This is a genomic window from Simplicispira piscis (assembly GCF_054783455.1).
The window spans coordinates 86,315-141,936 of sequence record NZ_BAAGQN010000001.1 but is presented as its reverse complement, the minus strand read 5'-3'; the positions used below and the strand labels follow the sequence as shown (position 1 = coordinate 141,936).

The 55,622-nt window shown below is 64.4% G+C and carries 54 protein-coding genes and 1 pseudogene (1 of these 55 cut by a window edge); 24 read left to right on the top strand and 31 right to left on the bottom strand.

From position 1 onward, the window contains the following. The 4 genes in view from ACYVOC_RS00645 to ACYVOC_RS00630 are tightly spaced (at most 52 nt apart) and all read left to right on the top strand, a layout consistent with a single transcriptional unit that may run on beyond the window. Positions 1-384, top strand: partial view of an amino acid ABC transporter permease gene (locus tag ACYVOC_RS00645; RefSeq protein WP_116005391.1) — the 3' portion only. 399 nt of this gene lie to the left of the window's left edge; only the last 384 of its 783 coding nucleotides appear in the window; its start codon lies off the left edge, out of view; it ends in the stop codon at positions 382-384. After that, on the top strand, positions 381-1,124 hold the full coding sequence (locus ACYVOC_RS00640) for an amino acid ABC transporter ATP-binding protein (protein ID WP_461160535.1): 744 nt from the start codon (positions 381-383) through the stop codon (positions 1,122-1,124). Before ACYVOC_RS00645 ends, ACYVOC_RS00640 begins: the two co-directional genes overlap by 4 nt. A gap of 52 nt (positions 1,125-1,176) precedes the next feature. After that, positions 1,177-2,463: a DcaP family trimeric outer membrane transporter gene (locus ACYVOC_RS00635; protein WP_116006200.1), complete on the top strand. Its 1,287-nt coding sequence runs from the start codon at positions 1,177-1,179 to the stop codon at positions 2,461-2,463. A gap of 52 nt (positions 2,464-2,515) precedes the next feature. Beyond that, complete coding sequence (locus ACYVOC_RS00630) at positions 2,516-3,406, top strand: DMT family transporter (protein ID WP_461160534.1); 891 nt, start codon at positions 2,516-2,518, stop codon at positions 3,404-3,406. Between the two features lie 6 nt (positions 3,407-3,412). Here the strand turns inward: ACYVOC_RS00630 and mrdA are convergent, their stop codons facing one another. The 4 genes from mrdA to ACYVOC_RS00610 form a co-directional block, all read right to left on the bottom strand. After that, complete coding sequence (gene mrdA, locus ACYVOC_RS00625; protein ID WP_461160533.1) at positions 3,413-5,359, bottom strand: penicillin-binding protein 2; 1,947 nt, start codon at positions 5,357-5,359, stop codon at positions 3,413-3,415. 94 nt (positions 5,360-5,453) lie between these two features. Beyond that, positions 5,454-5,969 carry a rod shape-determining protein MreD gene (mreD, locus tag ACYVOC_RS00620; RefSeq protein WP_461160532.1) on the bottom strand — a complete coding sequence of 172 codons (516 nt, stop codon included), beginning with the start codon at positions 5,967-5,969 and terminating at the stop codon, positions 5,454-5,456. Between the two features lie 34 nt (positions 5,970-6,003). Continuing rightward, entirely contained in the window at positions 6,004-6,927 is a 924-nt protein-coding gene (gene mreC / locus ACYVOC_RS00615) for a rod shape-determining protein MreC (RefSeq protein WP_461160531.1), read from the bottom strand. 122 nt (positions 6,928-7,049) lie between these two features. Beyond that, positions 7,050-8,093, bottom strand: coding sequence for a rod shape-determining protein (locus ACYVOC_RS00610; RefSeq protein ID WP_116005397.1), 1,044 nt, complete (start codon positions 8,091-8,093; stop codon positions 7,050-7,052). Positions 8,094-8,297: 204 nt separating this feature from the next. Here ACYVOC_RS00610 and gatC point away from each other — a divergent pair, with 204 nt between their 5' ends. From gatC to gatB, 3 genes are all read left to right on the top strand, one after another. Continuing rightward, on the top strand, positions 8,298-8,597 hold the full coding sequence (gatC, locus tag ACYVOC_RS00605) for an Asp-tRNA(Asn)/Glu-tRNA(Gln) amidotransferase subunit GatC (protein ID WP_116005398.1): 300 nt from the start codon (positions 8,298-8,300) through the stop codon (positions 8,595-8,597). A gap of 7 nt (positions 8,598-8,604) precedes the next feature. Continuing rightward, the gene (gene gatA / locus ACYVOC_RS00600) at positions 8,605-10,095 is read left to right on the top strand and encodes an Asp-tRNA(Asn)/Glu-tRNA(Gln) amidotransferase subunit GatA (RefSeq protein WP_461160530.1); all 1,491 of its coding nucleotides are present in this window, start codon (positions 8,605-8,607) and stop codon (positions 10,093-10,095) included. Positions 10,096-10,208: 113 nt separating this feature from the next. After that, positions 10,209-11,654 (top strand): Asp-tRNA(Asn)/Glu-tRNA(Gln) amidotransferase subunit GatB, encoded by a 1,446-nt coding sequence (gene gatB, locus ACYVOC_RS00595; protein ID WP_461160529.1) that lies wholly within the window; start codon positions 10,209-10,211, stop codon positions 11,652-11,654. A 4-nt stretch (positions 11,655-11,658) separates the two neighbouring features. Here gatB and ACYVOC_RS00590 read toward each other — a convergent pair whose 3' ends face one another. Further along, positions 11,659-12,366, bottom strand: coding sequence for a DUF4124 domain-containing protein (locus tag ACYVOC_RS00590; RefSeq protein WP_461160528.1), 708 nt, complete (start codon positions 12,364-12,366; stop codon positions 11,659-11,661). Then, a complete protein-coding gene (pyrE, locus tag ACYVOC_RS00585) occupies positions 12,356-13,057 on the bottom strand; it encodes an orotate phosphoribosyltransferase (RefSeq protein WP_116005402.1) in 702 nt (233 codons plus the stop codon). The genes ACYVOC_RS00590 and pyrE overlap by 11 nt, the downstream gene beginning before the upstream one ends. Before the next feature lie 10 nt (positions 13,058-13,067). On the opposite strand from pyrE, the gene ACYVOC_RS00580 reads away from it, so the two are divergent. Next, on the top strand, positions 13,068-13,871 hold the full coding sequence (locus ACYVOC_RS00580) for an exodeoxyribonuclease III (protein ID WP_461160527.1): 804 nt from the start codon (positions 13,068-13,070) through the stop codon (positions 13,869-13,871). Between the two features lie 13 nt (positions 13,872-13,884). Next, positions 13,885-15,834 carry a GspE/PulE family protein gene (locus tag ACYVOC_RS00575; protein WP_116005403.1) on the top strand — a complete coding sequence of 650 codons (1,950 nt, stop codon included), beginning with the start codon at positions 13,885-13,887 and terminating at the stop codon, positions 15,832-15,834. A 111-nt stretch (positions 15,835-15,945) separates the two neighbouring features. On the opposite strand, the gene ACYVOC_RS00570 is transcribed toward ACYVOC_RS00575, so the two are convergent. From ACYVOC_RS00570 to ACYVOC_RS00555, 4 genes are read right to left on the bottom strand one after another with little or no spacing between them, the layout of a single operon-like run. Further along, positions 15,946-16,359 carry a DNA-binding transcriptional response regulator gene (locus ACYVOC_RS00570; protein ID WP_116005404.1) on the bottom strand — a complete coding sequence of 138 codons (414 nt, stop codon included), beginning with the start codon at positions 16,357-16,359 and terminating at the stop codon, positions 15,946-15,948. Continuing rightward, on the bottom strand, positions 16,356-16,853 hold the full coding sequence (locus tag ACYVOC_RS00565) for a GAF domain-containing protein (RefSeq protein ID WP_116005405.1): 498 nt from the start codon (positions 16,851-16,853) through the stop codon (positions 16,356-16,358). Before ACYVOC_RS00565 ends, ACYVOC_RS00570 begins: the two co-directional genes overlap by 4 nt. A 41-nt stretch (positions 16,854-16,894) precedes the next feature. Beyond that, a complete protein-coding gene (locus ACYVOC_RS00560) occupies positions 16,895-18,328 on the bottom strand; it encodes a chemotaxis protein CheW (protein ID WP_233521182.1) in 1,434 nt (477 codons plus the stop codon). Between the two features lie 20 nt (positions 18,329-18,348). After that, on the bottom strand, positions 18,349-20,079 hold the full coding sequence (locus tag ACYVOC_RS00555) for a methyl-accepting chemotaxis protein (protein ID WP_461160526.1): 1,731 nt from the start codon (positions 20,077-20,079) through the stop codon (positions 18,349-18,351). A gap of 262 nt (positions 20,080-20,341) precedes the next feature. Between ACYVOC_RS00555 and ACYVOC_RS00550 the strand changes: the two genes are divergently transcribed. Beyond that, positions 20,342-20,980, top strand: a complete 639-nt coding sequence (locus tag ACYVOC_RS00550; protein ID WP_116005408.1) for an MBL fold metallo-hydrolase — start codon at positions 20,342-20,344, stop codon at positions 20,978-20,980. Between the two features lie 115 nt (positions 20,981-21,095). On the opposite strand, the gene ACYVOC_RS00545 is transcribed toward ACYVOC_RS00550, so the two are convergent. After that, positions 21,096-21,947, bottom strand: a complete 852-nt coding sequence (locus ACYVOC_RS00545; RefSeq protein WP_116005409.1) for a M48 family metallopeptidase — start codon at positions 21,945-21,947, stop codon at positions 21,096-21,098. A 32-nt stretch (positions 21,948-21,979) separates the two neighbouring features. Here ACYVOC_RS00545 and ACYVOC_RS00540 point away from each other — a divergent pair, with 32 nt between their 5' ends. From ACYVOC_RS00540 to ACYVOC_RS00525, 4 genes are all read left to right on the top strand, one after another. Then, the gene (locus ACYVOC_RS00540; RefSeq protein ID WP_461160525.1) at positions 21,980-23,374 is read left to right on the top strand and encodes an AmpG family muropeptide MFS transporter; all 1,395 of its coding nucleotides are present in this window, start codon (positions 21,980-21,982) and stop codon (positions 23,372-23,374) included. A gap of 123 nt (positions 23,375-23,497) precedes the next feature. Beyond that, positions 23,498-24,214: a response regulator transcription factor gene (locus ACYVOC_RS00535; RefSeq protein WP_116005411.1), complete on the top strand. Its 717-nt coding sequence runs from the start codon at positions 23,498-23,500 to the stop codon at positions 24,212-24,214. Between the two features lie 7 nt (positions 24,215-24,221). Continuing rightward, positions 24,222-25,454: a HAMP domain-containing sensor histidine kinase gene (locus ACYVOC_RS00530; RefSeq protein ID WP_461160524.1), complete on the top strand. Its 1,233-nt coding sequence runs from the start codon at positions 24,222-24,224 to the stop codon at positions 25,452-25,454. A 204-nt stretch (positions 25,455-25,658) separates the two neighbouring features. Beyond that, positions 25,659-26,663 (top strand): NAD(P)H-dependent flavin oxidoreductase, encoded by a 1,005-nt coding sequence (locus ACYVOC_RS00525; protein WP_116005412.1) that lies wholly within the window; start codon positions 25,659-25,661, stop codon positions 26,661-26,663. A gap of 5 nt (positions 26,664-26,668) precedes the next feature. Here ACYVOC_RS00525 and ACYVOC_RS00520 read toward each other — a convergent pair whose 3' ends face one another. The 11 genes from ACYVOC_RS00520 to aptA all read right to left on the bottom strand — a co-directional run bounded on the left by ACYVOC_RS00520 (position 26,669) and on the right by aptA (position 38,668). Next, positions 26,669-27,904: an O-antigen ligase family protein gene (locus ACYVOC_RS00520; RefSeq protein ID WP_461160523.1), complete on the bottom strand. Its 1,236-nt coding sequence runs from the start codon at positions 27,902-27,904 to the stop codon at positions 26,669-26,671. Between the two features lie 80 nt (positions 27,905-27,984). Continuing rightward, positions 27,985-28,191 (bottom strand): zinc-finger domain-containing protein, encoded by a 207-nt coding sequence (locus ACYVOC_RS00515; protein ID WP_116005414.1) that lies wholly within the window; start codon positions 28,189-28,191, stop codon positions 27,985-27,987. A gap of 100 nt (positions 28,192-28,291) precedes the next feature. Then, entirely contained in the window at positions 28,292-29,341 is a 1,050-nt protein-coding gene (locus ACYVOC_RS00510) for a glycosyltransferase (protein WP_461160522.1), read from the bottom strand. A gap of 15 nt (positions 29,342-29,356) precedes the next feature. Next, positions 29,357-30,295 carry a branched-chain amino acid transaminase gene (locus ACYVOC_RS00505; RefSeq protein WP_461160521.1) on the bottom strand — a complete coding sequence of 313 codons (939 nt, stop codon included), beginning with the start codon at positions 30,293-30,295 and terminating at the stop codon, positions 29,357-29,359. Between the two features lie 88 nt (positions 30,296-30,383). Then, on the bottom strand, positions 30,384-31,763 hold the full coding sequence (gene radA, locus ACYVOC_RS00500) for a DNA repair protein RadA (protein ID WP_116005417.1): 1,380 nt from the start codon (positions 31,761-31,763) through the stop codon (positions 30,384-30,386). Positions 31,764-31,888: 125 nt separating this feature from the next. Continuing rightward, complete coding sequence (locus ACYVOC_RS00495) at positions 31,889-32,017, bottom strand: hypothetical protein (protein WP_461160520.1); 129 nt, start codon at positions 32,015-32,017, stop codon at positions 31,889-31,891. A gap of 62 nt (positions 32,018-32,079) precedes the next feature. Beyond that, complete coding sequence (locus ACYVOC_RS00490) at positions 32,080-32,505, bottom strand: barstar family protein (protein WP_116005418.1); 426 nt, start codon at positions 32,503-32,505, stop codon at positions 32,080-32,082. Positions 32,506-32,627: 122 nt separating this feature from the next. Next, positions 32,628-33,032 carry a guanyl-specific ribonuclease gene (locus ACYVOC_RS00485; protein ID WP_116005419.1) on the bottom strand — a complete coding sequence of 135 codons (405 nt, stop codon included), beginning with the start codon at positions 33,030-33,032 and terminating at the stop codon, positions 32,628-32,630. Between the two features lie 157 nt (positions 33,033-33,189). After that, a complete protein-coding gene (locus ACYVOC_RS00480; protein ID WP_461160519.1) occupies positions 33,190-35,505 on the bottom strand; it encodes an NADP-dependent malic enzyme in 2,316 nt (771 codons plus the stop codon). A gap of 196 nt (positions 35,506-35,701) precedes the next feature. Beyond that, positions 35,702-37,222, bottom strand: coding sequence for a CoA-acylating methylmalonate-semialdehyde dehydrogenase (locus ACYVOC_RS00475; protein ID WP_461160518.1), 1,521 nt, complete (start codon positions 37,220-37,222; stop codon positions 35,702-35,704). A gap of 90 nt (positions 37,223-37,312) precedes the next feature. After that, the gene (gene aptA, locus ACYVOC_RS00470; protein WP_461160517.1) at positions 37,313-38,668 is read right to left on the bottom strand and encodes an omega-aminotransferase AptA; all 1,356 of its coding nucleotides are present in this window, start codon (positions 38,666-38,668) and stop codon (positions 37,313-37,315) included. 99 nt (positions 38,669-38,767) lie between these two features. On the opposite strand from aptA, the gene ACYVOC_RS00465 reads away from it, so the two are divergent. Further along, positions 38,768-39,706 carry a LysR family transcriptional regulator gene (locus ACYVOC_RS00465; protein WP_461160516.1) on the top strand — a complete coding sequence of 313 codons (939 nt, stop codon included), beginning with the start codon at positions 38,768-38,770 and terminating at the stop codon, positions 39,704-39,706. 80 nt (positions 39,707-39,786) lie between these two features. Then, positions 39,787-40,089 (top strand): flagellar basal body protein, encoded by a 303-nt coding sequence (locus tag ACYVOC_RS00460; RefSeq protein ID WP_461160515.1) that lies wholly within the window; start codon positions 39,787-39,789, stop codon positions 40,087-40,089. On the opposite strand, the gene ACYVOC_RS00455 is transcribed toward ACYVOC_RS00460, so the two are convergent. After that, positions 40,073-40,348 carry a DUF2061 domain-containing protein gene (locus ACYVOC_RS00455; protein ID WP_461160514.1) on the bottom strand — a complete coding sequence of 92 codons (276 nt, stop codon included), beginning with the start codon at positions 40,346-40,348 and terminating at the stop codon, positions 40,073-40,075. The two genes, ACYVOC_RS00460 and ACYVOC_RS00455, sit on opposite strands and share 17 nt — an antisense overlap. A 226-nt stretch (positions 40,349-40,574) precedes the next feature. On the opposite strand from ACYVOC_RS00455, the gene ACYVOC_RS00450 reads away from it, so the two are divergent. The 3 genes from ACYVOC_RS00450 to ACYVOC_RS00440 all read left to right on the top strand — a co-directional run bounded on the left by ACYVOC_RS00450 (position 40,575) and on the right by ACYVOC_RS00440 (position 43,470). Beyond that, complete coding sequence (locus tag ACYVOC_RS00450; RefSeq protein WP_461160513.1) at positions 40,575-41,633, top strand: SPFH domain-containing protein; 1,059 nt, start codon at positions 40,575-40,577, stop codon at positions 41,631-41,633. Between the two features lie 104 nt (positions 41,634-41,737). Next, positions 41,738-43,228 (top strand): DUF4178 domain-containing protein, encoded by a 1,491-nt coding sequence (locus ACYVOC_RS00445; protein ID WP_461160512.1) that lies wholly within the window; start codon positions 41,738-41,740, stop codon positions 43,226-43,228. 20 nt (positions 43,229-43,248) lie between these two features. After that, positions 43,249-43,470, top strand: coding sequence for a DUF350 domain-containing protein (locus ACYVOC_RS00440; protein WP_116005428.1), 222 nt, complete (start codon positions 43,249-43,251; stop codon positions 43,468-43,470). Positions 43,471-43,724: 254 nt separating this feature from the next. On the opposite strand, the gene ACYVOC_RS00435 is transcribed toward ACYVOC_RS00440, so the two are convergent. Beyond that, on the bottom strand, positions 43,725-44,711 hold the full coding sequence (locus ACYVOC_RS00435) for a diaminopimelate dehydrogenase (RefSeq protein WP_461160511.1): 987 nt from the start codon (positions 44,709-44,711) through the stop codon (positions 43,725-43,727). A 108-nt stretch (positions 44,712-44,819) separates the two neighbouring features. Here ACYVOC_RS00435 and ACYVOC_RS00430 point away from each other — a divergent pair, with 108 nt between their 5' ends. From ACYVOC_RS00430 to ACYVOC_RS00420, 3 genes are read left to right on the top strand one after another with little or no spacing between them, the layout of a single operon-like run. Continuing rightward, positions 44,820-45,083, top strand: coding sequence for a hypothetical protein (locus tag ACYVOC_RS00430; protein ID WP_461160510.1), 264 nt, complete (start codon positions 44,820-44,822; stop codon positions 45,081-45,083). Further along, entirely contained in the window at positions 45,080-46,720 is a 1,641-nt protein-coding gene (locus ACYVOC_RS00425; RefSeq protein ID WP_461160509.1) for a polyamine aminopropyltransferase, read from the top strand. The genes ACYVOC_RS00430 and ACYVOC_RS00425 overlap by 4 nt, the downstream gene beginning before the upstream one ends. Before the next feature lie 23 nt (positions 46,721-46,743). After that, positions 46,744-48,423 carry an FAD-dependent oxidoreductase gene (locus ACYVOC_RS00420; RefSeq protein ID WP_461160508.1) on the top strand — a complete coding sequence of 560 codons (1,680 nt, stop codon included), beginning with the start codon at positions 46,744-46,746 and terminating at the stop codon, positions 48,421-48,423. A 30-nt stretch (positions 48,424-48,453) separates the two neighbouring features. On the opposite strand, the gene ACYVOC_RS00415 is transcribed toward ACYVOC_RS00420, so the two are convergent. Next, on the bottom strand, positions 48,454-48,705 hold the full coding sequence (locus tag ACYVOC_RS00415) for a hypothetical protein (protein ID WP_461160507.1): 252 nt from the start codon (positions 48,703-48,705) through the stop codon (positions 48,454-48,456). A gap of 148 nt (positions 48,706-48,853) precedes the next feature. Here ACYVOC_RS00415 and ACYVOC_RS00410 point away from each other — a divergent pair, with 148 nt between their 5' ends. Further along, positions 48,854-49,351, top strand: a complete 498-nt coding sequence (locus tag ACYVOC_RS00410) for a hypothetical protein (protein WP_461160506.1) — start codon at positions 48,854-48,856, stop codon at positions 49,349-49,351. Positions 49,352-49,430: 79 nt separating this feature from the next. Further along, entirely contained in the window at positions 49,431-50,429 is a 999-nt protein-coding gene (locus ACYVOC_RS00405; protein ID WP_116006203.1) for an MDR family oxidoreductase, read from the top strand. 128 nt (positions 50,430-50,557) lie between these two features. On the opposite strand, the gene ACYVOC_RS00400 is transcribed toward ACYVOC_RS00405, so the two are convergent. The 6 genes and pseudogenes from ACYVOC_RS00400 to ACYVOC_RS00375 all read right to left on the bottom strand — a co-directional run. Beyond that, entirely contained in the window at positions 50,558-50,875 is a 318-nt protein-coding gene (locus ACYVOC_RS00400; RefSeq protein ID WP_116005434.1) for a hypothetical protein, read from the bottom strand. Positions 50,876-51,077: 202 nt separating this feature from the next. Further along, positions 51,078-52,055, bottom strand: coding sequence for an FAD:protein FMN transferase (locus ACYVOC_RS00395; RefSeq protein WP_461160505.1), 978 nt, complete (start codon positions 52,053-52,055; stop codon positions 51,078-51,080). Continuing rightward, positions 52,036-54,228 carry a PepSY domain-containing protein gene (locus ACYVOC_RS00390; RefSeq protein WP_461160504.1) on the bottom strand — a complete coding sequence of 731 codons (2,193 nt, stop codon included), beginning with the start codon at positions 54,226-54,228 and terminating at the stop codon, positions 52,036-52,038. Before ACYVOC_RS00390 ends, ACYVOC_RS00395 begins: the two co-directional genes overlap by 20 nt. A gap of 11 nt (positions 54,229-54,239) precedes the next feature. Continuing rightward, positions 54,240-54,716, bottom strand: a complete 477-nt coding sequence (locus ACYVOC_RS00385) for a DUF2271 domain-containing protein (RefSeq protein ID WP_116005437.1) — start codon at positions 54,714-54,716, stop codon at positions 54,240-54,242. A 20-nt stretch (positions 54,717-54,736) separates the two neighbouring features. Next, a complete protein-coding gene (locus ACYVOC_RS00380; RefSeq protein ID WP_116005438.1) occupies positions 54,737-55,144 on the bottom strand; it encodes a PepSY domain-containing protein in 408 nt (135 codons plus the stop codon). 22 nt (positions 55,145-55,166) lie between these two features. Beyond that, positions 55,167-55,622, bottom strand: a pseudogene (locus ACYVOC_RS00375) (ferredoxin reductase family protein); the annotation flags it as partial.

The following is a 55,622-nucleotide window of genomic DNA, read 5'->3' as shown; positions in this document are numbered from 1 at the left end:
TTGGCCCTGAACGTAGGCGCCTACAACGCCGAGGCCATACGGGCCGGGTTGCTGGCCGTGCCCCGGGGCCAGACCGAGGCCGCACGCGCTCTGGGCCTGGGCCGTACGCATGTGTTCTTTGACGTTGTTTTCCCCCAGGCCTTCAAGATTGCGTTGCCACCCCTGGTGAGCAATTTCGTGGCCTTGCTCAAGGATTCCTCGCTGGCGTATGCCATTGGCGTGGTGGAGTTGACCAATGTGGGCAACCGCATCCAGTCGGCCACCTTCCAGCCCATTGCCACGCTCACCACGGTGGCAGTGACCTACCTGCTGCTGACCACATTGGTGACGCAAATCTCCAACGCCATTGAATACCGCTTCGACGTGGAAGGGCGCAACCAATGAGCGCGGTCAGCCCTTACATCGTGGCCGACCGGGTCTGCAAATCATTCGGCGCGCACCAGGTGCTGCGTGATGTGTCCACGCACTTCAACACCGGCGAGGTCACGGTCATCATCGGCGCCTCGGGCTCGGGCAAGAGCACGCTGCTGCGCGCCATCAACCGGCTCGAACCGCACGACAGCGGCACCATCACCATCGATGGTGTGGCCGTCACGGACGACCCAAACACCTTGCAGCGCCAGCGCAGCGAAGTCGGCATGGTGTTCCAGCAGTTCAACCTGTTTGGCCACCTGAGCGTGCTCGACAACATCACGCTGGCGCCTCGTCGCATTCGCCACACCAAACGCACCCAGGCCAACGAAGAAGCCATGGTGCTGCTGCGCCGGGTGGGCCTGCAAGAGCATGCGTACAAGTACCCCTGGCAATTGTCGGGGGGTCAGCAGCAGCGCGTGGCCATTGCCCGCGCGCTCGCCATGGCACCCAAAGTGATGCTGTTCGACGAACCCACGTCGGCCCTCGACCCCGAAATGGTGCAGGAAGTGCTGGACGTGATGCGTGAATTGGCCCGTGGCGGAATGACCATGATCGTGGTCACGCACGAGATGGGCTTTGCCCGCGAAGTGGCTGACCGCGTGCTCTTTTTCGACCAGGGCTGTATCGCACATGACGCCCCACCCACCGATTTTTTCAACGACCCGGGCAACGACCGCATCCGGGCCTTCATTGGCCGCATGGGCGCCTGAGATCCAGAGCCCACCGCCTTCGCAACACCCCCAAAAACCCAACGGAGTGACCATGAAACTGACCCCCGCATTCGTGACCCTGCTGGCCGCTGGCCTGTGCAGCCTGCCCCCGGGCGCCCTGGCCCAGTCCGCCAAGGATTTTGAAGAGCTGCGCAACGAGCTCAAAGCCTTGCGCGCCGAACTCAACCAGATGAAGACCCAGCAGTCCCAGGCACCCGCCGCTTCGGCATCGGGCTGGAACGACCGCATCGACGCGGTCGAACTCAAGCAGAAAGATGCCGTGGTACTGGGCGACATTCCCGGCAGCTTCCGTCTGCCGGGCAGCGAAACCTCTATCCGCGTCTACGGCTTTGCCGAAGCCAATCTGATCAAGGACTTCAAGGGCACAGCGCCTGGCGACAACTTCTCCAACCTGATGGAGCAGCCCCTGGGCAAAAGCGAAAACGGCAAGACCGTGCTGACCGGTCAAACCTCGCGCTTTGGTTTTGAGACATCGACCCCCATGGCCAACGGCGCCTTCAACACCAAGATCGAGGCCGACTTCTACGGCTACTGTGGAGCAGAGTGCAACCGCAACCGCCTGCGCCTGCGCCACGCCTATGGCGAGTACGCGGGCTGGCTGATCGGCCAGACCTGGTCCACCTTCATGGATCTGGACAATCTGCCCGAGACCGTGGACTTCAATGGCCCGCCCGGCGCCACCTCACGCCGCCCGGTACAGGTGCGCTACACCTACAACAATCCCAGCGTAGCGAAGTTCCAGTTTGCTGTGGAAGACCCCTCCGACGGCGCGCACTCGCCCAATCTCATTGCACGCATTGACAAGGCCTACGACTGGGGCAGCATGAGTGTCCGCGCACTCTCGCACGAACAACGCATGGACGGCGTGAGCAAGCGCGGCCTGGGTTTTGGCCTGTCGGGCTCCTACAAGCTCACCGGAACCACCACGCTGATGGCGCAGTACACCCTGATGGACGGCGACAACGATGGTGCCTACCTGGTCGGCGCCAACTATCCCGTGGTGGATGGCAACACGCTGCGCCTGGACCGGGCCCAGGGCGTGGTCCTGGGTCTGGGCAATGTATTCAGCGAGCAGTTGCGCGGCACCCTGTCCATGGGCTGGGTGAAGTCCCGCCGCAAACTGGGTGACGATTACGTAAATGCGTACGGCTCGGAAGGCAACCTCAAGTTGTTCCAGTGGCATGCCGGGCTGTATTACACGCCCATCAAGAACGTGGAACTGGGCGGTGAATTGCTGGGTGGCCGGCGCACCACCTTTGCCAATGAAACGGGCCGCATGACACGCCTGAACCTGCAGGCGCGTTACCTCTTCAACTGATCTTCCTGGCACCCCTCACGAAGCTGGCCGGGCAACCGGTCAGCTTTTTTTAATGCGTCGTGAACGTTATGGCCTGTTGGCCCTGCTGCTTGTCACCATGGTGTGGGGAACCACCTTCCCGGCCATGAAACTGCTGTCTGCCCAGCTGGATGCTCTGCAGATCATCTGGCTGCGTTTTGCCATTGCGCTGGTCGTTCTCGGGCCGCTATGGTGGGGCATGCGCCGTGGCGAACGTCTGTGGGGCTGCGCCCTGGGGTTGCTGCTGTTTCTGGCGTTCTGGCTGCAGATCGAGGGACTCGCACGCACCAGCAGCAACCGCAATGCTTTCGTCACCGGCCTGAATGTGCTGGTCGTGCCGCTGCTGGCCATGCTGGCCCTCAAGCGCCGCTATGGCTGGCAGCTGTGGGTCGCCTGCGCGATGGCCTGTGCCGGGATGTTGCTGATGTTCCATGAGGACGAACCATGGAACCTGGGGGATTCACTGACCCTGGTCAGCACCCTGTTCTACGCTATCTACATCCTGGCCCTGGAAGAGTGCGCCCGCCGCCACACTGCTCTACCGCTGCGCGCCACCCGCATGGCCGCCGCGCAGGCCACGACGATGTGCCTGGCATCCATGGTGCTGCTTCTGGCCCGGGGCGATGGCATGGACTGGCTGGGAACGCTCGCGCACATCGGCTCTTCTGCCTGGATCGCATTGCTCTACCTGGGCCTGCTGGCCAGCGTGGTGGTGGTCACACTGCAAGCCTGGGGGCAGCAGCGCGTGGACGCCATGCGCAGCGCCATCATTTTTGGCCTGGAGCCCGTCTTTGCGGCTCTCACTGCCTGGGCCTTGCTGGGCGAACGCCTGGGCTGGGCGGGTTTGAGTGGCGCCAGTCTGGTCGTGGCCGCCTTGGTGTTCAGCCAGTTGGGCCCAGCCTCGGCCGCCAGCGCTCCCACCTGACGCCCTTCATTCTGCTGCGGGCAGAGCGATGTCGGCCACCTGCCGGGGCTTGCCGATGGGCGCCGTCGCCATACCTTTGCGCGTGGCGACCATGTCTTCTTCACTGGGATATTCACCCTGGAGCCAGTAGTCAAAGACACGCCGGGCAATCGGCGCAGCATGGGCGGCGCCAAAACCGGCATTCTCAACAATGACCGCCAACGCGATCTGGGGCGCCTCGACCGGAGCGAAGGCGATATAAAGCGCATGGTCTCTCTGGCGTTCTTCCAGTTTGGCGGCGTTGTAACGGTCCTTCTGCCCGATGGTCACGGCCTGCGCTGTGCCCGTCTTGCCGGCAGACAAATAACGTGCCCCCGCAAACACGCGGGTCGATGTACCTCCCTGCGTCACACCCGCCATGGCCCGGCGCACCACATCGACATTGGCAGGTTTGAATCCCAAGTCCACGGCTGCCGGTTGCTCGATAGGGTGGCTGTTGCGTGTCACGGCGTCCAGTGTGGCAATACCCAGGTGGGGTCGGTGCTGCACCCCGCCATTGGCCAATGTGGCAGTGGCCTGCGCCAGTTGCAGCATGGTGAAGGTGTTGTAGCCCTGCCCAATACCCAGCGAAATGGTCTCTCCTGCATACCATTTCTTTTGCTCAGGCCGACGATAGGCGTTGCGCTTCCATTCCTGGCTGGGCAATACTCCGCGCACCTCGCCGTTGAGGTCAATGCCCGTGATCTGCCCCAGCCCCAGAGGCTTCATGAAGTCGTGCATGGCATCCACACCCATGTCGTTGGCCAACTGGTAGTAGTACACGTTGCTGGACTGCACTATGCTGCGGTACATATCCACCGCACCCAGGCCGTGATCGCCGTGGCTGCGAAAGGTGTGCCCACCAAACGTCCACGAGCCGTTGTCCATGGTGATGGCGTTGGGCGTGCGCTTGCCAGTCTCCAGCGCCGCGAGCGCCATGAAAGGCTTGTAGGTGGAGCCTGGAGGGTAGGTACCGCGCAGCGCACGGTTGAGCAAAGGTTTGTCGAGCGACTGGTTGAGCGCCGTCCAGTTTTCTACATCGATGCCTTCAACAAAGAGGTTCGGATCAAAGGTCGGCTTGCTCACCAGGGCCAGTATTTCCCCCGTGCGTGGATCGATGGCGACCAAGGCTCCACGGCGGTCTCCATACAAATCCTCGATCATCTTTTGCAGTTTGATGTCCAGCGACAGCTTTACCGTCTGGCCAGGCGTCGCTGGGAAGCTGTCGAGCCTGCGCACAGCCCGGCCACCCGCCGAGGTTTCCATCTGCTCGACACCGGTGATGCCGTGCAGCGCAGACTCGAAACTGTGCTCGATCCCCAATTTGCCGATGTATTCGGTGCCCCGGTAGTTGGCTTCATCCTCCGAATCCTGGATGTGCGCCTTTTCAGCCTGGTTGATGCGCCCGATATAGCCAATGGCATGGCTGGCGACTTCGCCCAGCGGATAGTTGCGAAACAAACGCGCTTTCACATCCACGCCTGGAAAGCGGTACCGCTGCGCCGTGAAACGCGCCACTTCCTGGTCGGACAGCCGGGTGCGTATGGGCAGCGACTCGAAACCGCGCGACTCCTCCATCAGACGCCGGAAACGCCGCCGGTCGCGCTGCTGTATGTCTACCACCTGCGCCAGCGCATCGATGGTTTCTTCCAGTTCACTGACCCGGGACGGCGTGATTTCCAGGGTATAGGCCGCGTAATTGGTGGCCAGCACCACGCCGTTGCGATCCAGTATCAATCCCCGGTTGGGAACCACGGGCACGACGGCCGTGCGGTTGCTCTCGGCTTGCTCCGCCAGATCTTCATGCCGCACCACCTGCAAAAAGACCAGACGTGCCACGACCAGGCAGAAGGCGATGAAAACCACAGCGCCCACCACCAAAACCCGCCAACGAAACCGCTGGGCGTCCAGCTCGGCATTGCGCAGCTCAGTCATAACGGCAGTGCGCTGCCCACGCAGCAGCGGTGCCGACAGGACGTGTTGCGCTCAAACGCCCCCACAAATAGGTTCTCTTGCAGCATGGACACCATTACGCCCGCTTCTCATTGCGATCGGGCGACCGGCGCTGCGGCGCGAGCAGCACCCAACTGGCCAGCGGCCAAAGCGCGGCTTCCAAAATCGGCGCAACCAGCATGGACCAGCCAGGGAAAACGCCTCCAGAGAGCAGTCCCACAAGCAGCAGCACTGCGTGGGTTGCCGCAAACAGGCCCACCATCTGCAGAGTCTGCGCCCCGGGCCTGAACCACAGCACGCGCCGGTGTGTGCGGCCAGTGCCGTACAACAAAATGGCGTAAGCCAGCGCATGCTGGCCCAATAAAGCAGACTGCTGCACATCCATACACAGCCCGAGCAGGAACGCCGTGCCTATGCCAATGCGCGACGGCTGGTGCACACCCCAAAAGGCCAGCAGCAGCAGCAGGACATCGGGCATCCAGGGCACGTGGCCCAAGGGCAGCATGTTGAACGCCAGCGCCGCCACAAGACTTGCGCCAATAAATACAGGATTGGCCGGCAGCAGAAGCTGCTGACCGCGGGGCATGATCATGGCGATCCTCCCGTCATGATCGGCGCCAGCCCACTCATTTACGCCCCCTTTTCTTGCCTGCGTTGTCTTCGGGCGCAGGCCCAGGGCGCTGTGGCAATTGTCCTGCGACCGGTTCGAGCAAGAGCACATGGTGCGCACCCTGGATGGCCGCGACAGGGGCGCAATAGATGCGTGCAAACGCAGAATCAGCACGCCGTTCGACGCGCACCACCCGGGCCACCGGCAGCCCGGACGGATACACGCCGTCCAGCCCGCTGGTGGTCAGCAGATCGTTTTCCTGGACATCGGCGTTCGCTGACACGAACCGCAACTCCATGCCACCACCATGGCTGGCCACAGGGTCGCCATAGGCCACGCCCCGCGCGTTGGTGCGCATGTTGACCACCGGAATGGCCTGGTCTCGGTCGATGAGCAACGTCACTTCGCTGATAAAAGGATAGACCCGGGTGACCTGCCCCAGCACACCTGCGCCGTCGAGCACCGGAGACCCCGGCTGCACGCCGGCATCCTGGCCACGGTCCACCATGACCCGGCGTGAATAAGCATCAGTGGTCTCATACAGGATTTGCGCGGCCTGAGATGCTCCTTGCAGGCGCGCGCGCAAATCCAGCAACCGGCGCAGGCGGTCATTTTCCTGGGCCAGCTGATCGGCTTGGTGGGCTCTTTGAGATTGCATCACCAATTGCTTGCGCGCCAGGTCGGATTCAGACTGTGCGGCCTGCAGGGCCTGGAAATACCCGGCCGCCTCTCCCGCCATCTCCACCGGCTTGACCATGGCCCATTGGGCAGGATAAAGAAGGGCTGCGATCGTCTTGCGCAAAGGATCGGTCACATGGAACCGGGCATCCGCCACCATCAAAAACAGCGCCAAGGCGCTGTACAGGACAAGCTGAGAAATGGCCGAAGGCCCCTGTCGCATGAAGGATGGGGCACGGCGATCCAGCGTTCCAAGCGGCATGCGGGCCCTCTTTCAGGCAGGCAGCACGGTGGCATGTACCACCATGGCTGACGGGCTAAGTTGAACAGCCTGGTTCATGCAGCGAAAGCGCCGGGCCACGGTGGGAGTGACGCCTGAGTGGTTCAATCGCTGGTGAAAATGCTGCCGGCGCGGTCCATGCGCTCGAGCGCAATGCCGCAGCCGCGCACCACACAGGTCAAGGGGTCTTCCGCCACCAGCACGGGCAACCCTGTTTCCTCAGCGAGCAGGCGATCGAGGTCGCGCAGCAGAGCACCGCCACCGGTCAGCATCATGCCGCGCTCGGCGATGTCGGCACCCAGTTCTGGCGGGGTTTGCTCCAGCGCATTCTTGACGGCCGAAACGATCTGGTTGAGCGGCTCTGTCAGGGCTTCGAGCACTTCGTTGCTGGAAATGGTGAAACTGCGTGGCACGCCTTCGCTGAGGTTGCGACCACGCACTTCCATCTCGCGCACTTCCGAACCCGGAAAAGCACTGCCGATATGTTTCTTGATGGACTCGGCTGTGGGTTCACCAATCAGCATGCCGTAGTTGCGGCGGATGTAACTGATGATGGCCTCGTCGAACTTGTCGCCCCCCACGCGCACGCTGCCCTTGTAGACCATGCCGCCCAGCGAAATCACGCCCACTTCTGTCGTGCCGCCACCGATGTCGACCACCATCGAGCCACTGGCCTCGCTGACGGGCAGCCCCGCGCCAATGCCAGCAGCCATAGGTTCCTCAATGAGATAGACCGCTGTAGCACCCGCGGCCTCGGCAGCATCCTTGATCGCGCGGCGTTCCACCTGGGTCGAGCCGCAGGGTACGCAGATGATGATGCGCGGGCTGGGCGTGAGCAGGGTGCGGGGATGCACCATCTTGATGAACTGCTTGATCATCTGCTCGGTGATGACGAAATCCGCAATCACGCCATCCTTCATCGGGCGGATGGCCTCGATATTGCCAGGCACCTTGCCGAGCATGGCCTTGGCTTCGCGGCCCACAGCCTGGATGACCTTCTTGCCGTGCGGTCCACTTTCATGGCGTATGGCCACCACCGAGGGCTCATCCAGAACGAGGCCCTTTCCGCGGGCAAATATCAGGGTATTAGCGGTGCCAAGGTCAATGGCAAGATCGGTGGAAAAGTACCGACGGAAAATTCCGAACATTCAAAAATCCTCTCGGGCACAGCAAGCGCCTCGGCCTGCCATCGCCGGTTTTGTGGTGTCTAATCTGGGACTATTGCGCGCATTGACCCGCCAATTGCGGTGTATAGCGGCAAAGGCGGGATAATAACGCATCCCCTGTGAATAACTTCTGCCGGACCACCCGCTTGCTAAGCTTTACATCCGGTTTCCGACCCTTTTCCCCCTATGGCACTGACTCCCCAGGACATCGTCCGCATTGCCCATCTGGCACGCCTTGAAATCAGCCCCAGCGAAAGTGAGCAAGCGCTCACGCAGTTGAACGGCTTCTTCAATATTGTGGAAAAGATGCGCGCCGTGGACACCCAGGGCATCGAACCCCTGTCCCACCCCGTAGCCACCATTCAGGACATTGCGCTGCGCCTGCGCGAAGACATCGCCAGCGAGCCCAACGCACGCGATGCCAACCAGAAAAACGCCCCGGCCGTCGAGCGGGGCTTGTTCCTTGTGCCCAAAGTGATCGAGTAAGGCCTGTATGACCACCCGCACCGCACTGCATGACCTGGGCGTGGCCCAGCTTGCCGCCGAACTGCGCCAACGCCGCGTCTCCGCCGTCGAAGTGGCGCAGCATTTCCTGGCCCGCGCCCGCCAGCACCAGAATCTGGGCGCTTTCGTGGCCCTGAACGACGATGCCACGCTGGCGCAAGCGCGCAATGCCGACGTACGGCTGGGCAGCGGTACCGCCGGCCCACTCGAAGGCGTGCCCCTGGCGCACAAAGACATTTTCGTCACCCGCGATTTCCCGACCACTGCCGGATCCCGGATGCTGGCCGGATACCAGTCACCCTTCGACGCCACCGTGGTCACGCGACTGGCCGGGGCGGGCGCAGTCACCCTGGGCAAACTCAATTGCGACGAGTTCGCCATGGGTTCTGCCAATGAAAACTCGGCCGTGGCCCCCATTGGTTTCGACGCCCCTGCACCGGTGCGCAACCCCTGGGCGACGGACCGCATTCCCGGCGGTTCATCGGGCGGCAGCGCGGTCGCTGTGGCAGCACGCCTGGCACCGGCCGTCACAGGCACGGACACCGGCGGATCGATCCGCCAACCCGCCAGCTTCTGCGGTATTACGGGGATCAAGCCCACCTATGGCCGCGCATCACGCTACGGTATGGTGGCCTTTGCCTCCAGCCTGGACCAGGCCGGCCCCATGGCCCGTTCGGCCGAAGATTGCGCCCTGCTGCTCTCGGCCATGTGCGGCCCCGACCCGGACCGCGATTCCACCTCTCTCGACTTGCCTGCCGAGGACTTCAGCCGCTCGCTGAATGACTCCATTGAAGGCCTGCGCATCGGCATCCCGGCCGAGTTCTTTGGCGAGGGCCTGTCTCCCGATGTGCGCGCCGCAGTAGACGGCGCACTCAAGGAATACGAGAAGCTCGGCGCAAAATTAGTGCCCATCAGCCTGCCGCGCACCGAGTTGTCTATTCCCGTCTACTACATCATTGCCCCGGCCGAGGCCAGCTCGAACCTGAGCCGCTTTGACGGCGTGAAATTCGGCCACCGCGCCAAGGACTTTTCCGACCTCGAAGACATGTACAAAAAGACCCGCGCCGAAGGCTTTGGCGCCGAGGTCAAACGCCGCATCATGATTGGCGCCTACGTCCTCTCACACGGCTATTACGACGCCTACTATCTGCAGGCGCAAAAGATCCGGCGCATGATCGCCGACGATTTCCAGAACGCCTTCCAGCAATGCGACCTGATCGCCGGCCCCGTGGCGCCCACGGTGGCCTGGAAGCTGGGCGAGCACAGCAGCGACCCGCTGGCCGACTACCTGGCCGACATCTTCACGCTGCCCGCATCGCTGGCCGGCCTGCCCGGCATGAGCCTGCCCGCAGGCTTTGGCGAGGGTGGCATGCCCGTGGGCCTGCAGCTCATCGGCAACTATTTTCAGGAAGCCCGACTGCTCAATGCCGCGCACCGGCTGCAGCAGGCGACGGACTTCCACCTGCGCAGCCCGCTCTGAATACCATAGCTGCTTGCGCTTGATCAATAGGCAATTCAGCATCAAAACATGCTGAAACCCATATAAATCAAGCGCTGGCAGCTCCACTTTTTGATAGCCAAGGACAGCTCCCCATGTCTGCGAAACTGATCCACGGGTACGAAGTCGTCATCGGCTTCGAGACCCACACCCAGCTGGCCACCCACAGCAAGATCTTCAGCCGCGCCAGCACCGCCTTTGGCGCCGAGCCCAACACCCAGGCCTGCGCCGTGGACCTGGCCCTGCCCGGCACCCTGCCCGTGATGAACCGCGAGGCCGTGGCCTGCGCCATCAAGCTGGGCCTGGCCCTGGGCTCGCACATCGCGCCCAAGAGCATCTTCGCGCGCAAGAACTATTTCTACCCCGACCTGCCCAAGGGCTACCAGATCAGCCAGTTCGAGATCCCGGTGGTGCAGGGCGGCGAAGTGAGCTTCTACCTGGGCGATGAGCAAAAGACCGTACGCCTGGTGCGCGCCCACCTCGAAGAGGATGCAGGCAAGTCGCTGCACGAGGAATTCCACGGCATGAGCGGCATCGACCTGAACCGCGCCGGCACGCCGCTGTTGGAGATCGTGACCGAGCCCGACATGCGCTCCAGCGAAGAGGCGGTGGCCTACGCCAAGGAGCTGCACAAGATCGTCACCTGGATCGGCATCTGCGACGGCAACATGCAGGAAGGTTCGTTCCGCTGCGACGCCAACGTGTCGGTGCGCAAGCCCGGCCAACCGCTGGGCACGCGCCGCGAAATCAAGAACCTCAACAGCTTCAAGAACATGCAGCAGGCGATCGACTACGAGATCCGCTGGCAGATTGAAGAGATCGAAGACGGCCGCACCATCGAGCAAGCCACGGTGCTGTTCAATCCCGACACGGGTGAAACACGCGCCATGCGCACCAAGGAAGACGCGGCCGACTACCGCTATTTCCCCGACCCCGACCTGCCGCCGCTGGTGATTGCCCCCGAGTGGGTGGAGAACACCCGCGCGCAAATGACAGAATTGCCCCGTGCCATGGCGGCGCGCTTCGTGCAGGACTACGGCCTGCCCGAATACGACGCCACCACGCTGACGCAGAGCAAGGCCATGGCGGCCTATTTTGAGGCAGCAGCCCAGGCCAGCGGCCAGGCCAAGCTGGCGAGCAACTGGATCATGGGAGAAATGTCGCGGCGCCTGAACGCAGGCGAGATGTCGGCCGCACAAGCGCCCATCGCCACCGCGCAAATGGCCGCCATGCTGTCGCGCATTGCCGACGGGACCATATCGAACAACGCCGCCCGGCAAGTTTTCGACGAGCTCTGGACCGGTCAAGGCAGTGACGTGGACGCGATCATTGAAGCCAAGGGCCTCAAGCAGATGAATGACAGCGGCGCACTGGAAAAAATCGTCGACGAGGTGATCGCCGCCAATCCCGACAACGTCGCGCAGTTCAAGGCTGGCAAAGACAAGGCGTTCAACGCGCTGGTGGGCCAGGTCATGAAGGCCAGCAAGGGCAAGGCCAACCCGCAACAGGCCACCGACCTGCTGCGCGCCCGCCTGGGCTAACGGATTAGCGCGCTGTTGTAGTGGGTGCGACGAGCATGGGCAGCGTCGGCACGGGACGCTGGGTGGCCCACAGCTTGCGCAGCTGGGCCAGTTCTTCATCAAAGCGTTGGTGGATACGGCGCTTTTCCTGGTCTTGTCCGGCAATGAAGCGGCGCTGCTCCTGCACTTCTTCATCGTTCTCGGCCAACTGGCGGCGCAGCATCATGGGGGCTTTGGCCGGGTCCTTGCGGTAAAACTCCATTTCCAGGTCGAGCGTCTTGCGCCTGCCGTGCAGGTCTGCGATACGCTGGGTGGCTGTGGCAGTCACTGCATCCACCTGGGCAAGGGCCAGGGCGCGCTCCGCATCATGGGAGGCCTTGTCGGGGTAGCGGGCAAGCAGGACGCGTTCACGCTTGCGCTCATCGGCAATGCGATTGCGTTCTTCCTGCTCCTTGCGGCGCTCGACCTCCAGCGCGGCACGTTCATGGTCGGTCAGGGTCGGGCCGATGACGCGGCGCACGGTGCCCGTGGGACCCAGCTCGCGCTGCTCACGGTCGATGCATTCCGGAATGGGGCGGTCAGACGTGAGTTTGCGGCCCTGCTTGTCCACGCAGGTGTAAACGCTTTGGGTATTGGCCGGCGCATTCTGGGCCGCCACCACCGCACACAGGCCTGCCAGCACGCTACCCACCAACAGCTTCAACACCGATCGTTTCAATGGATCACCCTTCATCGACTCCGTACTGCTGGCGGTAGGCCAGCACCTTTTCGCGGTGGGCCGCCATGTCGGCACGGCCCTGCGCATCGGACAAGTAGAGCAATAAGTCTGCCAGTGTGGCGATGGCGCACACCTGCAGCCCAAGCTGGTGGCGCACATACTGCACCGCACTGTGGGGCACATCGTGCCCATTCTCGGTGGCTTTTTCTTGCCGGTCCAGCGCAATGGCCACGGCATGCGGCGTGGCCCCCGCCGCCTGGATCAGGGCGATCGACTCGCGCGCTGCCGTACCGGCAGACATCACGTCGTCGATGATGAGCACCCTTCCGCGCAGCGGCGCGCCTACCAGGGTACCCCCTTCGCCGTGGTCCTTGGCCTCTTTGCGGTTGTAGGCAAAGGGCACATTGCGGCCCCGCCGTGCCAGTTCCACTGCGACAGTGGCGGCCAGCGGAATGCCCTTGTAGGCCGGGCCAAACACCATGTCGAACTCGATCCCGCTGGCCAGCAGGGCTTTTGCATAGAATTCTGCGAGGCGGCCGAGTTTGAGGCCATCGTCGAAAAGTCCTGCATTAAAAAAATAAGGACTGAGGCGGCCTGCCTTGGTCTTGAACTCGCCAAACCGCAGGACACCGGATTCCACGGCAAACTGCACAAAACCCTGCGCCAGATCGTCTCCTGACTCTGTATGCGCGCCAACATCCACCATGGGGAATTCCTTGTTCAGATTAACCAGCCTCAATCTCAACGGCATCCGTTCCGCCACCAGCAAGGGCGTGGAGCAATGGATCGCCGACACCGGGCCGGATTGTATTTGTGTGCAGGAGGTCAAGGCACAGGCCGCCGATGTTCAAGACCGATTTGAACAACTGGCGGGCTTGCAGGGCCATTTCCATTTTGCCCAGAAAAAAGGCTACTCAGGCGTCGGGATTTACACCCGGCATGAACCCAGCGAGGTGATCGCCGGATTCGACGGCGGCGAGTTCGACGCCGAGGGCCGCTATGTTGAACTGCGCTTTGACACCCCGGCGCGCAAGCTCTCGATCATCAGCGCCTATTTTCCCAGCGGCTCCTCGAGCGAGGACCGCCAGCTGGCCAAATACCGCTTCCTGGCGGTTTTTCACCCGCACTTGATGCGGGCCAAAAGGGAGCGTGAGTTCATTCTGTGCGGCGACATCAACATCGCCCACCAGCAAATCGACCTGAGAAACTGGCGCAGCAACCAGAAAAACAGCGGCTTCCTGCCGGAAGAACGCGCCTGGATGACAAAGTTGTTGCACACAACTGATCCAGAAGGCGGCCTGATAGACGTTTACCGTCAGTTACAACCCACCGCCACCGACACCGCCTACACCTGGTGGAGCAACCGCGGACAAGCCTACGCCAACAACGTCGGATGGCGGCTGGACTACCACCTGGCCACCCCTGCGCTCGCAGCCCTGGCACGCGCTGAATCCATCTACAAGGGCGAAAAATTCTCCGACCACGCGCCCTTGACCGTGGACTACTCCTTCGATCTCTGACGCCGCCCAGACCATGCCCACACCGACTGCCAACGGCACGCCTTCGACCTTCTTCGAGCCCCGCGATAACGAGTCGCTGTGGAAACTGGTCACCACACCCCACCCGCTGGTCGGCAAGGCCAGGCACCTGGGCGAAGCCTTGGTCAACGCCGAGATGGTGGCTCCAGCCACGCTGATGGCGGGACTGCGGGCGCAGCAGGGGGAGCGCGAACAGGGCATTAAGCGCCTGATTGGCCAGATTCTGGTCGAGCAAGGCCACCTTTCGCAGGACCAGTTGCGCGAGGCTATTGCCTCGTGGCTGGGTGAATACGTGGTGCACCCCGAACACCTGCAGCCCGACGCCACCGCGCTGGCGCTGGTGCCGCGCGGCGTGGCCGAGCGCGAGTCGGTGCTGCCGCTGCTGGCACGCGAGGATGCGCTGGTGGTGCTGATGGCCGATCCCTACGACCGCACGCTGCTCGATGAGCTGCGCTTTCTCACCCAGCGCCGCCTGATCCCGCTGCAGGCGGCCCCCGGCACCCTGCTGCCAGCCATTGCCAAGGCTTACAGCGTGCACCCGGCCAGCCCAACGGCCTCCGCTCCGCCTGCAGCCGCAGGTCGTGCAGGCAATGGCCCCCATGCCCCTTCTGCGGCGCGCGCCTCGTCGCAGGAACTGGTTGTCAACCTGAGCAGCAGCACGCCCGAAAGCGAAGCCGCCCAGGCCGATGTGGTGACCGAGTCCGACAACACCCTGGTGCGCCTGATCAACTCGATCATCGACGAGGCCATTGCCCACCGGGCGTCTGACATCCACATCGAGACCGAGCCTGCGCCGCAAAACGTGCGCGTGCGGCTGCGCATTGATGGCGACCTGGTGCCCTACCTGGAGCTGCCCGCGCGCTTTCGCTATGCCATGGTGGCGCGCATCAAGATCATGGCGACCATGGACATCTCCGAGCACCGCAAACCGCAGGACGGCAAGATCGACTTCTCGCGTTTTGGCGGTCCACCCGTGGAGTTGCGCGTCGTCACCGTGCCCACCTCGCGCGGCCTCGAAGACGTGGTGCTGCGCCTGCTGGCCGGTGCCAAGCCGCTGCCGCTGGACAGCATTGGCCTCAATCCCGCCAACCTGATCTCCATGCGCGAAGTGGTGCAAAAGAGCTATGGCCTGGTGCTGGTGGTCGGCCCCACGGGCTGCGGCAAGACCACCACGCTGCATTCGGTGATCAGCGACATCAACACCGCCGGGCGCAAGATCTGGACGGCCGAGGACCCGATCGAAATCACCCAGAGCGGCCTGCGCCAGGTACAGGTCAACCCGCGCATAGGCTGGACTTTTGCCGCCGCCATGCGCACCTTTTTGCGCGCCGACCCCGATGTCATCATGATCGGCGAAATGCGCGATGAGGAAACCGCACGCATCGCCATCGAAGCCTCGCTCACGGGCCACCTGGTGCTCTCCACCCTGCACACCAATTCGGCGCCGGAAAGCGTCGCGCGGCTGCTGGAGATCGGACTGGATCCGTTCAACTTCTCCGACTCGCTGCTGGCCATCCTCGCCCAGCGCCTGGTGCGCCGCCTGTGCACCGGCTGCCGCGAGCCCTGGATGGCCGACGAAGACACCCTGCAGGCCATGGCTGCCCAGTACCTTGAAAGCAGCTCCTCCAACACCCACGAAGCCCGCACGGTGCAGGTGGAGCGCTGGCGCAGCAGCTTTGGCAACGAGACCGGCGATATCACGCTGTGGCGCCACAAAGGCTGCAGCCAGTGCGAACAGCACGGCTACCGTGGGCGCATGGGCATCCACGAGCTGATGATGAGCAGCGAAGCCATCCGCCAGCACATCCGCCACCGCGCCTCGGCCACCGAGATTCGCCTCACGGCCCTGGCGGCCGGCATGCTCACGCTGCGCCAGGACGGCATTGAAAAGGTGCTGCAAGGACTGACCGACATGTCCGAAGTGATCGCCGCCACCAATTTGTGAAGACTACATAAAAAATATGCTTGTAACTCTTACCCAGCAAGCGTTACAAGCTATTAAATCAATAGTGAATTCAGCCATCCATCGATGGCGAGCGCCCCCGACGCCAGGGCCTCACTCCACCAGCGCACCAGGAGACGGGGCTTGCTGTGCGTGCGTATCCGCAATGGCGCTGAGCAAATCGCTGATGCGCACCGGCTTTTCCAGCACACAGGTCACTCCAAGGGCCTGCAGGCGCGCGGCATCGACGGGCTTGCCATCGGTCGCCAGCACAACGACACGGGCATCCCGGGCGGTGGCGAACCGGCCTTGCCTGAGCTCGTCCAGTAACGCCATCGCCTGTGCCCCCTCCGCAAGATCGAGCACCAGGCCCGCAAAGGGCCCACCCGCCAGCAGCGTCCGGGCACGGCCCACATTGCTGGCCTCATGGAAGTCCACCATGCCGAGATCACGGGCGACCATGGCAATGGTGCGGCGCAAGACAAACTGCGGCTCGATCAGCAAGATTCGCGGTAGCGGTGCAGTCATTCGTCACCCTCTTTTCCGGCCAGGGTCTCGTTGGCCAGGCAGCGTAGCGCATCCAGAATCGACAGCTCCACCGCACCCAAGGTGCGCGGCACGGTATCGAGCACGCACAAGGTGCCAATGCGGTGCCCGCTGGGGGAACTGAGCGGGGCACCCGCATAAAACCGGATATGGGGCGCACCCACCACCTGCGGATTGTCGGAAAAACGGGCGTCACTGCGGGCGTCCTCGACGACAAACAGCCCATTCTTCATGATGGCGTGCCCGCAAAACGAGATGTCCCGCGCCGCCTCCGTGATCTCTACGCCCACACGCGACTTGAACCACTGGCGCTGTCCATCCACCAGGGAGAGCAAGGCGATGGGCATGTCCAGCTGCTCGGCAGCAAAACGGGCCAGCCTGTCGTAGCGCTCCTCGGGCGGTGTATCCAGCAGCAGCAGGTCGCGCAAAGCTTGCAGTCGATCGGCCTCATCGACGGGTATGGGTGCGGGTGTCATGGCAAATCCTGCGGTGATAGAGGAAAGTGAAGTCGCTGGGCTCATCCCAGCAGATAGGCCATCTGGGCCAGATCGACCACGACCAGGTTGGCGTGGTCGACCGCGCCTCGGGCATTGATCAGCGCCAACTCACCCATGGCGCCCATGCGCATGCCGCTGCGCCGCGCGCTATGGGCCGGCAACCAGTCGCTCAGGCTGCGGATGGCGATGCCGACAGGCGCTGCCGCACTCCCCCGCGCCTGGAGGAGTACGGCCAGACGGGGGTCGGTTTGCCCTGCTGCTTTGCCAATGGCGGGCAGGTTGGCAACATGCACCGTGCGACCACGCCACGCGAGCACGGCCCGCCGCCCTTGCCGGAGATCCTCCCTGGCTTCGGGGGGTAGCTCCACCACACCCACAATGCCCTCCACCGGAGAGGCGTAACGCTGGTCCGCATCAAACACCAGGTAGGGCAAGGGCTCGGTGGCCTCCAGCGGCGCGGCGCCGCTTTTGGCATTCGCTGGGGCCACGGCCATTCGACTGATGGAAGCTTCGGGGGTCACGCCAAAGAGCTTGGCGACATCCAGAATTTGCAGCCTGCCCCGGTCCGCCAGCAGGGCCACGCCGGCCAGCAAGGCCTCGTCGGGCGTGCGTGCCACTGCGCCATGCTCCAGTTCTACAAACTGTGTGCACGCCGAGACCGTCAGCCCCAGCACCAATGGTCCGTGGCTCACCACCACCATCCAAGGCGCGGCCTGGCGATCGCTGGCCTGGCGGCCTTCGCTGATATCGACCAGCGGCAACTTGCGCCCCTGCCACTGGCCAATGGCCCAACTGCGCTCGGCGGGCCCCAACGCCAGTTCTGCCACGGGCACGGGCACCACCCGCTCCACGGCGTCCACAGGCACAGCCCACTTCTCGGTACCGATCAGGAACACCGCGTAACGCCTGGTGCCGGCTCCCGGTTTTAGGGCATGGGCCGATGCCTGCGTGTCCAACGGCACGGCAGGGGCCCTGTCTGCGGCCTCACACCAGGCCTGGCCCAATCGCATCAGGCGCGCAACTTCCAGAATGCACAGCGTCGGCGCGTTCGCTGATGCGGGAACCACCGACTCGAACAGTTCGTTGTCATCCGGCACATGGTGCACCCGGCGGATGTCGGCCAAAGCCACCGCCTTCACGCCCAGCACAGCGTCCACCCGTATGCCCAGCCACCCACCCGCGTGCTGCAGCACCAGCAACCTTTGCCGCGCCACATCGTCGCTGGCTGCCTCTAGAGGCAGCCAGCGCTCCAGCGCCACGATGGGCACCGCTGCACCAGCCACGTCGGCAACCCCCAGCAATGCACCACTGCGGCGGGGCAGCGCTGTCAGGCCGTGCGGCGGCAGGGGCAACGCCTGAAGGACTTGATCAATAGGAATGGCGATGTCACAGGCCCCGACGCGCACATGCACATGTGGCACCACCGCAGCGCGGGTGACCGAGGGGGCTTGCATCACCTCTTCCATCACGCCGTTCAATCGGCTTTGCGCGGGCTGCCGCTGCCTTGCAGGTCTTCCAGCAGCTTGGCCACATCCTGGGTCGAATGCTCTTGCTCGTCGGTGGCCGTACGAATCTCGCTGATGGAACGCGTAGTGTTTTCCACGGCGCCCAGAATGCGCGAGAACGCAGCGTCCACCTCCTCGGACAGGCGGCTCCCCTCGGTGACGCGGCTGACCGTCTGGTGGATCAGCTTGGCAATTTCGCGAGCTGCCAGCGACGACTTCTCCGCCAGCTTGCGCACTTCGTCGGCCACCACCGAAAAGCCTACGCCTTGCTCCCCCGCACGCGCCGCCTCGATGGCCGCGTTGAAGGCCAGCAGATGGGTCTGGCTGGAGATTTCGCTGATCGTGTCCACGATTTCGTGGATGTCAGACGACGAGCGTTCAATGGCAATGATGGCGTCACGCGAGCGGCGCACCAGCTCGCTGCCCTCGCCCGCCTCGCGCTGCGTCTGCTCGGCCAGCTCGGTGGAGCGGCCTGCGCTGCGCGCCAGCCGCTTGATCGATTCCGTCATCGCGCGCAGCACCTCGGTGATGTCATGCACCTTTTGCGCCACCGCACGCTCGCGCTGCACCTGGGCGGTGATGTCCGTCGAATATTTGACCACCTTGTAGGGCCTGCCATCGACATCGAGGATGGGGTTGTAGGTGGCCTGGATCCAGACCTCTGCCCCGTGCTTGCCGATGCGGCGATAGCGCGCGCTCTGGAACTTGCCCTCGCCCAGATCAGCCCAGAAGTCGCGGTACGTCTGGCTTTGCACCAGGCCAGGCTCGCAGAACATGCTGTGATGCTGCCCCCGAATTTCCGCCAGGGTGTAGCCCATGGTGCGCAGAAAGTTCGGGTTGGCGGTTTGCACGTTGCCCTCCATATCGAACTCGATGACCGCTTGCGACAAGCCAATGGCATCGATCTTGCCCTTGGTCTCCGCAGCGGTGTTCATGTCGTTCGTGATGTCCACGGCGAACTTGACCACCTTGTACGGTTTGCCGGTGACATCCAGGATGGGGTTGTACGAGGCCTGGAGCCATATTTCCTGGCCGTCTTTCGACAGGCGGCGAAAGCGCCCGGCAATGAATTCGCCCCGGCCCAGTCGCTCCCACAAATTCGCATACTCGCTGGAATTCGCAAACCCGGGCTGGCAGAACATGCGATGGTGCTGACCAAGAACCTCGTCGCGCCCATAGCCAAAGGTGTTCAGAAAATTGGCGTTGGCGTCCAGAATATGGCCCGCAAGGTCGAACTCGATCACGGCCTGCACCCGATGGATCGCCGCGATCTTGCCCTCAAAATCTGCCTGCTGAACCCGCTGCGCGGTAATGTCGGTGGCCAGTTTGACCACGCCCACCGTCCGGCCTTCGGCATCACGCACCGGGTTGTAAGAGGCCTGCAACCAGACCTGCTTGCCCGCCTTGGTGATCCGCAAAAACACCTCCTCGCGCACCTGTCCGGCGCGCAGCCCTTCCCACAGCGCCCGGTACGAATCGCTGCTCGTCACCTCGGGGGGACAGAACATGCGGTGGTGCTGGCCCAGAACCTCATCGGCGGTGTAGCCCATCAAATCCAGAAAAAGGCCATTGGCCCGCTGCACCCGGCCATCCAGGTCAAACTCGATGACGGCTTGCACATGTTCCAGGGCCGCCAGCAAGGCCGCCGTGCGCGCAGCTTCCAGGGGGGCGGTGGAGAGTGTTTCTGTAGGAGTATTCATGGGGGTGGTGTTTTGGCAAAACGCCGCTCGGCAATCCATTTTTTCGGGTCGTTCAGGGTCGGCAACACCGGGGGAGCACGACCGCCGATCGCATGCACCGGAGCCGAAACTGCAACCAGATGCAACGGCGCAATAAGTATGTCTTAAATTGGCTTTTCTGGCACTTGACGTCCCCGATCACCCGCAAAACTACACTTGCACCATTGGTTTACCACCGTGCTTCTGACCTTGAAGCTTTGCTATCCATTACCTGCCCACCGCCATGCTCCAGTACCTCACCGTCCCTGTGACCGCCTTTCAACAAAACGCCTCCCTTGTCTGGTGCGACGCCACCCACAAAGCCGCCGTGATCGACCCAGGCGGCGATCTGGACACACTGCTGGCCCATGCCAAGCGGCTGGGGGTGGCGTTAGAGCAAATCTGGCTCACACACGCCCACATCGACCACGCAGGAGGCACGGGCGAGCTGGCCCAGCGCCTGCAACTGCCCATCGTTGGGCCGCACCCCGGCGACCAGTTCTGGATTGACGGGTTGCCACAGCAAAGCGCGATGTTCGGTTTTCCGCCCGCACAGCACTTCACGCCCACCCGCTGGCTCGCCGATGGCGACCAGGTGCAGATCGGCAACGAGACGCTCCATGTGCGCCATTGCCCGGGCCACACGCCCGGCCATGTGGTGTTCCACGCCCCGCAGATCGACCGGGCCTTTGTGGGCGACGTGCTGTTTGCCGGCAGCATTGGCCGCACGGATTTCCCGCAGGGCAACCACGAGCAGCTCATCGACAGCATCGTGCAGCGCCTGTGGCCCATGGGCGACCAGACGGTGTTTATTCCCGGGCATGGCCCGGAAAGCACTTTCGGGCGCGAACGCAAAAGCAACCCTTACGTCAGCGGAACCTGAGGGGTTTGCGGGCGGCTTGTGCAGCCGCCCGCAAACTCCACCTCGCTTTTTCAGGTCATTTCGGCTTCTAACGCCCGACAGACAAGCGCAAAAAGCTATTAACTAAATAGCAGAATCACCCATTGCGCCGCGCCGCCTGGTACAGCCCCTGCACCTTGGGCACGTTCTGCTCCAGCTCACGGATGCGCGCAGGGCCCGAAGGGTGGGTGGACAGAAACGCCAGCCCGCCCTGTTTGCTGCCCGTGGCGTTGCCCATCTTCTGCCACAGGGTAACGGCCGCCGAGGGGTCGTAGCCAGCGCGTGCCGCCAGCTCCAGCCCGACCAGGTCCGCCTCGCTTTCGTCCGACCGGCTGAACTGCAGCGACAGCAGTTGCCCGCCCAAACTGGCCGCCACATTGCCCAGGTCGCCCAGCCCCAAAAGCTGCGAGCCCAGCCGCAGCGCCAGGTTGGTGCCTTGCGTCTTGGCAATACGTTCACGCGCATGTTCGCGCAGCGCGTGGGCCATTTCGTGGCCCATGACCATGGCGGTCTCGTCCTCGGTCAGCTTGAGCTGGTCCAGGATGCCGGTATAGAAAGCGATCTTGCCGCCCGGCATGCAGAAGGCGTTGACCTGTTTGCTGCCAATCAGGTTGACCTCCCAGCGCCAGTTGCGGGCACGGTCGTTCCAGGGCGCGGTAAAGGGAATCAGGCGGCGTGCGATGGCGTGCAGGCTTTCGAGCTGGGGATGCCCAGGCGGCGCCAGCGCACGCTGGGCGCGGGCCTGCGCCAGCAACTGGCCGTACTGCTGCACGGCGGATTGCTCCAGGGTTTCAGCCGGTACCAGGCGGCGCACGCCGGAGGCTGAACCCACATCAACCTGGGCGAGCACCGGCGCGGCCGCACTGGCGCCAGCCGCCAGCAAAAAGGCCCGGCGGGCAGACCAAGGGGACGAAGGCGCAGCTGTGGGAGTGGGGCAGAACAGGCACATGCAGGAATAATAGACAAAAACCACGCTGCCTCATGCCAGACAACCACGCAACCACGCCCCCCGACAGCCCGCCCCGCACCCCTTGGCTGCAGACCCTGCGCGTGTACCTGGAACCCGCCAGCCTGCGCATGCTGACGCTGGGATTCTCTGCTGGGCTGCCCCTCTTGCTGGTACTGGGCACGCTGAGTTTTCGCCTGCGCGAGGCGGGCATTGACCGCAGCACCATCGGGTACCTGAGCTGGGTGGGGCTGGCCTATGGCTTCAAGTGGGTGTGGGCGCCGCTGGTAGACCGCCTGCCCATCCCGCTGCTGACCCGGCTGATGGGGCGGCGGCGCAGCTGGCTTTTGCTGTCGCAGGGCATGGTGGTGGCCGGGCTGGTGGGCATGGCGCTGGCCGACCCGCGCCTCACCCTGGGCCCCATCGTGTGGTGCGCGCTGGCGGTGGCCTTTGGCTCGGCCACGCAAGATATTGCGCTCGATGCCTTTCGCATCGAATCGGCGGACACCAACCACCAGGCGGCGCTGGCCGCCTCGTACCAGACGGGTTACCGCCTGGCCATGATCTGGGCCGGTGCGGGGGTGCTGTGGATTGCGGCGCGCTCCGAGGTGGCTCCCGCCCTCGGGCAGGCCGTGGCCCAGGGGGTGGCGGTGTACCAGAACGGCGCATGGCGGGCCGCTTACCTGGCCATGGCCGCCTCGATGGCGGTGGGTGTGGTCACGGTGTTGTTCTCGCGCGAGCCCGCACCGATGCAACTGCCGCCGCCCAAAGACGCAGCCGAATGGATCAGGGGCGCCGTGGTCGAGCCGTTTACCGATTTTTTGGGCCGCTACGGTTGGCACGCTGCGCTCATCCTGGCGCTGATCGCCGTGTACCGCATCAGCGATGTGGTGATGGGCATCATGGCCAACCCGTTTTATGTGGACATGGGTTTCACCAAGGACGAGGTCGCCGCCGTGACCAAGGTGTATGGCGTCATCATGACGCTGGTGGGCGCCTTTGTGGGCGGCGTGCTGTCGATGCGCCTGGGGGTGATGCGCATCCTGATGCTGGGTGCCGTGCTGAGCGCCTGCACCAACCTGCTGTTCGCCTGGCTGGCGGGGTACGGCCACGACGTGACGGCGCTGATTGCGGTGGTGTCGGCCGACAACCTGGCCAGCGGCATTGCGTCGGCGGCCTTCATTGCCTACCTGTCGAGCCTGACCAATGTGCGCTACTCGGCCACGCAGTACGCGCTGTTCAGCTCCATGATGCTGCTGGTGCCCAAGTTCATTGCCGGGTTCTCCGGGGACTATGTCAACGCCTTTGGCTACGCACAGTTCTTTACGGCCACCGCGCTACTGGGGGCACCGGTGCTGGTACTGGTAGGGCTGGCTTCTCGTATCAAAACAAACTCCAACGCCCAGCCATCAAGCGCTGACAGCTCCTGATTTCATAGCTTCCAATTCCTTCATGCACTCCCGCGTTTACCGGGGCTTTACTCCCACGACACCCCCCCCTGACAGCACGGCGGCACGCTGTACCCACGTTGACAACCCGACTGCACTGAACCCATGGCCACGCAACTGCTGATGATCGAAGACGACGCCCGCCTGGCACAGATGGTGGGCGAATACCTGGGCCAGTCGGGCATGCAGGTCACGCACCACGGTGACGCCGCGGGCGGCCTGGCCCAACTCCAGGGGCCGGGCAGCAGCGGTCTGCCCGACCTGGTCATTCTTGACCTGATGCTGCCCGACATGGACGGGCTGGAGGTGTGCCGCCGCATCCGCGCACTGCAGGGGCCTGCAGCGCAGGTGCCGGTGCTCATGCTGACCGCCAAGGGCGACCCCATGGACCGCATCATCGGCCTGGAGATCGGCGCCGACGATTACCTGCCTAAACCTTTTGAGCCGCGCGAACTGCTCGCCCGTATCCGCGCCATCCTGCGCCGCCGCACCGATGGCGCACCGCCCGCCGTGCAAACCCTGCGCTTTGGCTCGCTGGAAATCGACCGCGATGCGCGCATCGTCACCGTCGGTGGCCAGCCCTGCGAGCTGACTTCGTACCAGTTTGACCTGCTCGTCGCGATGGCCGAGCGCGCGGGCCGCGTGCTCACGCGCGACCAGATCATGGAGGCCGTACGCGGGCGCGAACTGGAAGCCTTCGACCGCTCCATCGACGTGCACATGGGCCGCATCCGCGCGGCCATCGAACTGGACGCGAAGAACCCGCGCCGCATCCTCACCGTGCGCGGTGTGGGTTATGTGTTTGCCAAGCAGCAGGACTGACCGCGCCATGTTCTCGTTGTTCTCCCGCCGTCTGTACCTGCGCATCTGGCTGGCCGTGGTCGGGGGCGTGGCGGTGCTCACGCTGCTGGTCGGCTGGGCCTGGCGCGTGGCTGCCGAGCAAAATATTCAGCCCGAGGTGCCGCAGGGCCGCGAATTGGTGCTGCGCGATCACATGGGCAAAACCCTGGTCACGGGCGTGGCCACGCGCATCCCCAGGCGGTCGCGGGAAGAAGGGGTGGAACTGCAGATCGAAGGCGAGGACGGCCGCAGTTACAGCCTGCAGTTTGGCCCCCGCCCGCCCCGGGGGGAACGCCCACCGGGAGGGGGATACCGCCAGGATGCCGCCTTCTGGACGCGCCCGCCGTTTGGTTTTTTGTGGATGCTGGGCCTGGTCGGCCTGGCCGTGGCCGTGGGGGTGTTTCCCATCATCCGGCGCCTGCTGGGGCGCCTGGACGTGCTGCAGCGCAGCGTGCAACGTTTTGGCGAGGGCGACCTGTCCGCCCGTGTGCCGGTCCATGGCAACGACGAAGTGGCCGAGCTGTCGCGCCAGTTCAATGCCGCCGCCACGCGCATCGAAGCCCTGATGCGCTCGCACAAGTCTTTGCTGGCCAATGCCTCGCACGAGCTGCGCTCGCCCCTCACGCGCATCCGCATGGGGCTCGAACTCATGGGCACGGGTCAGCCCGCGCCCGCCTTTCGCGCTGAAATCCTGCGCAACATTGCCGAACTGGACCAGCTGGTGGACGAAATTTTGCTCGCCAGCCGCCTCGACGCCCACGAGGCCGATGTGGGCACCATCGAGGCGGTGGACCTGGTGGGCCTGGCGGCGGAGGAGTGTGCCCGGGTGGATGCCGACCTGGACGCCGGCACCGACGCACTGGAAGTGGCCGGCGTGTCCAAGCTGCTGCGCCGCGCCGTGCGCAACCTGCTGGAGAACGCGCGGCGCTACAGCCAGGGCGAGATCACCGTCGTGGTGCGCCGCCTGGGCACCATGGCCGAAGTGCGTGTCTGCGACCGGGGCCCCGGCGTGCCGCCGGACCAGCGCGAACGCATTTTCGAGCCGTTTTACCGCCTGCCCGGCGCCAGCGAAAGCGCCGGCAGCGTCGGCCTGGGCCTGGCCCTGGTGCGCTCGATTGCCGGGCGCCACCACGGCAGCGTGCACTGCGAAGACCACGCCGGCGGCGGTGCCTGTTTTGTGCTGCGCCTGCCGCTGCACCAAGGCAGCGGCGTGAGCGCGTGAGGCGGGTCAATGCAGCGCACACCTTGCGCTACAAAATAGTGAGCTGTTACCGCTTTATTCCAGAGGGTCTTAGATACTTTCCACATTGAACGTGCATATCAACAAGCGCTGGCAGCTCTTTTTTTAAGAGCATTCTTTCAACTTGCTGCACCGCAACCATGGCTTCGAGCAGCACCACTGCGCTGATGGCGCGAGAATGGCGCGATGACTGCCCTGCAACACTCCCGTTTCTCCACCCGTTTTGGTCTGACCACCCCCATCGCCCTGGCACCCATGGCGCTGGCCTCGGGCGGCGCGTTGGCCAGCGCCTGTGCCCGTGCGGGCGCCCTCGGCCTGGTGGGTGGTGGCTATGGCGATCTGGCCTGGACGCAGCGCGAATACCGGCTGGCACTGGAGGCCGCCGACACCGGCCGCATCGGCTGCGGCTTCATCACCTGGAAACTCGACGAAGACGCCTCGGCGCTGGACTGGGTGCTCGACCTGCCCCCCACGCAGCGCCCGCGCGCCGTGATGCTGTCGTTTGGCGACGCACGCCGTTATGCACCGCGCATTGCGGCCAGCGGCGCGGCCCTGATCTGCCAGATCCAGTGCATGCAACAAGCCCCCGAGGCCATCGAAGCAGGCGCTGCCGTCATCGTGGCGCAAGGTGCCGAAGCGGGCGGACACAGCCTGAATGCGCTGAACGGGCGCGCCACCCTGACCTTGGTGCCGGAATTGGCCGACTGGCTGGCCCGCCACGCGCCAAGCACCTTGCTGCTGGCCGCTGGTGGCATTGCCGATGGCCGTACGCTAGCGGCAGTACTGGCGCTGGGTGCCGATGGCGCCCTGGTGGGCTCGCGCCTGTGGGCCACGCAGGAAAGCCTGGCCCCGGCGAGCGCCAAAGCCATCGCCCTGCAAACCGATGGCGACGGCACGGCGCGCACCGCCATCTTTGACATTCTGCGTCGCAAGAATTGGCCCGAGCCCTACGATTTCCGCGCCGTACGCAACGCTTTGCACCGCCAGTGGGAAGGCCGCATCGACACACTGCGCGCCCATCCTGAAGAAGCCCGCGCCCTGTACGACGCTGGCTGGCAAGCGAGCGACTATGCCGCCGCCCATGTCACCGTGGGCGAAGCTGTAGGATTGGTGCACGACCTGCCCGGAGCCGCCGAGCTGATCGCGCGCATGGGCCAGGAAGCCCAGGCCCGGCTACAGCAGCTGGTGTAAAGACTTTACCGTGAACGCGCCTGCCCGGCCGCAGTCGGCTGGAGCGCCGCCAGCGTAAACGACACCATGAACAGATAGACCATGTTGCCGTTGAAATGGGCCAGAAACACCTGCGTCAGCCCAAAGCCCAGGTAACCCAAGGGAAGCAGCACCCCCACCAGGCGCAGGCACAGCGCCTGCCGGTCGACCAGGCCATCCGCCCCCAGAACGCGCACGCGCGTGGGCCAGAACAAGGCCAGTGGAACGGCATAAAAGAGCAGCAATCCACCCAGGCCCAGCACACCGCGCTTGGCAAACATGTCCAGCCACTCGTTGTGTGCATGCCCAAACTGCAGCACGATCGGGTGGGCCAGCCCCGCCGCCACACGGCGCTTTTTCTCCTGCTGGTAGCCCACCTCGCCCCAGCCGCCCAACGGCCGGTCCAGGCCCATATTCCACGCCAGTTGCCAGTGGTCCAGGCGCTGGCCTACCGAGGTGCGCGCATTGCCTTCGTCCACATACCCATTCATTTCACTTTGCGCCTGCTCCCAGCGCTGCTCGAGCTGCGGCGCCTGGTACCAGCTCAGCACAAGCACCAAGGCCAGCAGGCCTGCACCGCCCACCAGCACCCGCCGCCCCCACAGGTGGCGCACCAAAAGCCACGACAAGGGCAGCATGCACAGCGCCAAGGCCAGCCAACCGCCGCGGGTTTGCGACAGCAGCGAGCCGAGCAGGCCCAGCAGGGCGCACACACCCATCAACAGCCGCGGCTGCCAGCGCCAGCGGTCCATGCAGACCACCCACTGCGTCCAGCACATCAGACCGAAGAGACCGCTCAGGTTGCCATACTGGATGGCGCCGCTGGACCGGGTGGCAGAATCAATCCAGGCGCGATCATGCCCAAGCACCTGGACGTCCCACAGCGCTTTCAGCCCCCCGCCCGCCGCGCCCACGGCAATGCCCAGCAGCAAAAACCGCCCCCGGGGCGGAAAAGCGAAGACAAATGGAATACACACTACCGCCAGCAGGTAGCGGGACGGTTTGTTCAAAATGCCCCACCCCTTGGACAGGTCGCCGCCGTAGAGCCAGACCGCCCCCATGACGGTAAAAACCAGCATGAGCCACCGAGCCGATGGAGACTCGAACGACTGGCGCAGCCATTGCGGTGCCGTGGACATGGCACACAAGGCAAGCAGTGCAATGCCATAGGCGTAGCCAGATGGCACTGCCAAAGTCAGCGCCGGCAGCAGGAACGCTGCCAAGGCACTGCAGCGCCGGCGAAGATCAGGCTCTGACAACAAAAGGGGCTGGTACGTGGGAATTGAAGGCACGTCTTGCGTGTTCAATGCCCAGCAGCCACCTTTTCACCCGCGCGCAAGCGGTATTCGGTGCCGCAATAAGGGCAAACGGCCTGGCCGGTGCCCGCCACTTCCAGATAGACCTTGGGGTGCCCATTCCAGAGGGCAATGCCCGATTGCGGGTTGGGGCAGGCGATATTGCCCTGGGGGTCAAGATCTTTGGCCTGTAGTTCGATGCTTTTCTGACTCATTGTGTGCATGGCAGAGGTTGTGGAGAAGGGGTCTTGGCTGCGGACGTCAGGCCGCGCCACGATCCTGTGCGATTGTCTTTCATTTCGTCACGGGCACAGGTTACCGTTGGTGCATCTTTGGCGCGCACGGCTCTGCACCGGCCAGCGCTGTCTCGCGGCGGTAAAACGCTTCCAGCTCCGACAGCTTGGCGTCGATGCTGAAACGCTCCATGGAACGATTGCTGCGGTGCGGGCGCTGCGCATACATGGCACGCAGGGCGTCGGCCATCGCGCCAACGTCTTCCAACGGCACCATGCGCGCGTCCAGCGCGGCGCTCAGATGTTTCGCACCCAGCGTTTCCGTGGCGATGATGGGCAACCCTGCCGCCATGGCCTCCAGAAACACCAGGCCAAAGGATTCTTCGCGTGCCGCACTGATGAAACCGTCGAACGCCGCCATCCAGTCCTGCGGCTGCTCACAAAACCCGGGCAGGAGGACGCCCGGCACATTGCGTTGACGCAAGGCCTCCAGTTCAGCGCCCTGGCCCACAAGCACCAGGTGCGCGCCCGGCAGGGCAGCACGTTCAAAGGCGTCCACCAAAAGGTCAAAGCCCTTGGTACGCTCCATACGTCCCATGGAGCCGAACACCCAGGCATCGGATGCAATGCCGTGCTCGGCCCGTAGGCGCTGGCGAGCATCGGCTGCGGGTCGATAGGGCAGGGTCCAGTTGTCGATCTGGGCGGTGTGTTCGCGCAGCGGCGACGGTATGGCGTCCAGTTGCCACGGCGCGATGGCCACCAGTGCATCCAGGTGCGCATGCTGCTGGGGCTTGTAGCGCATGTGCAGCGTGGCGACACGCAAAACCCGGCTCCGCAGGTCGGGTGCACCCCCCAGCGCCTTGCTCCCGTCACTGAGGTGTGCATGGGCCACATCCGGACGCAGCTGGCGCACCAAGCGACGCGCCTGCCATCGCCCCAGCCAACGGCCCACCCAAAGCACTTTGACCCGAGGGTCGACCCGGTGGGCATAGCCCCCGGGCATGCCGCTGCGGACCGACCGGCGCAGAACCAGCGTGACCTCGTGGTGCTGTGACTGCGCATTGGCCAGCTCGATAGCATGCCTCTCACTGCCGGCAAAGCTGCTGGTGAGAAGCAGATGAACGATGCGCATGGAGGCGGAACCCGCCTAAACCCGGGTCAACCAGTGGGCGTATTTTGGATTGCGGCCGTTGACGATGTCAAAAAACGCACTCTGGATTTTTTCGGTGATGGGCCCTCGCGAGCCTGCGCCAATTTCAATGCGGTCGAGCTCGCGGATGGGCGTCACTTCGGCTGCGGTACCAGTGAAAAAGGCTTCATCAGCGATGTACACCTCGTCGCGTGTGATGCGCTTTTGCACCACTTCCAGACCCAGGTCCTTGGCGATGTGGAACACGGTGTTGCGCGTGATGCCGTTGAGGGCACCGGCCGACAAGTCCGGCGTGTAGATGACACCGCCTTTGATGACGAAGATGTTTTCACCCGCACCTTCAGAGACAAAGCCCGACGCATCCAGCAACAAGGCTTCGTCGTAACCGTCGTCCAGCGCTTCCATGTTCGCCAGGATGGAATTGGTGTAGTTGCTCACCGCCTTGGCCTGCGTCATCGTGATGTTGACGTGGTGGCGTGTGTAGCTACTGGTTTTGACGCGGATACCGCGCTGCATGCCCTCTTCGCCCAGATAAGCGCCCCAGGCCCAGGCCGCCACCATCAGGTGGATCTGGTTGCCCTTGGGCGAAACGCCCAGTTTTTGCGAACCAATCCAGGTCAGCGGGCGCAAATAACACGATTCGAGCTTGTTCTCGCGCACGACGGCCTTCTGGGCCTCGTTCACTTCTTCCTTGGTGAACGGGATCTTCATGCGCAGGATCTTGGCGCTGTTGAACAAACGCTCCGTGTGCTCTTCCAGGCGAAAGATAGCCGCGCCTTGGACCGTGTTGTAGGCGCGCACGCCTTCAAAGGCGCCACAGCCATAGTGCAGCGTGTGGCTCAACACATGGATCTTGGCATCGCGCCAATCGACCATGTGGCCGTCCATCCAGATCTTGCCGTCACGATCGGCCATCGAGGGTACTACGGGGCTCATAGGTGTCCTTTGGATTGCTGGGTTCGCAAAACCGCTGATTTTAAGGGGCCTGCGGGGCTATCTACCCTACCAGGAACCCCACTGGAAATCAGGTCAGGCCGCGCACCACCTCCATGGCTTCCTCGATGCGCTCGACCGGATGGATGGCCAGCCCTTCCACCGGTTGCCGGGGGGCATTCGCACGCGGCACCACGGCCACGCTGAAGCCCAGTTTGGCGGCCTCCTTGAGCCGCTCCTGGCCACGGGGCGCGGGGCGCACCTCACCAGCCAGCCCGACTTCGCCAAAGGCGAAGAAGCCTTTGGGCAGCGCCTTGCCCCGCAAGCTGGAGGTGATGGCCAGCATCACGGCCAGGTCGGCCGCCGGTTCGCTGATGCGTACGCCCCCCACCGCATTCACAAACACATCCTGGTCGGCGCACGCCACACCCGCATGGCGGTGCAGCACGGCCAGCAGCATCGCCAGGCGATCACGCTCCAGCCCCACCGACAAGCGCCGGGGATTGGGGCCACCGCCATCAACCAGGGCCTGGATCTCGACCAGCATGGGGCGGGTTCCCTCGAGCGTCACGAGCACGCAACTGCCCGGCACCGGCTCGCTGTGCTGGCTGAGAAAAATGGCGCTGGGGTTGGTCACGCCCTTGAGTCCGCGCTCGGTCATGGCGAAAACACCAATCTCATTCACCGCACCAAAACGGTTCTTGATGGCACGCACCAGCCGAAAACTTGAATGGGTATCCCCCTCGAAATACAGCACCGTGTCGACCATGTGCTCCAGCACGCGCGGCCCGGCCAGCGCCCCTTCCTTGGTGACATGGCCCACCAGGATGATGGTCACCCCCGAGGATTTTGCCGCCCGCGTGAGGTGCGCCGCACATTCACGCACCTGGGCGACCGAGCCCGGGGCCGACGTCAGTTGATCGGAATACACGGTCTGGATGGAATCGATCACCGCCACGGCAGGCTGCGTTGCCTCCAGGGTGGCCAGGATTTTTTCCAGCTGGATTTCAGCCAGCACGTTGACCTGGCTCTCGTGCAAGCCCAGGCGGCGCGAGCGCAGCGCCACCTGGGCGCCACTCTCTTCCCCGGTGACGTACAAAGTAGGCAGCCCCGCGCGATGCAACGCATCGAGCGCCTGCAGCAGCAGGGTAGATTTACCAATGCCTGGGTCGCCCCCGATCAGCACCACGGCACCTTCGACAATGCCGCCGCCCAGCACCCGGTCCAGCTCCTCAATACCGCTCGGGGTACGCGCTACCTCGTTGGCTTCGATGGCGTACAGGGGCGTCACAGGCTGGGCTGCGTTCAGCCCGGTGTGTTGAGCGCTGCCGTAACGATTTTTCCCTGCTGCGGCCGCTGCAACCGTTTCCGTGAGCGTGTTCCACGCATTGCAGTGCGGGCATTTTCCCAGCCACTTGGGCGTGGAGCCGCCGCATTCAGAGCAGGTGTAGAGGGTTTTTTCTTTGGACATGGCGTGCAACAAACCAAGGGCAGACGACTATAGCGGCCCGTTGCCATCGCATCGGCGCACAAGACACAAATAACAAACCCGCCACGAGGGCGGGTTTGGCGAGGCGCAAAATAGCTTTCAGAGGATCAAGCCGCCGTAAGCCAATACCCCGAATTGAAGGGGCTGCTCATGCGCAGCGCCATCGGAGAAATGTCCACCAACTTGTCGGTCGGCATTTTCTCGATCATGTCGGCACCCATGTCGATGCCTTGCACCGCGGCTGGTGCTTCGGTAGCCTCTTTCGCCCGTTCTGCTTGGCTGGGGTTTGCAGAACGGGCTACAGAAAAGAATAGAAACAGCGGAACGGTATTTTCCGGTCGTTCCAGTAGTCCGCCACGTCCCGGAAGACATCGAGCAGTTGCTCGCGGGCTTCCTTGTCGAATTTGGCGGTGGCAGGAATTTGTTCCAGCACCACGATAAAGCCTGGTTGCGGGCCAGACTTGTGCAGCGGGTCCGTCAGGCAGTCCGACAAGGCGTCGAAATTCTTGCCGAAATGCGACGGAAAGGTGAACTGCTGGGCGATCAAATCCAGCACATCCTGTTTGGTCTGTGCGTGGGCGAGGTTGGCGTAAAGAAAATGGTGCCCCAGCGTGGCCGCTGCATCCTGCAGATCCTGCACGCGAAACGCGCGAATGGATTGCACAATGTTGGCGCGTACACCGCGCAGTGGGGATTCCTGGTCTTTACGAAGTGGCGTATCCATCTCCGCGTCTCTTTCTTTAAAAGTCCAAAATCGGGCTCATTGCGGCGAACCGCAAAAGGGCGTCATACGGGAAGTGGCTCCCCTCCGCGATGCAGGCTACAAAGCACGTGGCATGGCGGGAGTCATTTGATAATTTCGCGGTAACTGGCGTAGTGATCGCTGGTGTAATAGCAGGCGTCCGGCGTCCGGGGCTTGCCGCCACACACAATGCGCCGGGCGCCGCGGTGGCGAACGCCTGGTGTTCTGACGGTGTATTCCCGGTAGTACCCGCGCTTGTGCGCAGGCAACAGCCTCTCCCGATTGCCAAAAACCACCCCATCCTTGTCATAAGGAAAAGGGCCGCCCTGGTGAATCAAGGCATAGGTCTCGCGCCCCTGGAGAGGCAGTTGTGCCACGGAAATCGTGGCAGCACCATCGGTCAATGGCTGGTTGCGCGCCTGTCCTACCAGAGGAGTCAACGCCCATGCAGCACCCAGAACACACGCAAGCCCTGCATTGCATACACGGGCGGCTACAGCCTTCAGCATCTCACTACACCTTTCAGAAACTACGGGTTAACCCGAAATTTCAAGCCGCTAGTGTGACGGAAACACCCCAAAAAAGCAAGCCTCTGCCCATTCTTTAGGCAGAGGCCTCGATCGCGCCCAACTTGCGTAAGTTAGCGCACGCTATCCAGCTAAATGACTACCGCTGTGCGTTGGCATCGGCCACGGTGAGTGCGGTCATGTTGACGATACGGCGCACCGTGGCGCTGGCCGTCAGAATATGCACCGGCTGGGCAGCGCCCAGCAGCACCGGGCCGATGGCGATATTGCCGCCGGCAGCGGTCTTGAGCAGGTTGTAGGAGATGTTGGCGGCATCAATATTGGGCAGGACCAGCAGGTTGGCATCGCCGATCAGGCTGCTGTGGGGCATGAGCGTCGCGCGCGCTTTGCCACTGAGTGCTACGTCGCCGTGCATTTCTCCGTCCACTTCGAGCCAGGGCGCCTGCACGCGCAGCAGTTCCAGCGTCTGGCGCATTTTCACGGCGCTGGGCTTGTCGCTGCTGCCAAAGTTGGAGTGCGATAGCAGCGCCGCCTTGGGCTTGATGCCAAAGCGCAGCATTTCTTCGGCCGCCATCATGGTGATCTCCGTGAGCTGTTCGGCCGTGGGATCGTAGTTGACATGGGTATCCACCAGGAACACCTGGCGGTCGGGTAGCAGCAAACCGTTCATGCAGGCGTAGGTGGCCACGCCGGCGCGGCGGCCAATGACCTGGTCGATGTAGTTGAGGTGGTGTGAGGTATGGCCCCAGGTGCCCACGATCAGGCCGTCGACTTCGCCCTTGAGCAGCATCATGCTGCCGATCAGCGTGAGCCGTCGACGCATCTCAATCTTGGCGATCGGTTCGGTGATGCCCTTGCGCTCGGCGATACGATGGTAGGTCTGCCAGAAGTCACGGTAGCGGTGATCCTGCTCGACGTTGACCACGTCGTAATCAACTCCTTCTGACAGGCGCAGGCCGAACTTCGCAATGCGCTGCGCAATGACCGCAGGGCGACCGATCAGCGTAGGCCGTGCAACGCGCTCGTCCACCACGATCTGGGCTGCACGCAGCACGCGCTCTTCCTCGCCTTCGGCATAGGCCACGCGCTTCTTTATCGCGGTCTTCGCTGCCAAAAAGAGGGGCTTCATCAGCGTGCCCGAGGCATAGACAAAGGTCTGCAACTGGTCGCGGTAAGCGTCCATGTCCGTAATCGGGCGCAGTGCCACGCCGCTGTCAAATGCCGCCTGGGCCACGGCCGGTGCAATTTTCATCATCAGCCGTGGATCGAAGGGCTTGGGAATCAGGTATTCCGGGCCGAAGGCCAGTTTCTCCCCCACATAAGCCGCCGCCACCACTTCGCTTTGCTCGGCCTGTGCCAGATCGGCAATGGCGTGCACTGCGGCAATTTCCATTTCCTGCGTGATGGTGGTGGCACCACTGTCGAGCGCACCCCTAAAGATGTATGGAAAGCACAGGACGTTGTTGACCTGGTTGGGGAAATCCGAGCGGCCCGTGGCGATGATGGCGTCGTCGCGCACGGCCTTGACGTCTTCGGGCTGGATTTCGGGGTTAGGGTTGGCCAGGGCAAAAATCAGCGGACGCGGTGCCATCTTGGCCACCATGTCTTTCTTCATCACGCCACCGGCCGACAGGCCCAGGAAAACATCGGCCCCGGCAATGACTTCGCTGAGCGAGCGCGCGTCGGTCTGCTGAGCAAAAGACGCCTTGTCCTCGTCCATCAACTCGGTGCGGCCCTGGTACACCACGCCAGCCAGGTCGGTCACCCAGATGTTCTCGCGCGGAATGCCCAGCTTGACCAGCAGCCCCAGGCAGGCCAGCGCGGCGGCACCGGCACCCGAGGTGACGAGCTTGACCTTTTGAAGGTCCTTGCCCGCCACCTTCAGACCGTTGAGGATGGCAGCGCCCACCACGATCGCCGTGCCATGCTGGTCGTCGTGGAAGACCGGAATCTTCATGCGCTCACGCAGCTTGCGCTCGACATAGAAGCAATCCGGTGCCTTGATGTCTTCGAGGTTGATGCCGCCAAAGGTGGGCTCCAGCGAGGCAATGATCTCGACCAGCTTCTCGGGGTCTTGTTCGTTGATCTCGATATCGAACACATCGATGCCCGAGAACTTCTTGAACAGAACCGCCTTGCCTTCCATCACGGGCTTGCTCGCCAGCGGCCCAATGTCGCCCAGTCCCAGCACCGCAGTGCCGTTGGTCACCACGCCGACCAGGTTGCCCCGGCTGGTGTACTTGAAGGCGGCCTTCGGGTCTTTGACGATTTCTTCGCACGGCGCGGCCACGCCCGGCGAATAGGCCAGCGCCAGGTCGTGCTGGTTCACCATCTGCTTGGTTGCGGCAATGGTGATCTTGCCGGGCTTTGGGAACTCGTGGTATTCGAGTGCGGCCTTGCGCAACAGGGCGCGTTTGTCGAGGGTGGGATGGTGTTCCGGGGCTTGCTCAGGCATGCGATGTCTCCAGTGTGCAAAGCCACGCTCAGAGGGGTGGCTGATGGGGGATTCTTTCACCTTTTCCCTCGCAAGCTTTCATGCCTGTGTGGGCTGCCTCCATTGTGACGGATATTCGTGAAATTGATTTTCGCATTACAAAATTAAAAGCCCTGCGGCACGCCAGCGCCGCAGGGCTTTCAGGGTTCATCGCCGTTCAGCGGCTGCTGGGAAAGCTGAACACCGCCCCTTCGCGCACACCCGCCGACGGCCAACGCTGCGTGATGGTTTTGCGCTTGGTGTAGAAACGCACGGCATCGGGCCCATAGGCATGCAGGTCGCCAAACAGGCTGCGCTTCCAGCCGCCAAACGAGTGGTAGGCCACGGGCACGGGCAGGGGCACGTTCACGCCCACCATGCCGACCTGGATGTGGTCGGTGAAATAGCGGGCCGCCTCGCCGTCGCGCGTGAAGATGCAGGTGCCGTTGCCGTATTCGTGCGCGTCGATCAGGTCCATGGCTTCTTGCAGCGTTTTGACGCGCACCACGCCGAGCACGGGGCCAAAAATCTCTTCCTGGTAGATCTTCATGCCCGGCTTGACGTTGTCAAACAGGCAGGCACCCAGAAAGTAGCCGTTCTCGTGGCCTGTGGCCACTTGCACGCCACGGCCGTCCACCACCAGCGTGGCGCCCTCGGCCACGCCGCTGTCCACGTAGGCCCGGACCTTGGCCGCGTGCTCACGGGTGATCAAAGGCCCCATGTCGTTGCCGTTGTCGGTGCCGGGGCCGATCTGCATCTTGGCGATTTCGGTCTTCAGCCCCGCCACGACGGCGTCGCCCACCGCGTCACCCACCGCAACCAGCAGCGGGATGGCCATACAGCGCTCGCCGCACGAGCCGTAGGCCGCGCCCATCAGCGCACTGACGGCGTTGCCCACGTCGGCATCGGGCATCAACACCGCGTGGTTCTTTGCACCGCCGAGGGCCTGCACGCGCTTAGCCTGGCGGCAGCCTTCGGCGTAGATATATTCGGCGATAGGGGTTGAACCCACAAAGCTCACCGCCTTGACCCGGGGGTCTTGCAGCAGCGTATCGACAGCCAACTTATCGCCATTGACCACGTTGAGCACGCCGGGCGGCAGGCCCGCTTCGAGCGCCAGCTGAGCGATGAACAGCACACTGCTCGGGTCGCGTTCGGACGGCTTCAGGACAAAGGTGTTGCCGCAGGCCACGGCCATGGGCCACATCCACAGCGGCACCATGGCCGGAAAGTTGAACGGCGTGATGCCTGCCGTCACGCCCAGCGCCTGGAACTCGCTCCACGAGTCAATGTTGGGGCCCACGTTGCGGCTGTGCTCGCCCTTGAGCAGTTCGGGCGCATAGCTGGCGTATTCGACGTTTTCAATGCCGCGCTGCAGCTCGCCGTGCGCATCGCTCAGCACCTTGCCGTGCTCGGCAGTGATGAGCGCGGCGATTTTGTCGGCGTTTTCTTCCAGCAGCACCTTGAGCTTGGCCATCACCCGCGCGCGCTTGAGCGGCGGCGTATTGCGCCAGGCGGGAAAAGCGGCTTCGGCCGAAGCAATGGCGGCTTCGACGGTGGCTTTGCTGGCCAACGCCACGCTGGTGGTGGACTGGCCCGTGGCGGGGTTGAACACCGGCTGTGTGCGCTCGGTGTCAACAACCAATTGGCCATCAATCAGGTGGCCGATGGTGGTGGTGACGTTGTGATCTTTGTGCATGTCAAAAATTTGAGTGAAAAGTGCCTCTAGCGCTTATCTATCAAGCGCCATCAGCTATCAATACAGAAGTATTCAGTGGGTACTGAGCGATCAGGCTGTTTCGGTCAGCGCGTCGCCCAAGGCGTTGATCAGGCGATCGATCTCGACCTTTTCGCTGATGAACGGGGGCGCCAGCTGGATGGTGTCGCCGCCGTAGCGCACGTAAAAGCCCTTCTTCCAGCACGCCATGGCGATCTCATAAGGGCGGCGGGCGGGCTCGCCGGGCAGCGCGGCGATGGTGAAACCAGCGGCCAGGCCGTAGTTGCGGATGTCGGCCACATGCTTGGCGCCCTTGAGGCTGTGCACCGCCTGCTCAAAGTGCGGCACCAGCGCCTGCACACGGCCCACCATGTCTTCCTTTTGCAGGATGTCGAGCGCCGCAATACCGGCTGCGCAGGCCACCGGGTGGGCCGAGTAGGTGTAGCCGTGGGCAAACTCCAGCATGTAGTCCGGCCCGCCTGCGGCCATGAAGGTGTCGTAAATCTCCTTGCTGGCCACCACGCCGCCCAGGGGCTGCACGCCATTGGTGACCTGCTTGGCAAAGTTGAAGAGGTCGGGCGTCACGCCGAAAGCCTCGGCGCCACTCATCGCCCCCGCGCGGCCAAAGCCCGTGATGACTTCGTCAAAGATCAGCAGGATGTTGTTCTGCGTGCAGATTTCGCGCAGGCGCTGCAGGTAGCCCACGGGCGGAATCACCACACCGGCCGAACCCGAAAACGGCTCGACGATGACAGCCGCAATGTTGGATGCATCGTGCAGGGCGATCAGGTCGAGCAGACGGTCCGCCAGCTCCTTGCCGGTGGGCGGCATGCCCTTGTAGAACGAGCCCGCCGGGGGCTGCGTGTGTGGCAGGTGGTCGGCCTCAATGCCCTGACCAAACATCTTGCGGTTGGCGGCGATACCACCCACCGAGATGCCGCCATAGTTCACGCCGTGGTAGCCCTTCTCACGGCCAATCAGGCGCGTCTTGCTCGCCTGGCCTTTGGCGCGCCAGTAGGCGCGGGCCATTTTTAAAGAGGTGTCGGCGGCCTCGGAGCCCGAACCGGTGAAGAACACATAGTCCAGCCCTTCGGGTGTGAGCGACTTGATGCGGTTGGCCAGCTCAAACGCGAGCGGGTGGCCAAACTGGAAGGCGGGCGAATAGTCCAGCTTGGCCGCCTGTTTGCCCACCGCCTCGGCGATCTCGCGGCGGCCATGGCCCAGGCCGGCGCACCACAGGCCCGAGAGACCGTCAAAAATCTTGCGCCCTTCGCTGTCGGTGTAATAGGCGCCCTGCGCCTCGACCACCATGCGGGGGTTGGCCTTGAACTGGCGGTTGGCCGTGTAGGGCATCCAGTAGGCATCGAGCCAGGCGGCATCCATGCGCGGTGCGGCGTCAAGCGAGGGTTCGGTGTGGACAAAGCTCATGGGGTGTCTCCTGTGGATTGGCGGCAAGGGCAGCTCGACATTGTTGGCGCAACTGTTAATCTCTCATATCAACAAATATCAATGTTTACTTGACGATTTATGCAAGTAAAACCTGCACCCACCAAACACCGCGCCGTGCTCGGCCAGCTCAGCGACATGGACCTGCGCCTGCTGCAGGTGTTCAAAAGCGTGGCCGAGTGCGGCGGGCTATCGGCCGCCGAGCTGGAACTGAACATCGGCACCAGCACCGTCAGCCGCCACATGAAAGACCTGGAAACGCGCCTGGGCCTGACGCTGTGCCGCCGGGGCCGGGCCGGTTTTGCGCTGACGGCCGAGGGCCAGCGCGTGTACGACGAAACCCTGCGCCTGCTGTCGGCCGTGGATGCGTTTCGCAGCAGCATTGACGACATTCACCGCCGCATGGGCGGGCGCCTGGACGTGGCGGTGTTCGACAAGACTGCCAGCAACCCGGCCGCGCACATTGGCGAGGCGATTGCGCGTTTTGCCGCGCAGGCGCCCGAGGTCAGCCTGCAGATGCACGTGGCCAGCATCCCCGCGATCGAGCGCGGCCTGATGGACGGAAGCTTTCACGTCGGCATCATCCCCGCGCACCGCGCATCGCAAAGCCTGGTGTACGCCAACCTGTTCACCGAGACCATGCTGCTCTACTGCGGTGCGCGCCACCCACTGTTTGGCGCAGACCATGCCGCGCTGACCTGGGACGCCTTGCGCGCCTGGCAGTTTGCCGGCCTGGGCTACCACTCGCCCAATATGGAACTGAGCCACGGCGCCCGCCTGCCCCGCAAGGCCACGGGCTTTGACCAGGAGTCGATTGCCACGCTCATTCTCTCGGGCCGCTACCTGGGTTTTTTGCCCGACCATTACGCCGAGAGCTTTGAGCGCCAGGGTCTGATGCAGGCCGTGCAACCGGCGCAGTTCTTCTACCCCTGCCAGTTTGTCAGTGTGCTGCGCAAGTCACCCCAGCCGCCGCGCGCGGCGCAGGCATTTGCGCAATGCCTGCTGGCGGCGCATGGTTGAGCGCCTGTTCAGAGTCTTGCAACCTTCTTCCGACCGATCCACAATGGGCACTTTCCAGCCCCTATCCTGCGAGGCACCTCATGTCCAGCATCTCCTCCATTGCATCGTCCGGCCTGCAGGCCGCGCAACTGCGGCTGGACGCCTCGGCGCACAACGTGGCCAACATGAACACGCCCGCGTTTCGTCGCCAGTCGGTGGCCCTGCAGGCCCAGCCCGAGCAGGGCGGCGTGCGCGCCAGCGTGCAGCGCGAACCCCAGGAGGGTGTGGCACTGGAGCAGGAAGCGGTGGAACAGATGTCGGCCACCTACGCCTTCAAGGCCAACCTGCAAACCCTCCAAACCGAAGACCGCATGCTGGGCGCACTGCTCAACACGCAGGCATAAGCGGGGCGCCCTGCGGTGCGGCGGCGTTGGCCGCAGCGGCACGGGCCTTGCGCGCAGAGCGCTCCCAGGCTTTTTCATGGAAGAAGAAGGCGAAAGCCTGCACCGTAGGCTCCAGCAGGCTGAGCGTGAGCGATGCGATCAGGTTGCCGGTGACCGCATAGGCCACCAAAGCGGCAACGGTGATATGGATCAGGTAGTAGCTGCCTGTCTTGAACAGCATGGTCTTGTTCTGGCGGGCGGCGCGGCGAATGCGGGACATGGCGTTCTCCTGGAGAGCAGCCCTGCACGATAGCGGGCTTTAGCAAATGATAATCATTATCAATTGATTCCGCCATTGAATCTGACTACCGCCGCCATGGTCAAAACCTGGGCACACCGGAACTTGTTCACAAAAACGCCCGCCGCCCCACTGCCCTGCGCCCACCACCGTTGCTATGATGCTCGGCCACCTTCTTTCATTCTTTCCACAGCAACCGGGAACACACATGGCCCTCATGGACTTCATCAAGAAACAGTTCATCGACATCCTCGAGTGGACCGAGGACGGCGACGGCACGCTGGCCTGGCGCTACCCGATGGCGGGCATGGAAATCCAGAACGGCGGCACGCTGGTGGTGCGCGAGTCGCAGATGGCGGTGTTCGTCAACGAAGGCCAGGTGGCCGACGTGTTCGGCCCCGGCACCTACAAGCTGACCACGCAGACCCTGCCGGTGCTGACCTACCTGAAGAACTGGGACAAGCTGTTCCAGTCGCCCTTCAAGAGCGACGTGTACTTCTTCAGCACGCGCCAGCAGATCGACCAGAAATGGGGCACGCCCCAGCCCATCACCATCCGCGACAAGGACTTTGGCGCGGTGCGCCTGCGCGCCTTCGGCAACTACGCCTACCGCATCGCCGACCCCAAGCTGTTCCACACCGAGATCTCGGGCACGCGCGACAGCTACCCCGTGGCCGACCTCGAAGGCCAGCTGCGCGGCATGGTGCTGCAGAACATCAGCAACGCGATTGCGGGCAGCGGCCTGCCGTTTCTGGACCTGGCCGCCAACCAGGTGATGTTTGCCGAGGCGCTGGCCAAGGAGCTGGCCCCCCACTTTGCCAAGATCGGCCTGACGGTTGAGAGCCTGACGGTACAGAACGTCTCCCTGCCCGAAGAACTGCAGAAAATTCTGGACCAGAAAATCGGCATGGGCATGGTCGGCAACGACATGGGCAAGTTCATGCAGTACCAGACGGCGCAGGCCATTCCCAAATTTGCCGAAGGCGGCGGCGGTGGTAGCGGCATTGCCGGTGACGCCATGGGCCTGGGCGCCGGTGTGGCGCTGGGCCAGGTGCTGGCGCAAAACCTGCAGCAAGGCCTGCAAGGCGGTGGCGGCGCGGCGGCACAGGCTGCGGGTGCGGCCACTGCGGCGGCAGCACCGGCAGGCGTGCGGCCCGACGAAGTCATGGCCACGCTGGAAAAGCTCGGCGAGCTCAAGTCCAAGGGCATCCTCACGCAGGAGGAGTTCGACGCCAAGAAGGCTGAACTGCTCAAGAAATTGGTATAAATCTTTAGCTATTAAAATAATAGCTAACAGCGCTTGATGGATAAGCGTTAGAGGCCAAAAAAGCTTCAAATACCAAACCCATCAACGCTGTCGGCCCGCCCCTGATGGCCACCGACCCCACACAGCGTTACTACCGTGCACCCTGCCCCGGCTGTGGTGCGCCGGTCGAGTTCAAAAGTGCGCAATCCACGCACGCCGTCTGCGGCTTCTGCCAAAGCACCGTGGTGCGCAGCGGCGACGTGCTGCAGCGCCTGGGCAAGATGGCCGAGCTGTTCGACGACCACAGCCCGCTGCAGCTCATGGCCAGCGGGCGCATCACGCTGGACGGCAAAGAGCAGCCGTTCACGCTGATCGGCCGCCTGCAGTACAAAAACGCGGCCGGTGTCTGGACCGAATGGGTGGCCTTCCTGCAGGACGGCAGCATGGCCAGCCTGGGCGAAGACAACGGCAGCTACGTCTTCACCCGCCCCATGGACCCGGGGCGCGAGCTGCCCGAGGCCAGCCGCTTTCGCGTGGGCAGCACCACCGCCATCAACGGCAAGCCCTACAGCGTGGCCTTCAGCGGCCAGGCCAGCCTGATCTCGGCCCAGGGCGAACTGCCCAAGCTGCCACCGCTGGGCCAGCCGTTCGATATGGTCGAGCTGCGCAGCGAAGACGGCGAAGTGCTCAGCATCGACTACGGCCACCAGCCCCCCAACGTCGAACGCGGCAAGTCCGTGCTGCTCGAAGACCTGCAGCTGCAAGGCCTCAAGGACGAATCGGCCAAAGACGAAAAAGGCCGCCAGTTCAACTGCCCGCACTGCGGTGCGCCCGTGCAGGTGCAACTGGCCAGCACCAAAAGCATCACCTGCGGGTCGTGCGCCAGCATCATTGACCTCGGCAGCGGCGTGGGCGGCGAGTTGCGCTCGGCCGAGCAGGACGAACCCGTGCGCCCCATCATCCCGCTGGGCAGCAAAGGCCAGCTCCAGGGTGTGCAATGGCAGGTGGTGGGCTTTCAGCACCGCATGGGGCAAGAACCCGGCGACGACGAACAGTTTGGCTGGAGCGAGTACCTGCTCTACAACCAGAAACGGGGCTTTGCCTTTCTGGTCGATGCCGAAGACGGCTGGAGCATGGTGCGCCCCACCACGGGCGCCCCACAAGTGGGGTCGACGGGCCGCACCGCCACGTACATGGGCACCACCTACCAGCTCAAGTACAGCTACGAGGCCGAAACCACCTATGTGCTGGGCGAGTTCTACTGGCAGGTCGAGCGCGGGCAAAAAACCTCCAACCGCGACTACGCCAGCGCCAAGGGCCTGCTGTCGATGGAGCAGAGCAAGAACGAGCTCACCTGGTCGGCCGGCGACAAGCTGGCCAGCGACACGGTGGTCAAGGCCTTCAAGCTTGACGACAAGAAAGACCTGCTCCAGCGCGACGACCCCGGCCCCTTCGTTGCGGCCAAGGGCCTGGGCTGCGGCACACTCATCCTCATCGCCGTGGTGCTCATCATCCTGCTGGTGCTGCTGTCGAACTGCTCGGGCTCGCCCGGGGGCGGCTACCGCAGCTCCAGCGGTTCGTTCGGTGGTTTTTCCACCGGCGGTGGGCATAAATAAACTTCAAGGAGAAACGCATCATGATGGGAATTGAATGGCTCCGGCCCGCGGCATTCCTCGGCTCCATCCTCTACGCCATCATTGGCGTTTTCATCTTCTGGCTGTGTTTTGTCATCGTCGACAAAATCACCCCCTACGACCTGTGGCGTGAAATCGTCGAAAAACAGAACCAGGCCCTGGGCCTGGTCGTGGCCGCGATGTGCCTGGGAATCAGCATTATCGTGGCGGCCGCGATTCACTGAAATGAAACACCCCCCTGAGGCCCTTTGGGCCTTCCCCCCGCTCTCGCAGCGCTGTGCGCTGCGGGCAGGGGGACGCTCCCAGCGCGGCGGGGCGGCCCTTGCGCGGGAGCCCTGGCTTGGGCAGCGCCAGTTTCATGCGGCGCGGGTGGCGCGCAGCGCTATGGACAACTGAAATCATCAAAAACAATAGCTTCCCGCGCTTGATTGGTAATGATTTGCGGTTGTTTTGATTCCTTTTTAAGGTCGGTGCCTGCCTACAGCAGCTCCTCGCGCAGCTGCGCCGGCGACTTGATCGACAGCAGCCCCGGGGCCACATCAAAGGCCGTCTTGGCGCCGCACTGGCCCTGCGCATGGAGGCGGTGCGCCGCGCGCGCGTAGGCCACCAGCACGCTGGCGGTGAACTCGGGGTTGCTGTCGAGCTGCAGCGCGTACTCGATGACCTGGCGCTGCGCATCGCCCGTGTTGCCGCTGCGGATCACGAAGCCGCCATGCGGCATGCGGTTGTGCTCGCGCTGCAGCGTGGCGGCGTCGATAAAGTGCACGGTGGTGTCGTAATCGGCAAAGTAGTCAGGCATGGTGACGATGGCCTGGCGCACCGCATCGGCGCTGGCGCCGTCCTCCAGCACCACATGGCATTCGCGCGTGTGCTTCTGGCGCGTGCTGAGCGCGGGGCGCGTGCCGCTGCGCACCTGGGCCACCGCCTCGGGCGAGGGAATGGTGTACTGCACGCCCGCCTTCACGCCCGGCACGCGGCGGATGGCGTCGGAATGCCCCTGGCTCAACCCCTTGCCCCAGAAGGTGTAGGTGGCGCCATCGGGCAGCAGCGCCTCGCCGTACAGGCGGTTGATAGAGAACATGCCCGGGTCCCAGCCGATGGAGATCAGCGCCGTCTTGCCGTTGGCGCGCGCGCTCGCGTCCACCGCATCGAAATACGCCGGAATGCGCGCATGGGTGTCAAAGCTGTCCACGGTGTTGAACAGCGCCGCCAGCTCGGGGCCCTGGCGCGGCAGGTCGTCCTTGGAGCCGCCGCACAGGATCAGCACGTCGATGGCGTCCTTGAATTCGGCCAGCCGATCGTAGGCATGCACCGGCGTGCGGGCAAACAGCGGCTGCAGGTCCTGCGGCGCGCGCCGCGTAAAGATGCCGACCAGCACCATGTCGGGGTTCTTTGCCACGGCGGCCTCCACGCCGCGCCCCAGGTTGCCGTAACCGGCGATACCAATGCGAATCTGATTGCCCATGAATTGCTGTCCAAGGTGGTAAAAAAGGATGACCGAGTCTACCCACCGTCTGCACCACAATAGCGCGATCGCCCGGCACCCACGCCGCAGGCCACAGAACGCCCCACCATGCCCACCCTTGACTGGCTCAACCGCTCCACCGCTTTCACTACCGCCGCCCAGGTGCCCTTCCACCTGTTCGAACCCGTCAGCACCCACGGCGACGCGCGGAGCGCCGCTGAAAACCTGGACCACAGCCTGTGGCTGTCGATGATGCTGCCGCGCCTGCAACGGCTGCGCAAACTGACGCCAAGCCAGCATCGAGATGCATATGGCCGACTTGCGCGACGCGGCAAAAATCTGGCCCAGCAACTCGATGAAGTACTGGCATGAGTAACGCTCCCGGCACTGCCGTACCAGCTGCCCCCCACGGCCCCCGCCCCATCGACATCGCCCTGCTCGCCAGCGTCTTCGTGGTGGCCGCCTGCGGTCTGCTGTACGAGCTGGCGGCCGGTGCGCTGGCGTCGTACCTGCTGGGCGACTCGGTGCTGCAGTTTTCCACCATCATCGGCACCTATCTGTTCGCCATGGGCGTGGGTTCGTGGCTCTCGCGCTATTTCGAGCGGCAGTTGCCGGCGCATTTCTTGCGCATCGAACTGCTGGTGGCGCTGATCGGGGGCACGCTACCGGCGGTGCTGTTCCTGGCCAATGCCTATGCGCCGGGGGCGTTCCGCTTTTTGCTCTATGGCATGGTGCTGGTGGTGGGCACGCTCGTCGGCCTGGAGATTCCGCTGGTGATGCGTATCTTGAAGCGCAATGTGGCGCTCAAGGACCTGGTCTCGCAGGTCCTCACCTTCGACTACCTGGGCGCACTGGCGGTGTCGCTGGCGTTCCCGCTGCTGCTGGTGCCGCACCTGGGGCTGATCCGCACGGGGCTGCTGTTTGGGCTGCTCAACGCGCTGGTGGCCGTGTGGGCGTTGTGGCTTTTTCGCTGGGAGCTGCGGCGCTGGGGCGCGCATGTGGCGGCCTGCGCCATGGTGATTGGGCTGCTGCTGGCGGCGCTGGCGGGCGCTGAGCACATCACCACTTTTGCCGAAGACAAGTTTTACCAGGACCGCATCGTCTTCACCGCAGCTTCGCCCTACCAGCGCATCGTGGTGACGGATGGCAAGCTGGGCCACCGCCTGTTCCTCAACGGCAACCTGCAGTTTGCCGAGCGCGATGAGTACCGCTACCACGAGGCGCTGGTGCACCCGGCTATGGCGGCCCACGGTGCACCGAAGCGCGTGGCGGTGCTGGGCGGGGGCGACGGTATGGCGGTGCGCGAGATTCTCAAATACCCCTCGGTGGAATCGGTCACGCTGGTGGAGCTGGACCCGGCCATGACGCGGCTGTTTACCGACAACGAAACGCTGGCCAAGCTCAACGGCCATGCGCTGGCCGACCCGCGGGTGCACGTCGTCAACACCGACGCGTTTCAGTGGCTGCAGCAGGGCGAGGATTCGCCGCCGGGCCGCCCCAAGGCGAATCGCGCCCCCTCGGGGGGCAGCGAACCACGCGCAGCGGGAAGCGTGGGGGCTCACGATACCTTTGATGTGATCGTGGTGGACTTCCCCGACCCCACCAACTTCGCCATTGGCAAGCTCTACACCAACAGTTTCTACGCCTTGCTCGACCGGCGCCTGGCCGCCAGCGGCTATGCGGTGGTGCAGACTACGTCGCCCCTGGTGGCGCGCCAGAGTTTCTGGACCGTGGTGCAGACCATCGAGTCGGTCGGCCTGCAGACGGCGCCCTACCACGCCCATGTGCCCAGCTTTGGCGAATGGGGCTTTGTGCTGGCCAGCCACCGGCCCTGGCGCCTGCCCGAGGCGCTGCCCGGCGGGCTGCAGTTTTTGAGCGCCAGCACGCTGCCGCTGCTGTTTGACTTTCCCCTGGACATGGCGCGGGTGCCGGCCGAGGTGAACCGCCTGTCCAACCAGCTGCTGGTGCACACTTATGAGCGCGAGTGGGGCAAGGTCATGGCCCACTGAACATCGGGTCAAAGGCATACACCATGCAACGCCGCCAGTTTCTTGCCACCGCTGCCGCCACGGCCCTGGCCGGTTGCCACGATGCACCGCGCACGCTGCAGGGCGGCTTTGCCGGTATCGACCTGGCGCGCGGCCATGCGCTGCGCGACCTGCTGCAGTCGAGCAAGCTGCCCGCGCCCAGCGTGGTGCGGCGCGCGCAGATCATCATCGCCGGCGGTGGCGTGGCCGGGCTGGCGGCGGCGCGGTCGCTGCGGCTGGCGGGCATCGACGATTTTGTGCTGCTCGAGCTCGAAGACCAACCCGGTGGCAACAGCCGCGGGGGCAGCGTGAGCAGCATCGCCTGCCCGCTGGGCGCGCACTACCTGCCGGTGCCGGGGGACGATTCCCGCGAAGTGCAAGACCTGCTCGAAGAACTGGGCCTGCGCCGGCGCATCGCCGGGCGTTGGCAGTACGACGAGCGCCACCTGTGCCACAGCCCGCAGGAGCGTCTTTTCCGCGACGGCGAATGGCAAGAGGGTTTGCTGCCCATGCAAGGCGTGGGCGCCAGCACATTGGCCCAGTACCGGCAGTTTTCTGCGCTGGTGCAAGCGCTGGGCAAAGCAGCGCGCTTTACCATGCCCGTGCTCAAGTCTTTAGAGGTAAAACGGCCTCTGTCGCCCACCCATCAAGCGCTGGATGCTCTTGTTTTTGATGATTGGCTGGCACAACAAGGGCTGGATGATGCCCACCTGCGCTGGTACCTGGACTACTGCTGCCGCGACGACTACGGTGCGGGCACGGCGCGCGTGTCGGCCTGGGCGGGTATCCACTACTTCGCCAGCCGCCATGGTTTTTCTGCGCCAGGCGACGACGCCCCGCCCGAGCAAGACGGCGTGCTCACCTGGCCCGAGGGCAACGGCTGGCTGACCCAGCGCCTGGCGGAGCCCCTGCGCGCTGGCGGCCAGCTGCGCACGGGCTGCAGCGTGCTGCGCATCAGCGAAGGGCGCCACGGCGTGGAGGTGGATGCCCTGCACCACGCGACGGGCACCGTGGAGCGCTGGCAAGCCCCGCGCGCCATCGTGGCGCTACCGGTATTTGTGGCGGCGCGGGTGGTGCAGCAGGCCCCGGCCTTTTTGCGCGAAGCTGCACGGCGGCTGCACTGGGCGCCCTGGCTGGTGGCCAACATCCACATCGACGCGCCTTTGCTCGACCACCCCGGCGCCGCGCCCGCCTGGGACAACGTGCTCTACCAGGATGCCAACCCCGGCGGCCTGGGTTATGTGGACGCCGGTCACCAGCGCCTGGACCCGCGCTCGGCCATCACCGCCCCCACGGTGCTGAGCTACTACCAGGCGCTGGGCGATGTACCCCAGGGCCGCGAGCAGTTGGCAACCCAGCCGTGGACGCACTGGGCACAGGCTGCGCTGGCCACCCTGGGCGTGCCCCACCCCGACCTGGCCCGGCGTGCCACGCGCGTGGAGGTCACGCGCTACGGGCACGCCATGTCCATTCCCACACCGAGTACGCTGGGGTTTTTAAGCAAAATCGGCCTCCAGCGCCCGTCACTCAAGCGCAAGCAGCTATCGAATGGTGAGCAAACCCGCTGGCTGCCCACACCCACCACCGCACGGCTGGCGTTTGCGCACGCCGACTGGTCGGGCTATTCGGTGTTTGAGGAAGCCTTTACGCGCGGTCACGGGGCGGGGCTGGCGGTGTTGGCCTGAACCGCGGTGCACCGCGGCGTTATCCCGCCGTCACCCGCGCTGCACATCCCACCACAAGCCCAGGCACAGGGCCGCGCCCACGGCATACAGCAGCCAAGTGGGCGAGATGGCGTAGGGGTAGAACATCAATGCCACACCCCACCAGCGCGTGCTGCGGCGCTGCACTTTTTTGCCGTGCCAGTACGCGGCCATGCCGACCAGTCCAAACAGGATGGCACCCACGATATAGGCCGGGCTGGGCAATTCCAGTCCGAGGGATTGCAGGGCAGAGAGGGTTTCCATGAGGGGAGGGCAGGCGGCGGTTGTGCACTATCCCACACAACACCCACCCGGCGCGCGCTGGAGCAGCGCCCCATTGCTGCAAGCGCTGGGCAGGGTGCAGGGCACCCTGAGAAAATGCCGTACCGCCCCCTCTCTGCGCCATCACACCATGCCCACCACTCCCACCCCCGGTCATTTCGAACGCCAGCACGCACGGCTGGATGCCTTGTTGCACGCCCATTTGCTCGACGTGGCGGGTGCGGACTTCGCCAGCGCACTGCAGCACCTGCAATACTGGCACCAAGGCTTGCAGCAACACATCGCCATCGAGAACACGCGCCTGTTGCCCCATGTGCCCGAAGGCGCGCGCTGGGCCGCGCGGGTGTACCGGCTGGAGCACGATCGCATCGCACTGCTGGCCGAGGAATACCTGGAGCGCGTGCAGAAGGTGGCCAGCCTCCCTCTGCCCGACGAAACGGCTCGCCGCAGCGCGGTGCTGATGCTGCTGGACGCCGCCCATGCACTGCGCCACGTGCTGGAGCACCACCACGAACGCGAACACATGGCTCTGGCCCATGAGCTGCCCCTGGACTTGCAGGAGGCCGCGTGGCACGGCGTGGACAGCACGAATGCACCGCCTGCACCGCAGCCGACCGGGGTGTCCTGAAGGGGACGGGCCTGCGGGCCGGGCGGCGTACCATCATGGCCACGATTCCCGCTGTCCCCCCATGCAAGGAGCCCACGCCATGGCAGATACTTTTACCGCACTGGTCATCGAAGAACACGAAGGCAAGGCGCGCAGCGTTTTCAAGCAACTGCAACTCTCCGACCTGCCCGACGACGATGTGCTCGTCGAGGTGCAGTACTCGGCCCTGAACTACAAGGATGGCCTGGCCCTCTCGGGCAACCGCAACAAGGTGGCGCGCAGCCTGCCCATGGTGGGTGGCATCGACTTGGCGGGCACGGTGGTCGAGTCGCGTTCGCCGCTGTGGAAGGCCGGCGATGTGGTGGTACTGAATGGCTTTGGTTTGTCTGAGACGCACTGGGGTGGTTTCACCCGGTTCCAGCGCGTCAAGGCCGAATGGTTGGTGGCACTGCCCGACGCCTTTACGCCGCAGCAGGCCATGGCCATTGGCACGGCCGGCTACACCGCCGCGCTGTGTGTCGATGTGCTCGAGCGCTGGGGCCACGCGCAGCCGGGCACAGGCCAGGTGCTGGTCACCGGCGCTGCGGGTGGCGTGGGTTCCGTGGCGGTCAGCTTGCTGGCCAGGCGCGGCTACAACGTCACTGCCTCTACCGGTCGGCCCGACACACACGACTACCTGCGCGGCCTGGGCGCCAGCGCCTTCATCGACCGCGCCAGCCTGCAAGGCCCGGTGCGTCCGCTGCAACGCGAGACCTGGACGGGCGCCGTGGACTCGGTGGGCAGTACCACCCTGGCCAACGTGCTGGCGCAAATGGAATACGGCGCGGGGGCTGCCGCATGCGGCCTGGCCGGCGGCATGGACCTGCCAGCCACGGTGCTGCCGCACATCCTGCGCAGCGTGGCGCTGCTGGGGGTGGATTCGGTGATGGCGCCGATGCCTGCACGCCACGCCGCGTGGCAGCGCCTGGCGCGCGATCTGGACCCGGCGCACCTGCAAGCCATCACCACCGTGGAGCCCATGAGCCGCCTGCCGGAACTGGCAGGCGCTATTTTGGCGGGGCAGGTGCGCGGGCGCGTGGTGGTCGATGTGACGCGCTGAGCGCGGTCTGATTCCATTTCTCCATCCAACGATGGCTTTGTCGGCTTCGCTTGCCGTGCAACGGCACTGTCTGCGCTGGGCCTTCGCGTACTCGATGGATGGAGAAACGGAATGATTCGACGACCCTGTCAAACACCCGTCTGTTCTGCAGCGATCCAGCGCAGGCCCTTGCCTCGGTTGCTGAAGTAATAGTCTCCTTGCGGGCTGATGACAACGGCGCGGCGCGCTGCTGGATCGGCGAAATAGCGCCAGCCATGGCCGGGCGTTGCGGGCGCGGCGTCGTGGGCGACAACCTGCATGCCGTGGTCGTACCCGTTTGCGGGGCGCGCGTCCGTCGTGTGCTGACGGTCGCGTTCATGGTCATGTGTGCGATTTTCAGCCCGCAGGGGCATGCTGATCAAGGCTGCCAGCATGGCGACTGTGGTGAGAAGTGCGGTCGATTGCATGGGGGTCTCCTTTGCATGGGTGCCCAGTCATTGGCGACTGTGTGCACAGTGTGCGCCTGAGGGTATGAATCGCTGCTGAACGGTTTGTTGAACTGGCGTTCATCCAGGGTCTTATTCTGTTTCCCAATCATTCGTGTCTAGGCGCGAAGCCTACGATCAGTGCTGTAGCACGGCAATGCGAAGCAACAACGTAGAAATGGAATTACGGCGCAGTCGAAACACCGAACCGCCCCAGCCCCATCTCCACCAGCCCTTCGGGGCGGCGCAGCAGAAACAGCGCTTCCAGCCCTCTGCGCTGCGCCAGGGCAAGGCCCTCGCCGGGGCCTGCCACCAGCAGGGCGGTGGCCCAGGCGTCCGCCTCCATGCAGGTGTGCGCCAGCACGGTGACCGAGGCGACGGCGTTGTTCACCGGCGCAGCGCGGCGCGCGTCCATGGTGTGCGCAAGGCGCGCATCGCCCACCTCCATGTAGTGCCGGTAGTCGCCCGAGGTGGCCACGGCCAGGTCCTGCAGCTCGATCACACCCCGCACCGCGCGGCGCCCGGCCTCGGGCGATTCGAGCGCCACCGCCCAGGGCGCACCGCTGGCCTGGTGGCCCACGGCGCGCAATTCCCCATCGAGCGCCGCCAGCGCATGGCGCACTCCGTGCTGTTGCAGCACGGCAGCCATGCGGTCCACCGCATAGCCCTTGGCAATGCCGCACAGATCGAGCTGCACGGAAGCACGCTTGCGGGCGCGGCCTGCTGCAGGGTCGATCTCCAGGCTCTCGCGCATCGGGCACGGCGCAGCCTGGCGCACGGTGTGGATCGCTGCGGCGTCGGGTGCATCGCGCACCGCACCAAAACCCCAGGCATCGACCAGCGCGCCGACGCAGGGGTCAAACGCGCCTGCGCTTTGGCGGTGAATGTCCATGGCGCAGGTCAGCACTTCCAGAAATTCAGGCGGCAGGTCCACCCAGGCGTCCACGGGTGCGCGGTTCAGGCGCACCAGGTCGCTCTCCGGCTTCCAGGGGGACATCTGCGCGTCCACCTGCTGCACCGCCGCAGCAAGGTTCTGGCGCAGGGCGTCCAGGTCCAGAGCGGCGTCACAGTCCACGCTGGCAGACCAGCGCGTGCCCATGGTCGGGCCGTGCAGGGTGGCGCGCTGGCAGGGCGCGGCAGCGTCAGAAGACATCTTCGGCATAGCGCTCTTTTGCTTTGAGCTGCGCCACGCTCAAGTGCAGCGGCGCAAGGATGGCGTCCAACGCCTCGGCCACGCCCTTGGCCATGGCGCGGCTGCCGCAGACGCGCACCAGGGCACCCTGGGCCAGCAGTGCGCGTACGCGCTCGGCGTCGCGGCGCAGGGCATCCTGCACATAACCACCGCCTTCGGGGATGCGCGAGAACACCGTCTGTACACTTGCCAGCCGCCCTTCGCCCAACCAGCGCTGGATTTCGGGGCCAAAGTAAAAGTCCTGCGCCGGATCGCGCCCCCCAAAATACAGGTGCATGGGTGTGTGCCGATCGTTGCGACGGATGAAACCGGCCAGCGGCGCCACGCCCGTGCCCGCCCCGATCAGCAGCACCGGGCGGCGTGTACGCGGCAGTGCAAAACCGGGATTAGAGCGGATGAAAGCGGCAATGCTGTCCCCCGGTTGCAGGCCCAGCAAATGCGTAGAGCACAGGCCACCCGGCAACAGGCGCACGCAGATTTCCAGAAACCCATCCTGCGAGCCCGACGCCAGCGAGTAATAACGCGGCACGGCCGAGCCAGGCGCCAGGATGCCCACCAAATCGCCCGCCGCAAAGTGCCCCAGGCGGGCGCCGCCGCCCTGCGCGGGCCAGGCAAAGCGCAGGATGGCCGTGGGCTCGTCGCTGTGCTCTCGGTAGCCCTGGCGCGCTACAAGCGTGAGCGCGGTGGTGGGCGGAACGCGCGGCACATAGTCGAGCACCAGGGGTTCGCCCAGTGCCTGCGCCAGTGCCTGGCCCCAGCGGGTGAACTGCTGGCTCGATTGCTGGTGGATGCATTCGAGCGGCAGCAGCGCAGGCCAGCCGCGCGCGCGCAGGGTCTGCTCCAGTGCCTCGGCAAAGGCGCAGAAGGCCGGGTACTGCCGGTCGCCAAAGCCCAGCACCGTCACCGGCACGGCGCTGGCGGTCAATTTTGCGATGCGCTCGAGTGCGTCTTTGGCGTGCGCCGGGGCCTGGCCTTCGCCATAGGTGGCGGCGAGCACGAACACCTGCTGCGTGGCGAGCGCGGTCTGGAAATGCTCCAGGGCGCCGGTATGCACGCGGTGCCCGCTGTGGATCAGCGCATCCTGCAGCGCCTGGGCAAAACCCCAGGTGCTGCCGCCTTCACTGGCGACAAAGATAAGCACGTCAGCCTGTGCCAGCGGGCTGTTGCCGGTGATCTGCGGTGTCTGGCTGCGTACTTGCCACCAAATGACCACGCCCGACAGCCAGAACAGCAGCACGCTGGCCCCCACGAGCCCGAGCACCACGGCCCAGGGCCAAGCCGACTCACCGGTGTGCAGCACCAAAGCCCAGTCGTAGATGCGCTGTGCAAAGGTGGCGTCTTGCCAGGCCAGCATGTTCCCGGAGTAGCGATCCACCCAGCCTTCACCCTGAAGAGTGGCGACGCTCCAGATGTCTTCGGGGTCGGAAGCGTCGGGAAAATTCAGCTTGCGCAAGTCCCGGACGGCAAGGTTTTGCAGCGCAGAGAGCTGCGCCCCAGGCAGGGCGGTCTGGCCAGTGACCACAGAGACCACATCGGGCTCGGTCCCGGTGTCCAAAGTCACCAGCCCCAGGGTCGAGGCGCTCATAGTGAGCGCGGTGAGGGATGTCAGGCACAGCACCGCAAGCACCACCCGACCGGTGACGACGTGGATGCGCTGTGCCAGCGAGCCCCGCACCCGCGCGCCCAGGCGCCGCCAGCCACCCATGCGGCGCAGCAGCAGAACCAGGGCCGAGATGCATATCAAGCCCATAGCCAGCGCAATGCCCGCCGCACCCCAGCGCCCGGCGTCACCCAGCAGCAGCGAGCGGTGCAGGTTTTTCACCCAGCGCGGCAGCGCTGAGGGCTGCCAGGCGCCCAGCACCCGGCCATCGGCCGGGTCCACGTAGTGCGCCTGCGCCTCGTCGCCGACAAAGCCGAACACCACGATGGCGCCCGAGGACAGGTGGCGGATTTCCTCCGCGTCCGGCACGGTGCGCGTCACACGCTCCACCAACGTGGCCACCGACAGGTCACCCGGTGCGGCGGGTGCCTGCCACGCCTCCTGAACCGGGTCGAATGCCAGGATGGCACCGGTGATCCCAAGTACCACGGCCAGGGCGCCGACGGTCAGGCCCAGCCAACGGTGGATTGCCTTCCATCCCATGCGCGTGTCCTTTACTGCAACTGAAAGGTCAGCGACTGGATGTACTGCTTGCCAGCCTGCGGTTTGCCAGCGTTGGTGGTCGTCAGCGGTACGCGGATTTCCGATGGGCTGTCGCGCATGTCTTCCACGGCCGCGTCGATGCGGATTTCGTAGCCTGCGTCAATCAGTGCATCGGCCAGGTCGGCCGTGACCTTGAGCGTGCGGCCCGCGCCCACGCTGGCGCCCGTGACGCCGTTCAGGCGCTTGGCGTCACCGGCCGAGAGCCGGTTCCAGTCGGACAGGTGCTTGTGGTACTTGGCCTTGCCGCCGGCCACCCACAGCGTGCCGGCGTACGCCCCCTTGGCATCGGTCAGGTAGGCGGCCAGGTAGGCGCCGTCGCCGCCATAGTTTTTGAGCTGGGCGGTCAGCGTGACCTGGCGGCTGTGCGCCAGGGCGGGCAGGGCCAGCACGCAGGCGGCGGCCAAAGTGGTCAAGAGAGGTTTGGACATGGTGATGCTCCGGTATGAAATTACTCAACCTGGCCGCGTGGCGCGGTACCAGGGGTGAACAGGGGTGACGGCGCAACGGCGCTGCCTGGTTGCTGTGGCCCGCCCTGCGGTGCGGCGTGCTCACGATCCCGCTCCCGCGTGCGCTGATGATCGCGTTGTTTCATCTTCACGACCTTCAGGGTTTCCGGGTCGATCTTGGCCTTGAAACCACGGCCCTGGGCGTCGGTGCCACGAATTTCATAGCAACCATCATCTATTTTCAGTCGCTGAATCTGCCAGCCCTGCTGGGCCGCCATTTGCCGCACGGCCTCGCGCGACTGCCAGCGGTTCACCGGCGCGTCGCAATCGTCATCGGCCCATGTGGGCAGGACCGCCAGGCCCAGTGCCATGGCCAGCAAGCCACGGCGCAGAGTGGGGGAGTTTTTCATGGTGATGCTCCTTTTCAACAGGTTAACGCATGGCAAATGATTCGCGGTGCAGGCGCCAGCGGCTGGGACCGCGTGCGTGCGCATGCAGTGCATCGCCCAGGCCCTGGGGGCCGCAGAACCAGATGTCCAATGGGCCGCCGGATTCGGCTTGCAAATCCTGCGGCGTCAGGCGCTGGCCCTGGGCTTCGCTGTGCACGGTGAGCGGCACGGGCGGCTGGGCCTGCGCGCACAGCGCTTGCAGGCGCGCCAGCAGCGGGTCGCGCCGGGCGTCGCGCGTGCAGTAATGCATGTGTACGGGGGCTGGGTCGCGGCCTTCGGTGGGCATGCCAGGCTGGCGTGCCTCCAGCAGCGCAAAGAAGGGGGTCACGCCCACGCCCGCCGCCACCCACACCTGCTGGCGGCGGCGCGAGCCCTGGCCATCAAAGCGGCCGTAGGGCCCTTCGATGTCTACGCGCTGACCGGCGCGCAAGCGTTGGTG

Excerpts from the sequence above, each read along its gene's own strand:
- ACYVOC_RS00640 (WP_461160535.1), top strand. The coding sequence starts at position 381 with ATGAGCGCGGTCAGCCCTTACATCGTGGCCGACCGGGTCTGCAAATCA.
- ACYVOC_RS00635 (WP_116006200.1), top strand. The coding sequence starts at position 1,177 with ATGAAACTGACCCCCGCATTCGTGACCCTGCTGGCCGCTGGCCTGTGC.
- ACYVOC_RS00630 (WP_461160534.1), top strand. The coding sequence starts at position 2,516 with ATGCGTCGTGAACGTTATGGCCTGTTGGCCCTGCTGCTTGTCACCATG.
- mrdA (WP_461160533.1), bottom strand. The coding sequence starts at position 5,359 with ATGACTGAGCTGCGCAATGCCGAGCTGGACGCCCAGCGGTTTCGTTGG.
- mreD (WP_461160532.1), bottom strand. The coding sequence starts at position 5,969 with ATGATCATGCCCCGCGGTCAGCAGCTTCTGCTGCCGGCCAATCCTGTA.
- mreC (WP_461160531.1), bottom strand. The coding sequence starts at position 6,927 with ATGCCGCTTGGAACGCTGGATCGCCGTGCCCCATCCTTCATGCGACAG.
- ACYVOC_RS00610 (WP_116005397.1), bottom strand. The coding sequence starts at position 8,093 with ATGTTCGGAATTTTCCGTCGGTACTTTTCCACCGATCTTGCCATTGAC.
- gatC (WP_116005398.1), top strand. The coding sequence starts at position 8,298 with ATGGCACTGACTCCCCAGGACATCGTCCGCATTGCCCATCTGGCACGC.
- gatA (WP_461160530.1), top strand. The coding sequence starts at position 8,605 with ATGACCACCCGCACCGCACTGCATGACCTGGGCGTGGCCCAGCTTGCC.
- gatB (WP_461160529.1), top strand. The coding sequence starts at position 10,209 with ATGTCTGCGAAACTGATCCACGGGTACGAAGTCGTCATCGGCTTCGAG.
- ACYVOC_RS00590 (WP_461160528.1), bottom strand. The coding sequence starts at position 12,366 with ATGAAGGGTGATCCATTGAAACGATCGGTGTTGAAGCTGTTGGTGGGT.
- pyrE (WP_116005402.1), bottom strand. The coding sequence starts at position 13,057 with ATGGTGGATGTTGGCGCGCATACAGAGTCAGGAGACGATCTGGCGCAG.
- ACYVOC_RS00575 (WP_116005403.1), top strand. The coding sequence starts at position 13,885 with ATGCCCACACCGACTGCCAACGGCACGCCTTCGACCTTCTTCGAGCCC.
- ACYVOC_RS00570 (WP_116005404.1), bottom strand. The coding sequence starts at position 16,359 with ATGACTGCACCGCTACCGCGAATCTTGCTGATCGAGCCGCAGTTTGTC.
- ACYVOC_RS00565 (WP_116005405.1), bottom strand. The coding sequence starts at position 16,853 with ATGACACCCGCACCCATACCCGTCGATGAGGCCGATCGACTGCAAGCT.
- ACYVOC_RS00560 (WP_233521182.1), bottom strand. The coding sequence starts at position 18,328 with ATGCAAGCCCCCTCGGTCACCCGCGCTGCGGTGGTGCCACATGTGCAT.
- ACYVOC_RS00555 (WP_461160526.1), bottom strand. The coding sequence starts at position 20,079 with ATGAATACTCCTACAGAAACACTCTCCACCGCCCCCCTGGAAGCTGCG.
- ACYVOC_RS00550 (WP_116005408.1), top strand. The coding sequence starts at position 20,342 with ATGCTCCAGTACCTCACCGTCCCTGTGACCGCCTTTCAACAAAACGCC.
- ACYVOC_RS00545 (WP_116005409.1), bottom strand. The coding sequence starts at position 21,947 with ATGTGCCTGTTCTGCCCCACTCCCACAGCTGCGCCTTCGTCCCCTTGG.
- ACYVOC_RS00540 (WP_461160525.1), top strand. The coding sequence starts at position 21,980 with ATGCCAGACAACCACGCAACCACGCCCCCCGACAGCCCGCCCCGCACC.
- ACYVOC_RS00535 (WP_116005411.1), top strand. The coding sequence starts at position 23,498 with ATGGCCACGCAACTGCTGATGATCGAAGACGACGCCCGCCTGGCACAG.
- ACYVOC_RS00530 (WP_461160524.1), top strand. The coding sequence starts at position 24,222 with ATGTTCTCGTTGTTCTCCCGCCGTCTGTACCTGCGCATCTGGCTGGCC.
- ACYVOC_RS00525 (WP_116005412.1), top strand. The coding sequence starts at position 25,659 with ATGACTGCCCTGCAACACTCCCGTTTCTCCACCCGTTTTGGTCTGACC.
- ACYVOC_RS00515 (WP_116005414.1), bottom strand. The coding sequence starts at position 28,191 with ATGAGTCAGAAAAGCATCGAACTACAGGCCAAAGATCTTGACCCCCAG.
- ACYVOC_RS00510 (WP_461160522.1), bottom strand. The coding sequence starts at position 29,341 with ATGCGCATCGTTCATCTGCTTCTCACCAGCAGCTTTGCCGGCAGTGAG.
- ACYVOC_RS00505 (WP_461160521.1), bottom strand. The coding sequence starts at position 30,295 with ATGAGCCCCGTAGTACCCTCGATGGCCGATCGTGACGGCAAGATCTGG.
- radA (WP_116005417.1), bottom strand. The coding sequence starts at position 31,763 with ATGTCCAAAGAAAAAACCCTCTACACCTGCTCTGAATGCGGCGGCTCC.
- ACYVOC_RS00490 (WP_116005418.1), bottom strand. The coding sequence starts at position 32,505 with ATGGATACGCCACTTCGTAAAGACCAGGAATCCCCACTGCGCGGTGTA.
- ACYVOC_RS00485 (WP_116005419.1), bottom strand. The coding sequence starts at position 33,032 with ATGCTGAAGGCTGTAGCCGCCCGTGTATGCAATGCAGGGCTTGCGTGT.
- ACYVOC_RS00480 (WP_461160519.1), bottom strand. The coding sequence starts at position 35,505 with ATGCCTGAGCAAGCCCCGGAACACCATCCCACCCTCGACAAACGCGCC.
- ACYVOC_RS00475 (WP_461160518.1), bottom strand. The coding sequence starts at position 37,222 with ATGCACAAAGATCACAACGTCACCACCACCATCGGCCACCTGATTGAT.
- aptA (WP_461160517.1), bottom strand. The coding sequence starts at position 38,668 with ATGAGCTTTGTCCACACCGAACCCTCGCTTGACGCCGCACCGCGCATG.
- ACYVOC_RS00465 (WP_461160516.1), top strand. The coding sequence starts at position 38,768 with ATGCAAGTAAAACCTGCACCCACCAAACACCGCGCCGTGCTCGGCCAG.
- ACYVOC_RS00460 (WP_461160515.1), top strand. The coding sequence starts at position 39,787 with ATGTCCAGCATCTCCTCCATTGCATCGTCCGGCCTGCAGGCCGCGCAA.
- ACYVOC_RS00455 (WP_461160514.1), bottom strand. The coding sequence starts at position 40,348 with ATGTCCCGCATTCGCCGCGCCGCCCGCCAGAACAAGACCATGCTGTTC.
- ACYVOC_RS00450 (WP_461160513.1), top strand. The coding sequence starts at position 40,575 with ATGGCCCTCATGGACTTCATCAAGAAACAGTTCATCGACATCCTCGAG.
- ACYVOC_RS00445 (WP_461160512.1), top strand. The coding sequence starts at position 41,738 with ATGGCCACCGACCCCACACAGCGTTACTACCGTGCACCCTGCCCCGGC.
- ACYVOC_RS00440 (WP_116005428.1), top strand. The coding sequence starts at position 43,249 with ATGATGGGAATTGAATGGCTCCGGCCCGCGGCATTCCTCGGCTCCATC.
- ACYVOC_RS00435 (WP_461160511.1), bottom strand. The coding sequence starts at position 44,711 with ATGGGCAATCAGATTCGCATTGGTATCGCCGGTTACGGCAACCTGGGG.
- ACYVOC_RS00430 (WP_461160510.1), top strand. The coding sequence starts at position 44,820 with ATGCCCACCCTTGACTGGCTCAACCGCTCCACCGCTTTCACTACCGCC.
- ACYVOC_RS00425 (WP_461160509.1), top strand. The coding sequence starts at position 45,080 with ATGAGTAACGCTCCCGGCACTGCCGTACCAGCTGCCCCCCACGGCCCC.
- ACYVOC_RS00420 (WP_461160508.1), top strand. The coding sequence starts at position 46,744 with ATGCAACGCCGCCAGTTTCTTGCCACCGCTGCCGCCACGGCCCTGGCC.
- ACYVOC_RS00415 (WP_461160507.1), bottom strand. The coding sequence starts at position 48,705 with ATGGAAACCCTCTCTGCCCTGCAATCCCTCGGACTGGAATTGCCCAGC.
- ACYVOC_RS00410 (WP_461160506.1), top strand. The coding sequence starts at position 48,854 with ATGCCCACCACTCCCACCCCCGGTCATTTCGAACGCCAGCACGCACGG.
- ACYVOC_RS00405 (WP_116006203.1), top strand. The coding sequence starts at position 49,431 with ATGGCAGATACTTTTACCGCACTGGTCATCGAAGAACACGAAGGCAAG.
- ACYVOC_RS00400 (WP_116005434.1), bottom strand. The coding sequence starts at position 50,875 with ATGCAATCGACCGCACTTCTCACCACAGTCGCCATGCTGGCAGCCTTG.
- ACYVOC_RS00395 (WP_461160505.1), bottom strand. The coding sequence starts at position 52,055 with ATGCCGAAGATGTCTTCTGACGCTGCCGCGCCCTGCCAGCGCGCCACC.
- ACYVOC_RS00390 (WP_461160504.1), bottom strand. The coding sequence starts at position 54,228 with ATGGGATGGAAGGCAATCCACCGTTGGCTGGGCCTGACCGTCGGCGCC.
- ACYVOC_RS00385 (WP_116005437.1), bottom strand. The coding sequence starts at position 54,716 with ATGTCCAAACCTCTCTTGACCACTTTGGCCGCCGCCTGCGTGCTGGCC.
- ACYVOC_RS00380 (WP_116005438.1), bottom strand. The coding sequence starts at position 55,144 with ATGAAAAACTCCCCCACTCTGCGCCGTGGCTTGCTGGCCATGGCACTG.